Annotated in this window: 70 protein-coding genes, 2 tRNA genes and 1 pseudogene (1 of these 73 only partly in view); 44 read left to right on the forward strand and 29 right to left on the reverse strand. The window is 62.4% G+C overall.

Translation table 11 applies throughout. The features are described 5' to 3' along the window. Positions 1-941, reverse strand: a 941-nt coding sequence (locus BM222_RS35330; protein WP_092239112.1) for an NAD(P)/FAD-dependent oxidoreductase, incomplete at its 3' end; no start/stop codon positions are given. Between the two features lie 358 nt (positions 942-1,299). Here BM222_RS35330 and BM222_RS35335 point away from each other — a divergent pair. Continuing rightward, positions 1,300-2,610, forward strand: coding sequence for an adenylate/guanylate cyclase domain-containing protein (locus tag BM222_RS35335; RefSeq protein WP_092239114.1), 1,311 nt, complete (start codon positions 1,300-1,302; stop codon positions 2,608-2,610). Positions 2,611-2,917: 307 nt separating this feature from the next. Here BM222_RS35335 and BM222_RS35340 read toward each other — a convergent pair whose 3' ends face one another. The 3 genes from BM222_RS35340 to BM222_RS35350 all read right to left on the reverse strand — a co-directional run bounded on the left by BM222_RS35340 (position 2,918) and on the right by BM222_RS35350 (position 4,797). After that, on the reverse strand, positions 2,918-3,139 hold the full coding sequence (locus BM222_RS35340; protein ID WP_177243655.1) for a hypothetical protein: 222 nt from the start codon (positions 3,137-3,139) through the stop codon (positions 2,918-2,920). A gap of 151 nt (positions 3,140-3,290) precedes the next feature. Next, positions 3,291-3,821, reverse strand: a complete 531-nt coding sequence (locus BM222_RS35345; protein WP_092239116.1) for a GNAT family N-acetyltransferase — start codon at positions 3,819-3,821, stop codon at positions 3,291-3,293. Between the two features lie 310 nt (positions 3,822-4,131). Further along, positions 4,132-4,797 (reverse strand): SGNH/GDSL hydrolase family protein, encoded by a 666-nt coding sequence (locus BM222_RS35350; protein ID WP_177243656.1) that lies wholly within the window; start codon positions 4,795-4,797, stop codon positions 4,132-4,134. Between the two features lie 652 nt (positions 4,798-5,449). Between BM222_RS35350 and rpiB the strand changes: the two genes are divergently transcribed. Then, positions 5,450-5,929 (forward strand): ribose 5-phosphate isomerase B, encoded by a 480-nt coding sequence (gene rpiB, locus BM222_RS35360; RefSeq protein WP_092239122.1) that lies wholly within the window; start codon positions 5,450-5,452, stop codon positions 5,927-5,929. A gap of 216 nt (positions 5,930-6,145) precedes the next feature. Here the strand turns inward: rpiB and BM222_RS35365 are convergent, their stop codons facing one another. After that, positions 6,146-6,445, reverse strand: a complete 300-nt coding sequence (locus BM222_RS35365; RefSeq protein ID WP_092239124.1) for a hypothetical protein — start codon at positions 6,443-6,445, stop codon at positions 6,146-6,148. A gap of 245 nt (positions 6,446-6,690) precedes the next feature. On the opposite strand from BM222_RS35365, the gene BM222_RS35370 reads away from it, so the two are divergent. From BM222_RS35370 to BM222_RS35395, 6 genes are all read left to right on the forward strand, one after another. Continuing rightward, positions 6,691-7,209 (forward strand): P-loop NTPase family protein, encoded by a 519-nt coding sequence (locus BM222_RS35370; protein WP_092239126.1) that lies wholly within the window; start codon positions 6,691-6,693, stop codon positions 7,207-7,209. 222 nt (positions 7,210-7,431) lie between these two features. Continuing rightward, positions 7,432-8,097 (forward strand): SGNH/GDSL hydrolase family protein, encoded by a 666-nt coding sequence (locus BM222_RS35375; protein ID WP_092239230.1) that lies wholly within the window; start codon positions 7,432-7,434, stop codon positions 8,095-8,097. A 485-nt stretch (positions 8,098-8,582) separates the two neighbouring features. Beyond that, positions 8,583-9,569, forward strand: a complete 987-nt coding sequence (locus tag BM222_RS35380; RefSeq protein ID WP_092239128.1) for a helix-turn-helix domain-containing protein — start codon at positions 8,583-8,585, stop codon at positions 9,567-9,569. 257 nt (positions 9,570-9,826) lie between these two features. Beyond that, positions 9,827-11,668: a single-stranded-DNA-specific exonuclease RecJ gene (gene recJ, locus BM222_RS35385; protein WP_092239130.1), complete on the forward strand. Its 1,842-nt coding sequence runs from the start codon at positions 9,827-9,829 to the stop codon at positions 11,666-11,668. A gap of 32 nt (positions 11,669-11,700) precedes the next feature. Continuing rightward, the gene (locus tag BM222_RS35390; RefSeq protein WP_092239132.1) at positions 11,701-12,510 is read left to right on the forward strand and encodes an SDR family NAD(P)-dependent oxidoreductase; all 810 of its coding nucleotides are present in this window, start codon (positions 11,701-11,703) and stop codon (positions 12,508-12,510) included. Between the two features lie 97 nt (positions 12,511-12,607). Then, positions 12,608-13,399, forward strand: a complete 792-nt coding sequence (locus BM222_RS35395) for an aldolase (RefSeq protein ID WP_092239134.1) — start codon at positions 12,608-12,610, stop codon at positions 13,397-13,399. A gap of 6 nt (positions 13,400-13,405) precedes the next feature. On the opposite strand, the gene BM222_RS35400 is transcribed toward BM222_RS35395, so the two are convergent. Next, positions 13,406-14,638: a lytic murein transglycosylase gene (locus BM222_RS35400; protein WP_092239136.1), complete on the reverse strand. Its 1,233-nt coding sequence runs from the start codon at positions 14,636-14,638 to the stop codon at positions 13,406-13,408. Positions 14,639-14,766: 128 nt separating this feature from the next. On the opposite strand from BM222_RS35400, the gene BM222_RS35405 reads away from it, so the two are divergent. The 3 genes from BM222_RS35405 (at position 14,767) to BM222_RS35415 (ending at position 15,614) form a co-directional block, all read left to right on the forward strand. Next, positions 14,767-15,021: a hypothetical protein gene (locus BM222_RS35405; protein WP_092239232.1), complete on the forward strand. Its 255-nt coding sequence runs from the start codon at positions 14,767-14,769 to the stop codon at positions 15,019-15,021. Between the two features lie 60 nt (positions 15,022-15,081). Beyond that, positions 15,082-15,333, forward strand: a complete 252-nt coding sequence (locus BM222_RS35410; protein WP_092239138.1) for a hypothetical protein — start codon at positions 15,082-15,084, stop codon at positions 15,331-15,333. A gap of 95 nt (positions 15,334-15,428) precedes the next feature. Next, positions 15,429-15,614: a hypothetical protein gene (locus BM222_RS35415; RefSeq protein ID WP_092239140.1), complete on the forward strand. Its 186-nt coding sequence runs from the start codon at positions 15,429-15,431 to the stop codon at positions 15,612-15,614. Here the strand turns inward: BM222_RS35415 and BM222_RS35420 are convergent. Then, positions 15,611-16,135, reverse strand: coding sequence for a MarR family winged helix-turn-helix transcriptional regulator (locus BM222_RS35420; protein ID WP_502690991.1), 525 nt, complete (start codon positions 16,133-16,135; stop codon positions 15,611-15,613). The genes BM222_RS35415 and BM222_RS35420 overlap by 4 nt on opposite strands. A gap of 57 nt (positions 16,136-16,192) precedes the next feature. On the opposite strand from BM222_RS35420, the gene BM222_RS35425 reads away from it, so the two are divergent. Beyond that, positions 16,193-16,669, forward strand: a complete 477-nt coding sequence (locus tag BM222_RS35425) for a carboxymuconolactone decarboxylase family protein (RefSeq protein ID WP_092239144.1) — start codon at positions 16,193-16,195, stop codon at positions 16,667-16,669. 21 nt (positions 16,670-16,690) lie between these two features. Then, the gene (locus tag BM222_RS35430; protein ID WP_092239146.1) at positions 16,691-17,194 is read left to right on the forward strand and encodes a cupin domain-containing protein; all 504 of its coding nucleotides are present in this window, start codon (positions 16,691-16,693) and stop codon (positions 17,192-17,194) included. Positions 17,195-17,249: 55 nt separating this feature from the next. Here BM222_RS35430 and BM222_RS35435 read toward each other — a convergent pair whose 3' ends face one another. After that, positions 17,250-18,875 (reverse strand): M23 family metallopeptidase, encoded by a 1,626-nt coding sequence (locus BM222_RS35435; protein ID WP_092239147.1) that lies wholly within the window; start codon positions 18,873-18,875, stop codon positions 17,250-17,252. A 17-nt stretch (positions 18,876-18,892) separates the two neighbouring features. After that, complete coding sequence (efp, locus tag BM222_RS35440) at positions 18,893-19,459, reverse strand: elongation factor P (protein WP_027557928.1); 567 nt, start codon at positions 19,457-19,459, stop codon at positions 18,893-18,895. Positions 19,460-19,621: 162 nt separating this feature from the next. On the opposite strand from efp, the gene epmA reads away from it, so the two are divergent. Genes epmA through BM222_RS35455 form a run of 3 tightly spaced genes read left to right on the forward strand, consistent with a single transcriptional unit; the run spans position 19,622 to position 22,069 of the window. Further along, positions 19,622-20,686, forward strand: coding sequence for an EF-P lysine aminoacylase EpmA (gene epmA / locus BM222_RS35445; RefSeq protein ID WP_092239149.1), 1,065 nt, complete (start codon positions 19,622-19,624; stop codon positions 20,684-20,686). Next, the gene (locus BM222_RS35450) at positions 20,683-21,777 is read left to right on the forward strand and encodes a lysine-2,3-aminomutase-like protein (RefSeq protein ID WP_092239151.1); all 1,095 of its coding nucleotides are present in this window, start codon (positions 20,683-20,685) and stop codon (positions 21,775-21,777) included. The genes epmA and BM222_RS35450 overlap by 4 nt, the downstream gene beginning before the upstream one ends. Before the next feature lie 40 nt (positions 21,778-21,817). Next, positions 21,818-22,069: a hypothetical protein gene (locus BM222_RS35455; protein ID WP_092239153.1), complete on the forward strand. Its 252-nt coding sequence runs from the start codon at positions 21,818-21,820 to the stop codon at positions 22,067-22,069. 48 nt (positions 22,070-22,117) lie between these two features. Here BM222_RS35455 and BM222_RS35460 read toward each other — a convergent pair whose 3' ends face one another. The 7 genes from BM222_RS35460 to BM222_RS35490 form a co-directional block, all read right to left on the reverse strand. After that, entirely contained in the window at positions 22,118-23,203 is a 1,086-nt protein-coding gene (locus BM222_RS35460) for a 3-deoxy-7-phosphoheptulonate synthase (RefSeq protein WP_092239234.1), read from the reverse strand. A gap of 234 nt (positions 23,204-23,437) precedes the next feature. Next, positions 23,438-24,016: an HdeD family acid-resistance protein gene (locus BM222_RS35465; RefSeq protein ID WP_092239155.1), complete on the reverse strand. Its 579-nt coding sequence runs from the start codon at positions 24,014-24,016 to the stop codon at positions 23,438-23,440. A 69-nt stretch (positions 24,017-24,085) separates the two neighbouring features. After that, a complete protein-coding gene (locus BM222_RS35470) occupies positions 24,086-25,126 on the reverse strand; it encodes a PrsW family glutamic-type intramembrane protease (protein ID WP_092239157.1) in 1,041 nt (346 codons plus the stop codon). Positions 25,127-25,474: 348 nt separating this feature from the next. After that, positions 25,475-25,762 carry a hypothetical protein gene (locus BM222_RS35475; RefSeq protein WP_244547380.1) on the reverse strand — a complete coding sequence of 96 codons (288 nt, stop codon included), beginning with the start codon at positions 25,760-25,762 and terminating at the stop codon, positions 25,475-25,477. A gap of 138 nt (positions 25,763-25,900) precedes the next feature. Then, positions 25,901-26,908, reverse strand: coding sequence for an acyl-CoA desaturase (locus BM222_RS35480; protein ID WP_092239159.1), 1,008 nt, complete (start codon positions 26,906-26,908; stop codon positions 25,901-25,903). A 125-nt stretch (positions 26,909-27,033) separates the two neighbouring features. Further along, entirely contained in the window at positions 27,034-27,660 is a 627-nt protein-coding gene (locus BM222_RS35485; RefSeq protein ID WP_092239161.1) for a PilZ domain-containing protein, read from the reverse strand. A gap of 200 nt (positions 27,661-27,860) precedes the next feature. Then, positions 27,861-27,935 (reverse strand) — tRNA-Glu (locus tag BM222_RS35490). 226 nt (positions 27,936-28,161) lie between these two features. On the opposite strand from BM222_RS35490, the gene BM222_RS35495 reads away from it, so the two are divergent. The 3 genes from BM222_RS35495 to BM222_RS35505 are packed head-to-tail and all read left to right on the forward strand — an operon-like array spanning position 28,162 to position 28,877. Next, on the forward strand, positions 28,162-28,416 hold the full coding sequence (locus BM222_RS35495; protein ID WP_092239162.1) for a PilZ domain-containing protein: 255 nt from the start codon (positions 28,162-28,164) through the stop codon (positions 28,414-28,416). 44 nt (positions 28,417-28,460) lie between these two features. Further along, a complete protein-coding gene (locus BM222_RS35500; RefSeq protein ID WP_092239164.1) occupies positions 28,461-28,700 on the forward strand; it encodes a hypothetical protein in 240 nt (79 codons plus the stop codon). A gap of 9 nt (positions 28,701-28,709) precedes the next feature. Further along, the gene (locus tag BM222_RS35505; RefSeq protein WP_092239166.1) at positions 28,710-28,877 is read left to right on the forward strand and encodes a hypothetical protein; all 168 of its coding nucleotides are present in this window, start codon (positions 28,710-28,712) and stop codon (positions 28,875-28,877) included. Between the two features lie 118 nt (positions 28,878-28,995). Here BM222_RS35505 and BM222_RS35510 read toward each other — a convergent pair whose 3' ends face one another. Both BM222_RS35510 and BM222_RS35515 read right to left on the reverse strand, forming a co-directional pair. Beyond that, a complete protein-coding gene (locus BM222_RS35510; protein WP_092239168.1) occupies positions 28,996-29,634 on the reverse strand; it encodes a glutathione S-transferase family protein in 639 nt (212 codons plus the stop codon). A gap of 347 nt (positions 29,635-29,981) precedes the next feature. Then, positions 29,982-30,434 carry a VOC family protein gene (locus tag BM222_RS35515; protein WP_092239170.1) on the reverse strand — a complete coding sequence of 151 codons (453 nt, stop codon included), beginning with the start codon at positions 30,432-30,434 and terminating at the stop codon, positions 29,982-29,984. 636 nt (positions 30,435-31,070) lie between these two features. Here BM222_RS35515 and BM222_RS35525 point away from each other — a divergent pair. Continuing rightward, positions 31,071-31,562 (forward strand): styrene oxide isomerase, encoded by a 492-nt coding sequence (locus BM222_RS35525; RefSeq protein WP_244547381.1) that lies wholly within the window; start codon positions 31,071-31,073, stop codon positions 31,560-31,562. A gap of 152 nt (positions 31,563-31,714) precedes the next feature. Here BM222_RS35525 and BM222_RS41535 read toward each other — a convergent pair whose 3' ends face one another. The 4 genes and pseudogenes from BM222_RS41535 to BM222_RS35540 form a co-directional block, all read right to left on the reverse strand. Continuing rightward, positions 31,715-31,879, reverse strand: coding sequence for a hypothetical protein (locus BM222_RS41535; protein ID WP_177243657.1), 165 nt, complete (start codon positions 31,877-31,879; stop codon positions 31,715-31,717). A gap of 139 nt (positions 31,880-32,018) precedes the next feature. Next, complete coding sequence (locus BM222_RS43535; RefSeq protein WP_502690993.1) at positions 32,019-32,558, reverse strand: tannase/feruloyl esterase family alpha/beta hydrolase; 540 nt, start codon at positions 32,556-32,558, stop codon at positions 32,019-32,021. 6 nt (positions 32,559-32,564) lie between these two features. Further along, a pseudogene (locus tag BM222_RS35530) lies at positions 32,565-33,638 on the reverse strand (tannase/feruloyl esterase family alpha/beta hydrolase); the annotation flags it as partial. 508 nt (positions 33,639-34,146) lie between these two features. Beyond that, entirely contained in the window at positions 34,147-34,374 is a 228-nt protein-coding gene (locus BM222_RS35540; RefSeq protein ID WP_092239238.1) for a hypothetical protein, read from the reverse strand. Here BM222_RS35540 and BM222_RS35545 point away from each other — a divergent pair. From BM222_RS35545 to BM222_RS35560, 3 genes are all read left to right on the forward strand, one after another. Further along, entirely contained in the window at positions 34,343-34,696 is a 354-nt protein-coding gene (locus BM222_RS35545; RefSeq protein ID WP_143106155.1) for a hypothetical protein, read from the forward strand. The two genes, BM222_RS35540 and BM222_RS35545, sit on opposite strands and share 32 nt — an antisense overlap. A gap of 44 nt (positions 34,697-34,740) precedes the next feature. Continuing rightward, a complete protein-coding gene (locus BM222_RS35550) occupies positions 34,741-34,980 on the forward strand; it encodes a hypothetical protein (RefSeq protein ID WP_244547382.1) in 240 nt (79 codons plus the stop codon). 425 nt (positions 34,981-35,405) lie between these two features. Further along, entirely contained in the window at positions 35,406-35,603 is a 198-nt protein-coding gene (locus tag BM222_RS35560; protein ID WP_092239240.1) for a hypothetical protein, read from the forward strand. A gap of 161 nt (positions 35,604-35,764) precedes the next feature. On the opposite strand, the gene BM222_RS41540 is transcribed toward BM222_RS35560, so the two are convergent. From BM222_RS41540 to BM222_RS35575, 4 genes are all read right to left on the reverse strand, one after another. Then, the gene (locus tag BM222_RS41540) at positions 35,765-35,941 is read right to left on the reverse strand and encodes a hypothetical protein (protein ID WP_177243658.1); all 177 of its coding nucleotides are present in this window, start codon (positions 35,939-35,941) and stop codon (positions 35,765-35,767) included. 135 nt (positions 35,942-36,076) lie between these two features. Beyond that, on the reverse strand, positions 36,077-36,253 hold the full coding sequence (locus BM222_RS41545; RefSeq protein ID WP_177243659.1) for a hypothetical protein: 177 nt from the start codon (positions 36,251-36,253) through the stop codon (positions 36,077-36,079). Between the two features lie 302 nt (positions 36,254-36,555). Next, complete coding sequence (locus BM222_RS35570; RefSeq protein ID WP_092239190.1) at positions 36,556-36,858, reverse strand: hypothetical protein; 303 nt, start codon at positions 36,856-36,858, stop codon at positions 36,556-36,558. A 152-nt stretch (positions 36,859-37,010) separates the two neighbouring features. Then, the gene (locus tag BM222_RS35575) at positions 37,011-38,543 is read right to left on the reverse strand and encodes a carboxylesterase/lipase family protein (RefSeq protein ID WP_177243660.1); all 1,533 of its coding nucleotides are present in this window, start codon (positions 38,541-38,543) and stop codon (positions 37,011-37,013) included. 106 nt (positions 38,544-38,649) lie between these two features. On the opposite strand from BM222_RS35575, the gene BM222_RS35580 reads away from it, so the two are divergent. From BM222_RS35580 to BM222_RS41550, 3 genes are all read left to right on the forward strand, one after another. Further along, positions 38,650-39,456, forward strand: a complete 807-nt coding sequence (locus tag BM222_RS35580; RefSeq protein WP_092239194.1) for an AraC family transcriptional regulator — start codon at positions 38,650-38,652, stop codon at positions 39,454-39,456. A 283-nt stretch (positions 39,457-39,739) separates the two neighbouring features. Next, positions 39,740-40,036 carry an HU family DNA-binding protein gene (locus BM222_RS35585; protein ID WP_027542683.1) on the forward strand — a complete coding sequence of 99 codons (297 nt, stop codon included), beginning with the start codon at positions 39,740-39,742 and terminating at the stop codon, positions 40,034-40,036. A 468-nt stretch (positions 40,037-40,504) separates the two neighbouring features. After that, a complete protein-coding gene (locus BM222_RS41550; protein ID WP_177243661.1) occupies positions 40,505-40,642 on the forward strand; it encodes a hypothetical protein in 138 nt (45 codons plus the stop codon). Between the two features lie 38 nt (positions 40,643-40,680). On the opposite strand, the gene BM222_RS42925 is transcribed toward BM222_RS41550, so the two are convergent. After that, complete coding sequence (locus tag BM222_RS42925; RefSeq protein WP_283810283.1) at positions 40,681-40,806, reverse strand: hypothetical protein; 126 nt, start codon at positions 40,804-40,806, stop codon at positions 40,681-40,683. A 75-nt stretch (positions 40,807-40,881) separates the two neighbouring features. Continuing rightward, positions 40,882-41,355: a hypothetical protein gene (locus BM222_RS42530; protein ID WP_244547383.1), complete on the reverse strand. Its 474-nt coding sequence runs from the start codon at positions 41,353-41,355 to the stop codon at positions 40,882-40,884. A gap of 40 nt (positions 41,356-41,395) precedes the next feature. On the opposite strand from BM222_RS42530, the gene BM222_RS35595 reads away from it, so the two are divergent. Next, a complete protein-coding gene (locus BM222_RS35595; protein WP_092239196.1) occupies positions 41,396-41,674 on the forward strand; it encodes a hypothetical protein in 279 nt (92 codons plus the stop codon). An 87-nt stretch (positions 41,675-41,761) separates the two neighbouring features. Here BM222_RS35595 and BM222_RS41555 read toward each other — a convergent pair whose 3' ends face one another. Then, positions 41,762-41,926: a hypothetical protein gene (locus BM222_RS41555; protein WP_177243662.1), complete on the reverse strand. Its 165-nt coding sequence runs from the start codon at positions 41,924-41,926 to the stop codon at positions 41,762-41,764. Between the two features lie 268 nt (positions 41,927-42,194). On the opposite strand from BM222_RS41555, the gene BM222_RS35600 reads away from it, so the two are divergent. The 17 genes from BM222_RS35600 to BM222_RS35680 form a co-directional block, all read left to right on the forward strand. Next, positions 42,195-42,956, forward strand: a complete 762-nt coding sequence (locus BM222_RS35600; RefSeq protein ID WP_092239198.1) for an SIR2 family NAD-dependent protein deacylase — start codon at positions 42,195-42,197, stop codon at positions 42,954-42,956. Between the two features lie 200 nt (positions 42,957-43,156). After that, positions 43,157-43,789 carry a cold-shock protein gene (locus BM222_RS35605; RefSeq protein ID WP_177243663.1) on the forward strand — a complete coding sequence of 211 codons (633 nt, stop codon included), beginning with the start codon at positions 43,157-43,159 and terminating at the stop codon, positions 43,787-43,789. Positions 43,790-43,926: 137 nt separating this feature from the next. After that, a complete protein-coding gene (locus BM222_RS35610; RefSeq protein ID WP_092239202.1) occupies positions 43,927-44,412 on the forward strand; it encodes a DUF192 domain-containing protein in 486 nt (161 codons plus the stop codon). Between the two features lie 108 nt (positions 44,413-44,520). Further along, positions 44,521-44,597, forward strand: a tRNA-Pro gene (locus tag BM222_RS35615). A gap of 241 nt (positions 44,598-44,838) precedes the next feature. Next, complete coding sequence (locus BM222_RS35620; RefSeq protein WP_092239204.1) at positions 44,839-46,077, forward strand: phage portal protein; 1,239 nt, start codon at positions 44,839-44,841, stop codon at positions 46,075-46,077. Next, positions 46,077-46,745 (forward strand): tail assembly protein, encoded by a 669-nt coding sequence (locus tag BM222_RS35625; RefSeq protein WP_092239206.1) that lies wholly within the window; start codon positions 46,077-46,079, stop codon positions 46,743-46,745. Before BM222_RS35620 ends, BM222_RS35625 begins: the two co-directional genes overlap by 1 nt. Then, positions 46,745-47,065 (forward strand): gene transfer agent family protein, encoded by a 321-nt coding sequence (locus BM222_RS35630; RefSeq protein WP_092239208.1) that lies wholly within the window; start codon positions 46,745-46,747, stop codon positions 47,063-47,065. The genes BM222_RS35625 and BM222_RS35630 overlap by 1 nt, the downstream gene beginning before the upstream one ends. After that, the gene (locus tag BM222_RS35635) at positions 47,062-47,613 is read left to right on the forward strand and encodes a hypothetical protein (protein ID WP_092239210.1); all 552 of its coding nucleotides are present in this window, start codon (positions 47,062-47,064) and stop codon (positions 47,611-47,613) included. Before BM222_RS35630 ends, BM222_RS35635 begins: the two co-directional genes overlap by 4 nt. 2 nt (positions 47,614-47,615) lie before the next feature. Continuing rightward, entirely contained in the window at positions 47,616-48,107 is a 492-nt protein-coding gene (locus tag BM222_RS35640) for an HK97 family phage prohead protease (RefSeq protein ID WP_092239212.1), read from the forward strand. Beyond that, a complete protein-coding gene (locus BM222_RS35645; protein ID WP_092239214.1) occupies positions 48,052-49,269 on the forward strand; it encodes a phage major capsid protein in 1,218 nt (405 codons plus the stop codon). The genes BM222_RS35640 and BM222_RS35645 overlap by 56 nt, the downstream gene beginning before the upstream one ends. A 12-nt stretch (positions 49,270-49,281) precedes the next feature. Beyond that, positions 49,282-49,824 (forward strand): hypothetical protein, encoded by a 543-nt coding sequence (locus BM222_RS35650; protein WP_143106156.1) that lies wholly within the window; start codon positions 49,282-49,284, stop codon positions 49,822-49,824. Next, complete coding sequence (locus BM222_RS35655) at positions 49,824-50,162, forward strand: HNH endonuclease (RefSeq protein ID WP_349509898.1); 339 nt, start codon at positions 49,824-49,826, stop codon at positions 50,160-50,162. The genes BM222_RS35650 and BM222_RS35655 overlap by 1 nt, the downstream gene beginning before the upstream one ends. Further along, a complete protein-coding gene (locus BM222_RS35660; protein WP_092239218.1) occupies positions 50,152-50,454 on the forward strand; it encodes a hypothetical protein in 303 nt (100 codons plus the stop codon). Before BM222_RS35655 ends, BM222_RS35660 begins: the two co-directional genes overlap by 11 nt. Positions 50,455-50,471: 17 nt before the next feature. Continuing rightward, positions 50,472-50,759, forward strand: coding sequence for a head-tail connector protein (locus tag BM222_RS35665; RefSeq protein ID WP_092239220.1), 288 nt, complete (start codon positions 50,472-50,474; stop codon positions 50,757-50,759). 1 nt (position 50,760) lies between these two features. Further along, the gene (locus tag BM222_RS35670; RefSeq protein WP_092239222.1) at positions 50,761-51,177 is read left to right on the forward strand and encodes a DUF3168 domain-containing protein; all 417 of its coding nucleotides are present in this window, start codon (positions 50,761-50,763) and stop codon (positions 51,175-51,177) included. 1 nt (position 51,178) lies between these two features. Beyond that, complete coding sequence (locus BM222_RS35675) at positions 51,179-51,496, forward strand: phage head closure protein (RefSeq protein ID WP_092239224.1); 318 nt, start codon at positions 51,179-51,181, stop codon at positions 51,494-51,496. Then, positions 51,493-51,816, forward strand: partial view of an HNH endonuclease gene (locus tag BM222_RS35680; protein WP_092239226.1) — the 5' portion only. 138 nt of this gene lie beyond the right edge of the window; 324 of the gene's 462 nt are visible here — the first part of the coding sequence; the start codon lies at positions 51,493-51,495; its stop codon lies off the right edge, out of view. The genes BM222_RS35675 and BM222_RS35680 overlap by 4 nt, the downstream gene beginning before the upstream one ends.

Below are 51,816 nucleotides of genomic sequence, written 5' to 3' on the forward strand. Positions count from 1 at the left end.
CCACGAAATTCCCGCACCTGAGCGGTTTCCAGGACTGGGAGTTGGTCCTTGACGTCAGTCGCGGCTGAACGAAGCACTTCGATGTCGAGCGGCATGTCCTTCACATCGAAACTCGCTCCCAACGATTGCATATCGAAAAATTGGGGCCTTTCCTCGTAGACGCCCCAAAGCAAGCCACCGTGACAGGGACGCGCATACACGGCGGCATCCATGATCCGAACCATGGGCAGATCAGCACGCACGCCATCCAAAGGCTCCGTGATGATCAGTTGCTGTCGGGTCGGCACCAACGGCACGCCAATCCCGCTTGCCTCCGCTACCTGTCGCGTCCATGCGCCGGCTGCGTCGACGACGATCGGGCCTTGAATGATGCCTTTCGCAGTGGTTGCGCCGGTCACCTTCCCGGCAGTGATATTGACAGCAAGTACGTCCGTCTTCGGGAGCAAGGTGACGCTCTGAGCTGCTCTGGCAAACCCGACAGCCACCTGCGCCGGATCGAAATACCTGTCGTCACCGATCCTCATCGCCGCTACGACACCTGTCGGCTTCAAGAATGGATTGAGACGATGGGCCTGCTCTGGGGAGATCAGATCGACATCAAGCCCCATGCGGCGACCGCGCTCAAGGTCGTCCTTGATAACCTCCGCATCTTGCGGGCGACGCGCGATCCTCAGGCTGCCCGAATGCACCCAATCCAGCGGTTGCCCGGTTTCTTCCGTGAACGTTTCGATCTTCCGGCATGCGTCCTTGATGAGGCCGATCATCAAATCGCTCTTGCGAACGCAGCTCACCATACCCGCGGCGCGAGGCGACGTTTGCGATCCGATATCGTGCTTGTCGATGAGGACGACGCTGAAATCTTTGCGTTTACTCAGGTAGTAGGCAGTCGCCGCGCCCAGGGCGCCAGAACCAATGACAATCGCGTCGGCCTTGCTAATCATGGTGCAATGCCCTCGAAATGCGATGGCGACGACCAAAGGCTAACACGCGGCGAGGGCGCTGACCATTGCGATCCCCTCAGTAGGTGAGGTCAGCTGTTCGCCCGGGCCGGGCCTCTGCCCGGAGCGCGGCGATGTCCGCTTCTGAGAGATGATCCGACCACTGGCATGCTGGCTTCCGAGGGCCGTCGCGATTGACCCAAAGCCGACCTCCGCAGGGTTCCAGCTGAGGTCCGCTGCGTACCCTCAGCGAACATGGGCAGCTGAGGCCATGGCCACATGGCCCTGAGCCTTTCGCCGTTCAATTGCACTGCGTGGCCGTTAGCCGTAGGCTACCCAGTGACCCAGACTGCGGGAAGCCATGGTTGTCGAGACGCGCTATGTGACCAGCGGCGAGGTCTTCGTCGCGTACCAGATATCCGGACAGGACGGTCCGGATTTGCTCATGACGCCGGGCTTTGTATCGCATCTGGAGCTGTCGTGGGAGAATCCCAACGCAGCGCGTTTCCTGAACGACCTTGGCTCGTTCGCGCGACTGATCCGATTCGACAAACGCGGCACGGGTCTCAGTGATCGTGGCGTCGGTGTCCCGCATCTCGATGAAAGGATCGACGATATCCGCGCCGTCCTCGACGCCGCGGGTTCTAAGAGGGCCTACTTGTTCGGTGTCTCGGAAGGCGGGCCGATGTCGATCCTGTTCGCGGCGACCTACCCCGAACGGGTCGCCGGTCTCATCCTGTTCGGCACGTATGCGCGCACGGTTGGCGCATCTGTTCCATTTGACGATTTTTCGGGATTGGAGCGCGATATCCGGTCCAACTGGGGTACCGGCAAGAGTCTGCCCAGTTTCTCCCCGTCGGCAGCCGCAATTCCCGGGGCCATGGAGCGCTTCGCCAAGTTCGAGCGCTCCGCGGCCAGCCCTTCCGACGTCATCAACCTGATGCGTATGAACCAAGAGATCGACGTAACTGACATCCTGCCGTCAATCCGTGTTCCCACGCTAGTCATGCATCGGCGCGATGACGTACGCATTCGTGCGCTCGCCGGCCGCGAGCTTGGGGATAGAATTTCTCACGCGCGCTACATCGAACTACCGGGTAGCGATCACCTCGCATGGTCAGGAGATCAGGATCGGCTTGTCGAGGAGATCAGACAATTCATGGGTGTTTCCGCTACTGAAGTCGACGTTGACCGCGTCCTCTCGACTGTGCTGTTCACCGATATCGTCGACTCGACAAGGAAAGCCTCCTTGGTGGGCGACAGGCAGTGGCGTTCAACTCTGGAAGCGCATCATGAGGCGGTGCGTTCGGAACTGGAGCGGCATCGAGGACGCGAAGTTAAGACGACAGGCGACGGATTTCTGGCACTGTTCGACGGCCCAGCGCGCGCTGTCCGTTGCGCCCAGAGGATCGTCAGCGCGGTGCGACCGCTCGATATCGAAGTTCGAGCGGGCGTCCATACCGGTGAGGTCGAAATGATGGGCGACGATGTGGGCGGCATTGCTGTGCACATCGCAGCACGGGTCGCTCAGCATGCGAAAGCGAGCGAAGTTCTGGCCTCGAGCACGGTAAAAGACCTAGTCGCAGGTGCTGGCCTCAAGTTCGTCGATCAGGGACCGGCCGCTCTTAAGGGTCTTGCCGAGCCGATGCGCCTTTTTGCAGCCGTGACCTGAATTAGTTTTTGAGGCGCCGATTACGCTTAAAAGCTGAGACGCTATCAAACAAGCCCAATGTCCACTTTGCCGAATGGCCGAACGGGCATCCGTCGTTTACACCGACTTTTGTAACACAATCGGCCCATCTGCGAAGTTGCGCCGGGTCTGACGGAGATCCGCTCATCGCCGCAGAGCGGCCACTTGGCGTTAGACCAGACAAACGGCGGGGCCCTACGTCCACAGCCGTTTTTGATGCATCAATGGACAATGCGATCAGCAGGAGCCAAGACGTAATTGCGGGGTCTGCAAACGTTTTGAGGACAGATCATTCCTCGACGTCAGCAATTCGCCTTAGGACGATCACGACGGCGATGACCAATCCAAATATGCCGCCAGCAATTCCGGCGAGACCGGAACCAAATGCGCCACTCACATCGCGGTCGGATAGAGCGAACACAAGGATTTCAGACGCGAAGCCTGTTCCCAGCGTCAGCGCACTTACGATCGCAATGGACTTGAGAAATTCGACCGCAAATCGAAGGGCCATATCTTTCTCCGAGGTCGCCTCAGTTGGCTGCTCTTACACATCAGGCGCAGCCCGAAATGTCGCCTATTGGCCCCAAACCAGACCTGTGGATGTCACTGATCATGGTCGCATCGTCAAATCGGCACTTCTAACCCGAAGCGAACCTTCGGATTCACCAGGGCGGCCCCCGCAGATCCAACCTCCCGGCGGCGGGAGCCAAGCAGATGCCATCCTGCACCATCGCGGGATTGAGGGTGAACTCCATGGCGACCCCGCGATGTACGACCAGCGGCGTGTCAGCAAATAGCCGCCAATCGAGCTTGCCGTAGAAAGCGCGCAGATTATTCGCGCAGAACATCAATGAAAACGCTACCTGCTGATCGTCCACGAGATAGGAACGCATCGCCGCAAGCGCGGCTCGTGCGAACCCGCGCTCGCGCGAACCCGGGGCTGTCATCACGCCACCAATCCCACCGACTCGAACTTCGTGGCCATCTGTGAGTGCATCCCGGATGAGAGCACCAACATGGCAAACCAATCGCTCATCCTCCCACAGCATCGCGCGGACGGTTTGCGGAGCCCATTTCGCCCAAGAGCCCCAGTCGGGTACCGCTCCGGGCGGATATACGGCATCTGAAAGGTCGCTAATTGCTCGCCGTTCCACTGAAGTGAGTAGGTGGTCGAGTTTAAGATCAATGCGCATAAGTGACAGCCCCCGACGCTATCGCAGGCTAGGATTTCAGAGGAGTCGACTTCCGGTTGTGGCCGATTGCGAAGTCAGCGTGAACACGTGGGGTGCCTCATGGTGAAGTCGCAAATGTCCCGGGCGCGCCGCCGTAACAAAGCGTTGCGGATCAGCTGTTGTGCCGGCTCCTCGAATAACGATGACTAAAATACGAGGCCAGCAGCATCGTGCCGACAAATAGCTAGAAGAGGGCGCGCCCGCGTAAACGAAAAGCGTAACAGCGCCAATCCCGGAAGCTTGTTTGATCTCATTGCGCCAGCCGCTGGTTTCATTTCGAGTCGCATGAGACCGATGCTCCCATCACAACGGCCTTGTTCCAAAGCTGATACCCGGCGGCGTTCAGGTGTACTCCGTCAATCGTGTGCGGCGTCGGCAGCGGGGGCAAGGCAGCAAAGGTCGCGCCGCCGCGGACGGCGAGTGCCGGCAGAGCGGCATTGTAGCTATCGATGAGCGGCGCCGCTTTCGTTTGCGTCTCGGCGGAAAGACGAGGTGAGGCATCGAGTGGCGTAATCCCCAGCGTGATCACATGGGCCGTAGCCTTCGAAAGCGTAGCTACGAGCGAGCTGTAGTTGGCCTCAAACTGCTGCAGATCCCGTGCCGCCCCCAACGCGTCGTTGATCCCCAGCGCGATCACGATAGCGGCCGCGGGCTTGCCGTCGAGCACATCCATCAGCCAGCCGCCCAAATCGCTTGTCGTCGAGGCACCCTCCAGGCCGGCGTTGATGATCGCATGTCCGCAGAGCTCGCGCGGCAGGGTCGACGCTTCGACAATGCTGTCACCGAGAACGATGATGGGATTATCGGTCCGGCTCAGCGTGTAATAAAGGATGTTTTGCCGGCTTCGACGGTGCGACTCCGCAAAGGCCTGCTTTTTGACAATGGAGATCCCGATCGAAACAGCGCCGATCGCGAGGACTGCAAAGCCGAGAATCATTCGGTTCATGGGCGCACTCGAACACACCGATGGTTCAAACCGCGAATGATAGGCCGGTGAGGGTTAAGACAATCTGCCAACGACCAGCAAAATGATCGTGACGGACCCACAGCGGTCATGTGTAGACCATCTATCCTCGTCAATGTCCCATAGCCGGCCTTGTGTAGACGCTCTCGTAACGCCCGTATGCTCCTCCTTCCAACCGCGCTTTGCGACGAGGAACCGCCTCAGTTGTTCGTGCCCCCAGCCACAACACGGCGTCGATATGGTTTTTTTTGAGGACGTCATCCCAGGTGCGTTCATCGACCTCCCAGTGAACGAGCTGAATAGTCCTGCAACAGTTCGTCGGGATAGGCGGTCGCGGCCCGCCCGTCCACGAACAGGAGGACTGATCCATGGGTGAGGAGGATCAGATAGCGTCGAACGTCCATAGTCGCGTTGGCGTCAGCTCTTGGGGAGAGACCGGACCTAAATTAACTGGGTCCAAACCGTCGCGATTGACCCAGAGCCGACCTGCGGTCTCCGCCGCCCGGTTCATTTCACTGGGTTGCACTACTAGAACCCGGTCTGATCCTTGCAGCGGTTGAGATTGGCCCATAGAACCGACTCGGCCAAGCCGCCAAATTGCCTCGGGAAACGGGACGCGCTCTCCATGACAGCCAGCAACCGCATCGTCCTCTCCAGTGACCACACCGCCATTCAGCTGCGACTGACCATTGCCGCCCATATCGCAGCCCATGGCTGGGAGGCGGTCGACATCGGACCAACGACACCCGAGAGCACACACTATCCAAAGCACGGCGAAGCCGCGGCGCGACTCGTCGCCTCCGGCGATTGCCGATTTGGCATTATCCTATGCGGAACTGGCCAAGGCATCATGATGGCGGCGAACAAGGTCAAGGGTGTCCGGTGCGGCGTCTGCGTTGACACATTCTCAGCCCGCATGATCCGCCAGCACAACGATGCCAATATGCTGTCGATTGGCGGCCGCGTGGTGGGCGAAGGGCTGGCGCTCGACATCGTGGATGCGTTCCTGACTGCCCAGTTCGACGGTGGCCGGCATGCGCCTCGAGTGGCGATGATTGAGGCTCTGGAGACGAAGGACGGCCCCGCCGTTAGAAGGGGCACATGAAGAGACCCTTTGAGCTGAGTTTGGCTAGATTGAGAAATATCGCGGTGGCCGTCACAGCCAATAACGTCCCGGACGAACAAGGTTCGGCGGCGATCGTCGTGAAATTTTCAGATGGAACCGCAGCGAGGCCGAATAATCGCTGTCCTCACTGATAAAGAGCCTAGCCCTTGGTGACAGTTGGTGCGTCGGCTATTGGATAAATAGCGAACGCTAATATCAGCGGTCGAGGCCGCCGCTTTTGACCCTGGCTGTGTGAAAACGGTTAGAGCGATGGAGGACTAAAGCACCTACCAATCCGACCAAGAAACAGATTCCGAGCGTGTAGCCTACTGGATTAAGCAAGCCCAACCTATCCGCCATAAGGACAAGCGCGGTCGCGACGAACACCTGCGCGATCCAGACGCGCCACACCGCTCTCAACCCTTTGCCAAAGACAGCACGATTACGATGCAAGACAATCCACGACGGTGTCCAAAGCACTGCAAGCAGCACAGTAATCACGAACACCGCAAACATGAGTGCTTATTCCGTATAACGAAGGCCACTTGGTTGGTAGCCTCTTGCATATCAGGCCAAGCGAGGGATGTCTCCTGTTGGCCCTTCGCTGCCGCATCCGACGGTCGAGGATATGTCGGCTGCCAGGGGTAGACCGAACCTCACTTAAACGGGCCTAGACCGACGCGATTGACCCGTTGCGGACTTCCCGAGAAGCCGTAGGATCAGCCCGCGGACGAGAGCGCATCAGTTCTTCAGGGATCACAGTGACCCGTATAGCCATCATCGGAAATGCGGCTGGCGGCAAGTCGACTTTGGCCGACAAAATCTCCGCCGGGCGAGGCCTGCCTCGCATCGAAGTAGACAAGTTGCTTTGGGAGCAAGGATGGAAGCTCGCCCCCGCAGATGTTTACGAGAATAGGCATTCAGCGGCTATCGCCGGCGATAAGTGGGTCATCGAGGGTCTGGGTAGTCAAGCCTCGATACCGGCACGGATATCTAGGGCGACCGAGATTGTGCTGATCGACCTGCCTCTTTGGGTACACTTCGCGCTGGCAGCCGAACGTCAAGTCCGTTGGCATCAGGAAGAGATGCGTCCCGCCGGAATGGATGCCAGACCTCCTACAATGGCGCTGTTCAGGACCATGTGGGAGGTGGATCAGAACTGGATGCCTGCCATTCGCGAACTCTGCCGTGAGAGCGAGCAAGCAAAAAAGCTAACTCGGCTCTGTAATCTGGAAGAGCTAAACGCCTATTCGCTACAGTTCGATCTGCCCAAGGAATAGATAGCGGTCCCCAGTGGCTGTCCAAGTTGCGCCGCGTCCGAAGGATGTCGGCTCGTCGGGACACAGCCGACCGACGCGATTGACCCAAACCGGAAATCTACTCCAGTCTGGCGTCAACCTGCTATGTTTCGCGGAGACTTTGTTTCGGACATGGTCCGGGTGTCGAACCCGCGCCGCAATTGTCCGCCGCAGCCGTTCCAAATCCAACCGAGCGAGCTTCTCATGACGAGGCGAATCCTGTGTTTTGGTGACTCTCTGACCTGGGGATGGATTGCTGTTGACGAAGGAGCGCCAACGACAAGATTCCATTATCCAGAGCGGTGGACGGGAATCATGGCCGCCAAACTTGGGTCCGATTACGAAATCGTGGAAGAGGGCCTGAGTGCACGTACGACGACGATCGATGATCCAGTTGATCCGCGCCTGAACGGGTCGGCCTATCTGCCAACCGCTCTGGCAAGTCACCTTCCGCTGGACCTCGTCATCATCATGCTCGGGACAAACGATGCGAAGAGTTACTATCGTCGCACGCCGTACGATATTGCGGTCGGAATGTCGAAACTCGTCGGCCAGGTGCTCACCTCGGCCGGTGGCGTGGGGACTGTCTACGGAGCACCTCATGTGCTCGTGGTCGCACCGCCTCCACTTGCGCCCGTACCGGATCCTTGGCTCCAGGGAATGTTTGAGGGTGGACGCGAGAAGACCATAGAGCTTGCAACACACTACAAGTCCCTGGCCGACTTCATGAAGGTTGACTTCTTCGACGCAGGACGTGTGATCTCAACGGACGGTCTTGATGGCATCCATTTCTCCGCAAGTAACAATGTCGATCTCGGCAACGCCCTGGCCGACAAAGTTCTGGAAATATTTTCGCGCAGGGCTAGCTAAGGCGGCCAGGCAAATCGGTGATGTCATGCTCGCTGGACTGCCCTCGATCCAGCGCTTTACGCGGATGAAGCGATGTGCATGCGGAGCTGATTTCTTCCACAGGCAATGGCTGTCGCAGCTTGCGAAGGCTCAGCCATCACCTCCGCGATACAAGATCGCCTGGCTAGTCCGCACATGGCCCCCAAGTCGAACCACGCACCAGCCGCCGCCATGTCGGCTGCTGCGGGAGACCGGACGTTGCATGATGGCTGCGGTGACGGCGGCTCGTGACCCATTGCCGACCAACGATGCGGCCCAAGGGTCGCCATCAACTCGAATGCAGATTGATTGAAACGAGCTTCGCGCCTCGTCAGCAAGGCAAGGCGATCGCCCATCGGGTTCGATGGGTCTCTGCGAGCTTGGTTGATTGCCTCGCTAGAGCGAGGGGGTGGTATTGCGCCGCTGCCTGCCGTAGAATAGTCGCGCTTGAGTGGCAGGGTGCGGCCATGGGCCAAATCCTTCTGGTTGATTCGAAAACACTGGATGGCTTTGAAGGTCTTCACCAGGCCGTTCACGGTTCTCATGTCGATGTGATGCAGCTCGGCCGCGGGCGGCTGCACGGGACATTGTCGCACGTTGGAATCGGCGAGTTTTCGCTGAGCATCGGCACCTTCAACGTCGGCATGCGCACGCAGCGCGTCTCCAGCGACGACAAGCTGATCATCGGGATGTTGCTCGCGGCCGAGGACCGCGTCGCGCATTGGTCGTTCGACATGCAGCTCAACGATGTGCTCGTGATTCCGCCTTTGCTCGAGCACGACGGGGTCTTTCACGGCGGCTCCGCTTACGCCGCAATGCGCCTCGATCTCAACGACGTTGCGTCTTTGTTTGGTGGCGAAGCGAGGCTCAGTGATCCCGACACTTGGCGCAGCCGGGGTCATTTCAGGGCCGACGCTGTGAACGGGCAGATCGCCACGCGCCGCCTTGTCGCGATCATGTCGCATTTGCGCACCAACAGATTGGGCCTGACGTGGTCGACGGCCGAATACTGGAGGAGGGCGATCGCGGAGTGTATGGCGGTCAACGTCATGTCGTCGCTTCCCCCAGATGACAGCGGATGGCTGCCTTCAGCCCGACGGCTGGTCCGCAGGGTCGAGGATTATCTCGACGAGACCGGCACCCGCCCGGTGCACGTGTCGGAAATTTGCGCAGCGCTTGGCGTGTCCCGGCGGACGTTGCACCGCGCCTTTCAGGAGGTGTTCGGCCTCGGCCCGGTCAGCTTCCTCAGACAAAAGCGGCTCTGTGCCGCCCGCTCGATGCTGCACCGGAGCGCGCCCGGTTCGACCACCGTCGCTGCCGTCGCGATGGGCCAGGGCTTTTACGAGCTCGGCCGGTTCGCGCAGTACTATTTCGCGATGTTCGGAGAGCGCCCCTCGCAGACGCTCGGAGCTGCAACATTGGACACCGAAGCGAACGGCATCGGGAGTGCCTAGCGGCGCCACGGCTGGCGGTCGACAGGGCCGATCAGAACGGCGCCATGATTGCAGAATGCCGGTGTTTTGCCCGACGTGTCAAACGGCTTTGCCGACGAGGCAGACGAGATCGGAAAAATCCTCGCGAAAACAATGCTCCCCCTACTGTGCATGGGGTTGTTTCGTTGCTTGGAGTTGGCTGCGCTGTGCAAAACGGCCTGGGCGAGGCACCGGGCGATTGCCCTACGTGCTACCCTCGTCGTACGGACTGAACGCATATGGCTCCTCCCGCATCCGCACTCCCCGTCGAATTGCCCCAGGCGTTCCTGGGGGTGGCGCGCTCGCTGACCGACAAGCTCTGGCGCACCCGGCTGGATGCGCGGGGCGCGGCCACGGCGCTCGCCATCGTGCAGCGCCACCAGCTGCCGGAACTGCTCGCGCGGGTTCTGGCAGGCCGCGGTGTCGACATCGACGCCGTCCCCGACTTCCTCGATCCGACCATCCGAAAGCTCATGCCGGATCCGTTCACGGTGACGGAGATGGAGGCCGCGGCGAAACGTATCGCGGATGCGGCAGCGAAGGGCGAGACCGTCGCGATCTTCGGCGACTACGACGTCGATGGTGCGACCTCGGCGGCGCTGCTCGCCTGGCATTTGCGCCATTGTGGGCTCGATCCCCTGATCCACATTCCCGATCGCATCTTCGAAGGTTACGGCCCCAACGTCGAAGCCGTGCGGGCGCTGGCCGCGAAGGGCGCCACGCTGCTCGTCACCGTCGATTGTGGCACCACCAGCATCGAGCCGCTCGCTGAGGCCAAGCGCCTCGGCATGTCGGTCGTCGTGATCGATCACCACCAGGCCGGCACCGAGCTGCCGGAGGTCGACGCGCTGGTCAATCCGAACCGGCTCGACGATCTCTCCGGCCTCGGCCATCTCGCCGCCGTCGGTCTCGTGCTGGTGACGCTGGTCGCGGTTAACCGAGAGCTGCGCCAGCGCAGCTTCTGGAATGCGGAGATGCCGGAGCCCGATCTCCTGGGCACGTTGCATCACGTCGCACTCGGCACGGTTGCCGATGTGGCGCCGCTGATCGGCCTGAACCGCGCCTTTGTCGCGAAAGGTCTGATCGCGATGCGGCGGCGCGACCATGTCGGCCACACCGCGCTGATGGACGTGGCGCGGCTCAACGGGCCGCCGGAAGCCTGGCATCTCGGCTTCATGCTGGGGCCGCGCGTCAATGCCGGCGGCCGGATCGGCCGCGCAGATCTGGGGGTGCGGCTCTTGCTGGAAGGCGACAGCGTCGAGGCCGCGCGGATTGCGGCCGAGCTCGACCGCCTCAACAGCGAGCGCCGTGTCATCGAGCAGGCCGCCGAAGCGCAGGCCGAAGCCGAGGCGCTGGCGTCAATCGGCTTGGAGGACAAGCTTGGTGTGATCGTCACGGCCTCCGAAGGCTGGCATCCCGGCGTGGTCGGCCTCGTTGCCTCGCGACTGAAAGAGAAGTTTTCGAGGCCCGCCTTTGCGATTGCGCTGGAACCCGGCGGTATCGGCACCGGCTCGGGCCGCTCGATCGCCGGCGTCGATCTCGGCAAGGCCGTGCGGCAGGCCGTCGCCGATGGCATTTTGCTCAAGGGCGGCGGCCACGCGATGGCCGCAGGCGTGACGCTGCGGAAGGAAAAGCTCGCCGAATTCCGCGCCTATCTGGAGAATGCCCTGGCGCAGGACGTCGCCGAGGCGCGCCACGTCAACGAACTCTATATCGACGGCGCGATCTCGGCACGCGCGGTGACGCCGGAACTCGCGACCACGCTCAATCGCGCAGGGCCCTTCGGCAGTGGCAATCCGGAGCCGGTCTTGGCGCTACCGGCGCATCAGCTCGTCTTTGCCGATGAAGTCGGGCAGGCGCATTTGCGCTTGCGCTTCAAATCGGGCGACGGCTCGATCGTTAACGGCATCGCGTTCCGTTCAGTCGGACAGAAGCTCGGCAATGCGCTTGTGGCCAATCGCGGCCAGCAACTGCACGTCGCGGGCTCGCTGTCGGTCGATCGCTATCAGGGTATCGAACGCGTGCAGTTTCGCATCATCGACGTCGCACTACCGGACCAAGGGCCGTCCGTGATTAGGTAACAGCCTCAATCAACAAAAGAAAGGGAGCGAACATGGCAGGGCAGGTTGAGGGCAAGATCGCCCTGGTGACGGGCGGCGCCTCCGGTATTGGCGAAGCCATCGTCGAGCTGTTCGCGCGCGAAGGCGCGACCGTCGTCGCCACCGACATCGATGAATTGCGCGGGCCCGAACTCGCCAAGCGGGTCACAAAGGCCGGCGGCAACGCGATCTTCCTGGAGCAGGACGTCACCAGCGAGGAGCGCTGGATCGAAATCGTCGCCGAGATCGCCAAGCGCTACGGCCGCCTCGACATCATGGTCGCCAATGCCGGCATCGGCATTGCCGTACCCTCGATCACCGACATGACGCTCTCTGACTGGCACAAGCAGAATGCGATCAACCTCGATGGCGTGTTTCTTTCGGTCAAGCATTGCCTGCCCCTGATGCGCAAACATGGCAGCGGTTCGATCATCATGATGTCGTCGCTCGCGGGCCTGCGCGGCGCGCCGGGTCTCGCGGCCTATTCGCTGACCAAGGGCGGCGTACGCTTGTTCGCGAAATCGATCGCAATGGAGTGCGCGGCTGCCGGCGACGGCATACGCGTCAATTCGGTGCATCCCGGCATCATCGACACCCCGATCTGGGGCAAGATACCGACCGGAGCGAGTGGCGCCGGCCAGAACGCCCCGATCGATCCGGAGGAACGCGCCAAGGTCGCAACCCCGCTCGGCCGCGCCGGCCAGGCTGCGGAGATTGCCTCCGGCGTGCTGTACCTGGCGTCCGACGCCTCGCGCTATGTCACCGGCACCGAGCTCGTCATCGATGGCGGCATGAATGCCGGCGGGGTGCCACGGCGGGCGTGAAACGCGCAGGGCAGGGCGGCCGCCGCTGGGGCTGACGCGCAGGCGTCGGCCCTGTAAAACGCTGCCGTCCCCCGTCCGAAAGAGGTTCTCCTTCGCCATGGCGCACAGCCTTCACGCCTCCTCACCCGCAGCTGTTCGCTCGAACCGGCCGGACCTCGCCACCGATGCCGTCCGCGCCGCGCGCGAGGATCTCGCAGCCTGCTTCCGCATGGCCGCCCGCAACGGTTTTGAGGAGGGCATTTGCAACCACTTCTCGGCCGTCGTTCCCGGCCATGAGGATCTCTTCCTCGTCAATCCCTACGGCTACGCCTTCCGCGAGCTGACCGCGTCAAAGCTCCTGATCTGCGATTTTCACGGCCACGTTCTCGACGGCGAGGGCGAGCCCGAGGCGACCGCCTTCTACATTCACGCCGAGATGCACAAGCGCCTCCCGCGCGCCAAGGTGGCGTTCCACACCCACATGCCCTATGCGACGGCACTTTCGATGACCGAAGGCGATCCCCTGATCTGGGCCGGGCAGACGGCGCTGAAATTCTACGGCCGCACCTCGGTCGACCGCGACTACAACGGCCTCGCGCTCGATGCCAGCGAAGGCGCGCGCATCGCATCAGCCGTCGGCGATGCGGACATCATCTTCATGAAACATCACGGCGTGATGGTGCTGGCGCCGACCATTGCAGAAGCCTGGGACGATCTGTACTACCTCGAGCGCGCGGCCGAAGTGCAGGTGCTGGCAATGTCGACCGGACGTGAGGTGCAGCCGGTCGATCCTGCGATCGCGGCCGCGACCTACAAGCAGATGCGCGAAGGCGACTCCGAATCCGCGCGACTGCACCTCGCCGCGATCCGCCGCCAGCTCGATGCGGAAGAGCCGCAGTACCGGCACTGAGGCGGCTCAAGATCCCTGTCGCAGCTTCGCAAGCACCTTCAGCCCGCCATATCCATCGGCTGGCGTGATGCCGGCGCGCTGCTGGAAATCCTTGATCGCCTTCATGGTGTCGTTACCGACGCGACCGTCGGTGCCGCCGGTGTCAAAGCCGGCCTTGGTCAGACGCGTCTGCATCTCCTGCACCTCGGCGAGCGTCAGTACGCGCTCGGAGCCGGGAAAGGGTTGGATGAACGGCGGCGCGCCCAGGCAGCGGTCGCCGAGATGGCAGATCGCCAGTGCATAGTTCATCGAGGGATTATAGCTCTTCACTGAATAGAAGTTCGGTCCCAGCAGGAAGGTCGGACCGCCTGCAACAGGCGTCCACATTTGCGCGGACGCGTTCGGTTGTGGGAATGGCTGGCCATCAGCACGGGTGACGCCGGCTGCTTGCCACGCAGAATACGTGCGACTGCCGCTCATCTCGCCGGACGCGCGCACCTCGTAGCCCCAGTGCTCGCCGCGACGCCATTTGCCGCGATTGACGAGATATTTTGCGGTCGATCCGAGCGCGTCGTCGGGCTTGCCGAACGGCGAGACCTTGCCGTCGCCGTCATAGTCGATGCCGACATTGAGCCAGACCTCCGGCATCCATTGCGAATTCCCCATCGCGCCGGCCCATGAGCCGCGCATTTCCTCCGGTGTGCTCCAGCCCTTGTCGACGATGCGCAGCGCATTGATCAACTCGGCTTCCCAGTAAGCCTTGCGGCGCGGCTCGTTCCAGGCGAGCGCGGCGAGCGAGGGAAACACCGGCGTCATGTGGTTCTGCTGCACCAGCGGATCGCCGTAGGCGGACTCCACGCCCCACAGCGCCAGCAGCGTGCCGCGCTCGACGCCGAAATCGCGCTCGATCCGCGCGAACAACGCCTCGTTGTTCTTCAGCGCGATCTTGCCGTTGATGATGCGCCAGTCGGAGACGCGGCGGTTGATGTATTGCCAGAGCTGCTCGTGAAACTCCGGCTGGTTGCGCATCTGCTTGAACACGCTCATGTCGGGCTCGACCCGTGCCATCGCGCGCTGCCAGGTCGCAGCCGAAATGCCTTTCGCCATTGCGCGCGCGCGAAATCCCTCGCGCCATTCGTCGAAGCCGGGAGGCGATGCAAAGACACGTGTCGGAATCGCGAGCATGGTGGCCGAGCCGAGCGTGGACCTGAGCACAGCACGGCGGCTGACGGGAGTGGCCGAGGAATCAGTGTGTTTCATGCGGTTATCCTAGCCGGAATCCAGGTCCCTGTGAGCCGGTTCCGGGGACGCGGGGAACAGGCGGTTCCCCCGGAACAAAGTGTCGCACTGCTGCATTGCTACCCACGACTTCAATGGAGGAGGACAAGATGAGGAAGTACCTGTTTGCCGCGGCCATGATCACCGCTATCGCAACGCCTGCGTTTGCGGATGAGGTCGGCGTTCACGTCGGTCCGGTCGGTGCGGGCGTGACGGTCGGAGAGTCGCACGAATATCGTGACCGCGATCGCGACCGGACCACGGTTATCAAGGAGCGAGAGCCCGCTGACCGCAAAACCGTGATCAAGAAGGAAGATGAATTCGGTAATCGCAGCAAGACCGTGATTCATCACGACAACGACTGACGGAACAGGGCCCTGGCCGAGCGCCGGGGCCCACGTTCGCCGACGAGACTTCGGGGTGCAATGAAGATACGCGCACATGCGGAGAGCCATCTCGTCGAACTCGACGACGGATCGTGCTGGCAGATTTTTGCCGGCGATCTCGCGGCGACGCTGAGCGGGAAGCCTGAGACTGAATTGGATCTGGAGCCGAGTGGCGACCGGATAAGTTCGCACGTGCTGGTGAATGGTGCGGACCGAAGCCGCGTCCGGGTCATTGCGGCAGGCGCGAACTGGCCCGATGGCGAAGTTAAGAAAGCGTTGAAGGGCGGATAGCGCAGCCGCTCAAATCCCCGGCTTCAATATCCTTTTACGGTCGGTTCGCTTGCATCTGCACATTCGGTTCGCTTGCATCTGCACATGATGTGCCCATGCGAGAGCTGTTCGACATCATCCGCGCCAATCCCTGGCCTTTTGGCGCAGGGCTATTGGTCGTCATCATGATGATCATCGCGGAAAACTTCGGCCGCGGCATTCAAGGTGACGGCGATGTCGGGTTCGGCTGTTTCGGGGATGGTGATGGGAGCGACGGCGACGGCGATGGAGGAGGCGACTAAGCTTCGTCTTGCAGATCGGCCGCGATACCTGCAAGCCAACGGCGAATGCTTGCCTCCGCCTTGGCATCGAGGCCACTGGCCAAGCGCTTCTCCAATTCGATCACGCGTCCCCGGCAAGCCTTCACGAGTGTGTTACCGCGCGGTGTCAGCGTCCATTGCTGGATGCGGCCGTGGATGGGATGCCGCGTCATTACGATTGCGCCGTCGCGCTCGAGGTTGCGGATGATCACTCCGACGGTTTGCGGCGTCAGAAAGGTGAGGCGGGCGACGTCGGCACCTGACAGGCCCGGGTAGGCGTTCAGCATGGTCAGCACGGCGAATTGCGGCGAGGTCACGCCGAGATCGACGAGCGTCCGTTCCATCTTCAGCCGGACCGCAGCGTGGGCCTGGCGCAGGAGATAGCCGAGATAGCCATTCTCGCCGCGCTTGCCTTCGCCGGGGGCGGGCACGCGCATCGCAGGCTCCTCTTTGGCTGCCCTCTGCTCCGGTTTCGATTTCGTGATGCCGGCTGACTTGCGCATAATATAAGAGCTCTTGTAAGATGTAAGTAGTCTTATAATAACACGAGGTGCACGGCAATGTCACACGCCCGCAGCGAATACGAGGATTTCAAGAGGATCGCGCCTGACGCCTATGATCTGGTGCTGGCGCTGGGCCAGGTTGCGGCCAAGGCCGGCCTCGACAAGCAGCTCCTTGAACTCGTCAAGTTACGCGCCTCGCAGATCAACGGCTGCGCCTTCTGCGTACAGCATCACGTGCTCCTCTCGGAGCGATTAGGGATCCCGGCGGACAAGCTGCATTTGGTCGCAGTCTGGCGAGAGGCGCCGATCTTCTCGGCGCGGGAGCGCGCTGCATTGGCCTGGACCGAGGCGCTGACGTTGCTGCCGGATGGGTTCGGTGACGAGGTCTATGCGCAGGCGCAGAGCGAATTCTCCGAGACGGAGCTGACCTATCTGACGTCGGCGGTCGCTTCGATCAACGTCTGGAATCGGTTCGGCGCGGCCTATCGCTGGACGCCGCCGAAGCGCCCGGGCGCTGCTCAAGCTGCATCCTGATTGGCCAAAACGGAGATTGTCATGAGCGCAATGAATTTGGCCAACATGCAGCATTCGATGCCATTGCGCTCTATGGCGCTGGCCCTTGTCGGGGGGCTTGCCTGCGCGCTTGCGATCGGCAGGGCGCTACCGGTGACGATGGACACCGTGTCAGGCGCACTCGCGCCGCTCTGCGCCAACGCTGCGGAAAGCTCGCCACTCGACAAGGTCGAGCCGATCGGGTCCTACGCGTTGCCCAACGTGCCGGGCAAACGGGTGACCATCGTGCGCGTATTCTATGGTCCGGGTGGATTTTCGCGGCCGCACCGGCATGCTGGCTCGGTGACCGCCTACATCACCAAGGGTGAGATTCGCTCCCAGCTGGGGGGCGGTCCGGTCGAGACGTTCGGTGTCGGTCAGTCTTTTTTTGAGCCACCGGGGGCGACGCATCTGGTCTCCGCCAATGCCAGCACCACGGAGCCTGCCGAACTAATCGCCGTGTTCGTGGCGGATGAAGGTGCGCAGCTCACGACCTATCTGGAGTAGTTCGTCAATCCCATCACGGATGTCGCTTTGACGATCCGGGATACAACAACCGCGCTCAATTCTCGTCGCTGCTCGATCCCTCACGCTGATCGGGCTTGAGCACGTCTTCGGGCAGCGCATGAGCGACCGGCTGCGGGGTGCTCGCGATCTCCGGGCCGATTTCGCGCCCGCGGGCGCGGATCAGGCGCTCATAGGCCGAGACCAGGGTGACGTAGGGGCTGACCCAGATCCAGCCATCGCGTGTGAACACCTGGACGTCGAAATGCAAATGCATCGACGTGCCCGCAGGATGATCGAGATAGTTCGAGATCACGCCGATCTTTTCGCCTTCGGTGACGATGCGGCCATTGAGCACCCCATTGGCATTCAACGCCTGCGGATTCATGTGCATATAGCGGAAGCGAATGTGCTCGGTGCGGCTGTTGACCTCGAGCGTCGCGGCCTGGTCCTGGGGCGCACGGATCACCACGGCGTCGCGCACCGCTACGACACCGCGCTGCTTGGGATCGCAGGGGCTGCGGCTGTCACCGGGCGGGGGACATTCGGCGGCCCGGATGTCCTCGCCCTGATGGCCATAGCCGCCGCCGCACTGCCAAACCTCGAAGCTGCGTGACTCGCAGAAATTGTCGCGCCAGGGATAGGCGGTCGGGCCCTCGTCCTTGTCGCGCTTGGAATAGGACTGCGAATGCACGAAGGCCGGCGCCGTCTCGAGCGGGAAGCGCATCTGCGCATAGGCCATCGGATCGGGATGGCCGCCCTGCCTGCGATAGCCGGTGTTCGGGAGGATGTCGCCGCTCGGGCGGTAACTGAAATCCGCCGAACGCCCGGTGGGACGGTCGATCACGACGGAGGCAACGTCCATCAACGGCCGCGCGCGCTGGCCGCCGGCGACATGCAACGCCTTCAGGAAGCGCTCGGCCACGGGATAGGCCTCCTTGCAGGCCAGCCGCCGCGGTTTTGCGACACTGTCGAGGCACTGGACGGACACTACATAGGCGGCGCCGAAGCGTGTGAACGCGTAGCGTACATAGCCTTCGCGGATGAACCTGCGCAGGTCTGGATAGACGGTCGCAAGCGGCTTGGCTTGCTCGCCCTTGCCGCCGGCGGGATCGGCGATGTCGTAGACAAGTGCCGATCCAGTGATCTGAATTTCGACTGGCTTTGCGAAGGTTCGTGTCGGCATGCCTTCGCCGGCGCCAGGCTCAAGTGAAAAGCTCGCACTATAGCCGGCAGGGCCGGCATCGAACATGTCGACGGGATTGAAATCGGCCTGATAGCGAGACAGCGCGAGCGCCGTGCCCGGCGCGCCATTGCGTTGCCCCTCGAGATAGGCGGCCGCATCGAACGGCAGCAGCACGGGAACGGGGCTGCGGGAAATGCCGGTGAAGAATTGCGACGAGACGGCGTTGAGCTGCACCAGCGCCGGCATCGCACGCGGATCGAAGCGCGACACTGAACGACGTGGCACGAAGATGAAATCGTCCGCGATCTGCGGGTGGCTGCTGATCTCGGTGCGGAACTGGTCGAGCGCTGCGCGCCAATCGACGCGCAGGGCCGTGAGGGAAGGGCTGCGGATTTCGTCCGCAGCCGTCGGCGTGGCGGTGAGGAGCGAGAGCGACGCCAGAAGCAGCGAGACGAAGCGGAAACTCTTCCCAACCACAGTCTCGCCCCCCGGCGGCACCTATGCTGATTCCTCGCTTAGTCCTTGGCGCGCTCGGAGTAGGACCCGTCTTCGGTCATCACCACGATGCGGGTGCCGACCGAGATATGGGGCGGAACGGTGGTGCGGACGCCGTTTGAGAGCACGGCGGGCTTGTAGGACGACGAAGCCGTCTGGCCCTTGGTCACCGGCTCGGTCTCGACTACTTCAAGTGTCACGCGCTGCGGCAGAGCGAGCGAGACCACGTTGACGTCGTGGGTCGACAGCTTGACGGTCATGTCTGGCTGAAGATAGGCGGCGGCATCGCCGACGACGTCCTTGGAAACCTGGACCTGGTCGTAGGTCTCGGGGTTCATGAAGTGGAAGCCGTCGCCATCTTCATACAGGAAGGTGTAGTTGCGCTCTTCGATGGTGGCCTTTTCGACCTGGTCGGTAGTCTTGTAACGCTCCGAGATCTTTACCCCGTCCGAGATTCGGCGCATTTCGATCTGGCTGACCGGCGTGCCCTTGCCGGGATGGATGTTCTCGGCACTCACGACGACATAGAGCTTGCCGTCTTGCTCGATCACGTTGCCTTTGCGAATAGAACTGGCGATGACTCTCAAAGCTATATTTCCTGCTTGCTTGGCCCGGCACCGGCCAGGACGTGGTCAAATCGATGGGGGACTTGGGGCCTCAAATCAGACCTCTGCGCCCGTTTCGGGCCGCAACATACTGATTTTGCCGCTCGATGCCAGCATTTTGCTGGTCGAGGGGGGCGTCGGTTAATGGCTGGGGACAAGCCGATCTCACCGTTCTGGACGCCCAGCCGGCACCTCGACCGGCGGCCGTTCCTCCAGGCGAGGGGAGCCATTACCGGCGCTGTCAGGGGCTTTTTCGCCGAGCAGGGGTTCGTCGAGGTCGAAACCTCCGTCCTCCAGGTCTCACCGGGCAATGAGACCCATCTGCACGCCCCCCGGACCGAGATCATCCGGCCGGACGGCAGCCGCGCCAGCCGCTACCTGCGGACTTCGCCCGAATTCGCCTGCAAGAAGCTTCTGGCGGCGGGCGAGGAGCGGATTTTCGAGCTCGCCCGGGTATTCCGCGACCGCGAGCGCGGTGACCTGCACCTGCCCGAATTCACCATGCTGGAATGGTACAGGGCCCACGCCCCCTACGACGCCATCATGGCCGACACTGTCGTGGTGATCGCCCACGCCGCGCAAGCAACCGGAATCGGGACCTTCTCGTTCCGGGGCCGAACCGCCGACCCCTTTGCAGAGCCTGAGCTGCTGACCGTCGCGAGCGCCTTCGAGCACTTCGCCGGCATCGACCTGCTGTCGACAATCTCGGGCAATGAGGGTAACCGTGCCGCGCTCGCCGGAGCGGCCGCCGACAAGGTCAGGGTCGCCCAGGACGATACCTGGTCAGATATCTTCAGCAGGATCCTGGTCGAGCATGTCGAGCCGCATCTGGGGCAGGGACGTTTGACCATTCTGTTCGAATACCCATCACCTGAGGCGGCGCTGGCGCGGGTGAAGGTTAGCGACCCCAGGGTCGCGGAACGGTTCGAGGTCTATGCTTGCGGTGTCGAGCTCGCCAACGGCTTTGGCGAACTCACCGACGCAGAGGAGCAGCGCGAGCGCTTCACCGAATCCATGGCGGAGAAGCAGCGCCGCTATGGCGAGGCCTATCCGCTGGACGAGGATTTTTTGGCCGCTGTTGCCGCGATGCCTGAGGCGAGCGGCGTCGCGCTCGGTTTCGACCGGCTGGTGATGCTGGCAAGCGGTGCAACACGGATTGATCAGGTGGTGTGGACGCCGCCAGCAATTGAAACGTTGAGTGAAGGATGACGAAGCCCAATCTTGCACGGACATTGCGCGACCCGGCCGAACTCATGGCGGCCGGCCTTGCACCTTCCACGGCACTGCCCGCCCTGGAGCGCGTCGCTGCGCGATATGCGGTGGCGATCACGCCGGCGCTGGTCGATCTGATCGACAAATCCGATCCCGAAGATCCGATTGCGCGCCAATTCGTTCCGACCGCCGCCGAGCTCGATATGCAGCCGGGCGAAAGCGTCGATCCGATCGGCGACCATCCGTACTCGCCGGTTTCCGGGATCGTGCATCGCTATCCCGATCGCGTGCTGTTCAAGCTCGTTCACGTCTGCGCGGTCTATTGTCGCTTCTGCTTTCGCCGTGAGATGGTGGGGCCCGGCAAGGAGAACGCGCTCTCGGACAGCGCCTATCGTGCCGCGATCGACTATATCCGCCTGCATAGCGAAATCTGGGAGGTGATCCTCACCGGAGGCGATCCGCTGATGCTGTCGCCGCGCCGCATGAGCGAAATCATGGCCGATCTTGCCGCAATCGATCACGTGAAGGTCATTCGCCTGCATACCCGCGTACCCATCGCTGATCCTGCGCGTATCAGCGACGAGATGGCCGCTGCGTTGAAGATCGAGGGCGCGACCACCTGGGTCGCCGTGCATGCCAATCATGCACGCGAGCTGACCGGCCCGACCCGGGCCGCTTGCGCGCGGCTGGTCGATGCAGGGATACCTTTGGTGAGCCAGTCAGTGCTGTTGCGGGGTATCAATGACAACCTCGCTGCATTGTCGGATTTGATGCGGGCTTTCGTCGAATGCCGGATCAAGCCCTACTACCTGCACCACGGCGATCTCGCGCCGGGCACTTCGCATCTGCGCACCACGCTGGCGCAGGGGCAGGACTTGATGCGACAGCTGCGCGGACGGGTGTCAGGGCTGTGTCAGCCGGATTATGTCATCGACATACCCGGCGGTGCCGGTAAGTCCCCGGTCGGGCCGAATTATGTGTTGGCGGCACAAAATACCGCAGCCGATGCCGGTGATGCGGAGACCGAAACGCGCTATCGTATCGTCGACTATTGCGGCGACGTTCATCTCTATCCGCCGGGCAATTGAGCGGACGGAGAATGCCGGTTTGAGGAATGGAGGATCGGACATGAAGAAGATCATGGTGGCAGCATCGCTCGTGGTCTTGCTCGGCGGAGCTGCGATCGCGCAGACCGGGACCAAGGAATCGACATCCGGCGGCGCGACCTCGGGATCGGTGCCCCAGGCACCGGTCGGTCATCGTCAGCCGCGGGCCGGCGACGTGCCGAATGAAAAGAATCTGAGCGATTCGAACAATCCGGTGAGCAAGGAAGACGCCCTGCTCGACAAGAAGATCAAGAGCATCTGCCGCGGCTGCTAAGCCCGACGGGCAGGGCGCGAACAGCATCGCCCCGCCCGCCTTGTGGCCTCACGCGGAGCGCTCGTGTCGTCCGGCTCGCGCAGTGTTGCGCCGGATCTCTACCGCATCGGCGAGTTGCTCGAGCACGGTCGCCGTGGTCGCCCAATCAATGCATCCGTCGGTGATGCTCTGGCCGTAAGTCAGCGGCTTGCCCGCGACCACGTCCTGGCGGCCGGCGACGAGATTGCTCTCGATCATCACGCCCATGATGCGGTTCTCGCCGCCCGAGATCTGGGCGGCGATATCGGCCGTGACCAGCGGCTGGTTTTCCGGATTCTTGCGCGAATTGGCGTGGCTCGCATCCACCATCACCAGCGGGGCGACGCCGGATCTTGCCAGATCGTTGCATGCGGCCGCGACGCTTGCCGCATGGTAGTTCGGCTTGCTGCCGCCGCGCAGGATGATGTGGCAGTCCTCGTTGCCAGCGGTCGAGGCGATCGCCGAGCGGCCGAGCTTCGTCACTGCCATGAAATGATGGGGGTGCGAGGCGGACTTCACGGCGTCAGCGGCGATGCGCACGTTGCCGTCGGTGCCGTTCTTGAAGCCAACGGGGCAGGATAGACCCGAGGCCAACTCGCGGTGGATCTGGCTTTCGGTCGTCCGCGCGCCGATCGCGGCCCAGGAGACGAGATCGGCGATGTATTGTGGCGTCGTCATGTCGAGGAATTCGGTGCCGGCGGGCAGGCCGAGATTGTTGATGGCCGAGAGCACGTTGCGCGCAAGCCGCAGGCCCCTGTTGATGTCGAAGCTGCCATCGAGATCCGGGTCGTTGATGAGGCCTTTCCAGCCGACCGTCGTGCGCGGCTTCTCGAAATAGACACGCATCACGATCTCGAGCTGGTCGGCGAGATCCTCGCGCAGCGCGGCAAGACGCTCTGCATACTCGATGGCGGCCTTGGGATCATGGACCGAGCAGGGCCCGACGACGACCAGAAGCCGGTCGTCCTGGCCGTTGAGGATGGCGTGGATGGCGTTTCGCGCCGCCATCACCACGCGGGTTGCCGTGAGGGTGCGCGGGACCTCCCGCATCACCTCCTCAGGCGTGCTCAGCTCTTTCAGTTCGCGGATACGCAGATCGTCGGTCGTGCTCAGCACGGCGGGCTCCTGTGATTTTGAGAACCTGCCGGCCAATAAAAAAGCCGCCAGGTCTGGCGGCTGTTCGGACGTTTGCTTCAATATTTCAGATTGAGCGCGATCCTCCTGCCGCCAGCGAGCTGTCGTAGCTAAAGTACCAAAAATAGCTGGTGGCGACGGTGATCATGGACGGTCATATAGCGCGCCATCGGCGCCTTGTCATCCCCCAATAGGAGCGAGGGGCTTCGAGGCGCCTCAACTGTTGCTTTTGCGTGCCGCCAGCGCCATGCCGATCAGGGTGGCGCCGCCGAACACAAGGTTGATACCGACGAGCAGGCCGATCGCCCATTCCGCCGAGCTCGGCAGGCCCGTGATCACCATGAACGAGATCGCGATATCGACGAGGCCCGAGATCAGGAGCCACGACCAACGCCCGCTCAGTTCCCGGCGGTGCTCCAGAGCATACATGATGGTGGTGACGCCCTCGGCGAGGAAATAAGCGCCGAGCACGAGGGTCAACGTCAGCACCGCCTGCATCGGGCGGGCCAGCAGCAACATGCCGGCGAGCACGGCGAGCGCCGCGGAGATCAACGACCACCAGAATCCCGGCGTGGTGCGCGCCCAGTAGGTCGCGACCAATCCGCCGATGCCGCTGACCAGAAACATCCATCCGAGAAAGATCGTGATCGCGAGACTTGCGAGCGGCGGCAGGATCAGCGCGGCGACGCCGAGAACGGCAAGCAAAATGCCTTCGAACAGGAAGGCCTTCCAATGCGCCTTCACCGCTTGCCTCATCGCAGATTGCAGCCGTGAAAACTCCTCGGGCGCTGTCATCGGCAAGCTCCAGATCGAAAGATGTGCGCCCAATCTAATACGCGCGCACCCGGCTTGCCATGCTGCGGATCAACCGCCGCCGTGCGCTGACGAGAAACCCTCGCCAGTGGTGCGGATGCGGTTGCGGCCAAGAATGTAGATCGCCGTCGTGACGACCAGGAGCGCAAGGCCGAGCAGGATGGAGACGAAGCCGATCGGGATCAGCGCCAGCGTCAGATTACGTTCGGGGTTGATGAGCCAGTGGTGGATCGAGGTCAGAACGAAGGCAAGGCCGAGGAAGCCGACGCCACCGCCGGCGAGCAAAAGGGCCCACATGCGGCGCAGCTGGCTGAGGCGCTCCCGCGCGATTTTGGTGCGGGGCGCATGATGGCGGGCGACGCGGCGCACCAGGCGCATTGCAAAAGCGATCGAGCTGAAACCGATCAGCAGGCTCGCCCCGCCCAGCCACATCCTTAATGTCGGGTCGAGATCCGGCATGCGCTGCAGGGTGAGCAGCGGGAAATCGAACGCGGAATGCAAAGCGAGGGGACCCATCAGCATCAGCAGCCGGCTGGAGAGACGGGCCCAGTCACGGTGATGACGGTTCGCACCGAGCGCCGTGCCGGCGCGCGCGATCGTGAGGTAAGCGCCGGCGATGATGCCGAGCGCGCCGTGGAACGGCACCGTGAGAACACTACGCAGCGCTGCCAGCGAACGCCACATCTCGGCATGCTGCACCAGATAAGCGAGGTTCTCGTAGGCGGCGAATCCGAGGCCGACGGCAGCGCCATAGACAACTGTGTCCATCGGGTTGGCGAAGGTCCGCCGCTTGGTCGAGGAGACCAGGACGACTGCGATCACCTTTACGGCCTCCTCGGGCAGTGCGACGCCGAAGACCGAATGCATGGCGAGCGCCGCCCAGGGATTGTCGGGGGCCGCGACCATCTTCGCGAAGGGGGCCCGGGCGAGACCCAGCAGAGAGATGCTGGCTGCGCCAAGCAGGAACGCGGTCCAGACCTGGGCCGGCGGCCCCGGGCGTTCCTCGGCAGCAATGACAAGCCACAGCATCAGCAGCGCCGGGGCGATCGCGGCCGTTCCGATGACGGTGGGTAACGCTTCAATCAGGTACATCGGCGCCGAAAATAGGTTCCCTTGGTCCGCTAATCCACGCTTTCCGATGCGACCATCTGTCATGCGCCTGCTGTCCCGTTGCTTAACAAGCGCGACAGCTAACCTTCATCAGGACCGCAAAGTGCAGAACGCGAGCGCAATCAATTGCATGACAAGCCGTCTTCGTCGACCACAGCGGATAGACGAGTCTCGCTGGTTAGCGATTGACAAGTCAGATCAAGGCAATGCGCAGGTTTCTTCGATTTCACGATGCACGGACGAAAGCGACGAGTCCAGAGGCGTGGTTCGTCACGAAGCGCCCCTTTCTGCGCCTCGAACCGCGGCCTTCCGCCGTGGGACCAGTGACCGTCAATGGGTGGTCTGCCGCGTCGGACCGTCGGGGGCGATATCGAAAGCGCCGAGATGAAATTCCTCGCCGACGGTCTCGGTGGGCTCGGCATGGTGCGCCAGCAGCGTGAACGCGGCTTGCGGGTATTGCTTCCAGATATCGAGGTCGCCGGCGGTGATGGTGAGCCAGCCGAACGTGTACATGTAGCGCCCAGGCTCGGTAACCCGGCCAACCCTGTCCCAAGTGATTTTATCGACTGTGATTTTATCGACTGTGATCTTGTCGAGTGTGGTCTTGTCGACTGCCATTCGGTCCCCCGATCGCAAATCCGCCAATGACGCCCGGCCCACGGCACGGATGTCCAGAAGCTGATCCCGCAATTGGGCCGCGATAGGGCAGCGATGCGGAGGCAGCACGGCCGCGCCGCGGACGCTGCCCGCCGACCGTTAGCGTGCCGTCGAAGCCGCCTCCGCTTCCGACGCCAGCTCCAGCTGGCGGTGCGAAGCGTGGAAGACGTCGTGGACGAGGCCGATCTTTTCCAGGCCCAGAATGATCAGACCGTTGAGATCGATCTCCCACCAGGCGTGCGAGATATAGGCGTCCCGCGGGAAGCGGTGATGGTTGTTGTGCAGACCCTCGCCGAAAGTGAGGATCGTGGTCATGAACTCGTTGGTCGAGGCGTCGTCGACCTCGAAGCGGCGATAGCCGTAGGCGTGGCAGACCGAGCCTGTGAGCTGGCTGACCAGGATCAGCAGGTAGGCGCGGAGCAGGCCGGAGAACAGCACACAGCCGATCATGGTGTGCACGCCGCCGAAGACGTAGCCGATCACGCCGGGAATGAAGACCGCAGACATTCCGTACCAGACCCAGCGAGTGCGCACGAAGAACATCGCGATCGGATCGGCGAGGATGTCCTTGGCGTAATATTCGTTGTCGGTGGTCGCCTGGTCGAACACCCAGCTGCCCTGCGCGTGCAGGAATCCTTTGAACGCACTGACGTAGCGATTGCCGAAGCCGTCGAACTGCGGGCTGTGGGGATCGCCGATGTGGTCGGCATAGAGATGGTGGCGGCGGTGATTGGCGACCCATTTGGCGATCGAGCCCTGCACCGCCATCTGAGCGATCGCACAGAAGAAGACGCGCATGATCGGGCCGGTGCGGAAGCTGCGATGGACGAACAGGCGGTGCATGCCGGCGCCGATCCCGAATGTCGTCAGCGCGAACATCCAGCCGAACGTAAACAGCTCGACTTTGCCGACGCCCTGGGTGACAGCCCAGATGATCCCCGCGACAGCACCGACATAGAGAATGCCAAGCAGCAGGTAGCTCTCGCGCAGCTTGGCCCGGACGAGCGGGCCTTCGGTGACGACGCCGGGAGGAAGCTGCGGCTTGGCCGCAGGGACGGTGCTCTGGGCGATCTCTGCCGGCGTGAGCCCGGCATCAGCGATGGACATTCCAGCACTTCCAACATTTCGGGGAGCCCGCAATGATTGCGGACGTACTGGCTCACACCCTATCGCGCAGGCGCCTCGACCTCCAGCATTTAGTTAAAATTGAGTTAAAATCAGGTCCGCAGGGTTTATGCCGGCTGCGGTATTCCCTGGCGCACGACCAGGCGAACGAGGTCGTCCCGCTGCTGCCTCTCGGCGAATTTCACCGCAAAGCCGTGTTCGAATTTGCGGATGACCCGCCCGACGCAGGCTCCGATGGCCAGCGGGGTTCCGACCGGGGGGTCATATTCGCAGGAGATTGCGACGCCGGCCGTAGAGACATCGATGATGAAGCAGCGATGAGAACTGCCGTCGGCCAGCGTCAGGACGGTGTGGGAGGCCTGCGGAACGAAGCGAGCCTCGCCCCGCAGCTCTTGAATTCTGGCGTCTTTCTGCTTTTTCTCGAGCCATGTCAGCTTTTCCGACATCCAGGCGCGTCGCGCTCGTGTCATCTCGAGCTCCATCAGGAAACCCGATTTCAGCGTCGCGCTGATGGTGCACTGGAATTCGCCGAAATCCTGGAAATAGGAGGTCACTCGCTCTCCTATCTTGCCGACGACCGGCACGTCCACGATCATGCGGAACGGCGAGACGCGTTTGGTACGGCAGGCGAAGTTTCTCAGCTTGCCCTCGCAATCGTACCAGCGATGCAGCGAATAGCTGCCGCTCACAGTTACTTCCACTGCTCGCTGCCTGAGGAACTCTGCGACGGACATGGGCGCCAAAATCGTGTTTCGGATTATTTCCGTAATTCCACGGTAGCGATCAAATTCTAAGCAAATGACACCGACGCCCGAGAGCAGGGGTAAATTTCCGGTAAATGGGCGGGCCGGTAGTGTGCCGGGGCAGGGGCAAAACGTCCCGATCATCGGGCGCGCTTGCTTCCTGGAGCAGCTGTGAGGGGACTTGAGCTGCCTGGCGCTCCCTAGCGGAATCGAACCGCTCTCTCCACCGTGAAAGGGTGGCGTCCTAACCGATAGACGAAGGGAGCAAACGCAAGGCCTGACAGCATTTGGCGACAGCCCCGCCGGCCAGCCGAGTCGTGCCCGGCGGCTTGCAGCGGGCGAACGTATAGTGGCCTTTGGGCTCGCGGGCAAGCCGTCCCGGCAGGCTGTTTTGGCCCCGGTGGATAGCAGGATCCCGGATTCATTCGGGCGGCGATTTCAACCGTTTTTTAGGGTTCCCGGGCTAGCGCTGGGGCGGGAGATCTTTTGCCGATGCCACAGCCCAAGAAGCGCGCAGCCCGCAAGCTGCTGTCGCAGCATGCCTGGATAACGCTCGACGGCGGATTCGCGGCGCGGCATTGCCTGGTCCAGGACATCTCGGCCTCGGGCGCCAAGATCACGATGGACGACGATGCGAGCGGGCTCCCGGGCGTGATCCGGATGGCGTTTGCGCGGGATGCGCGGACCGGGCGGAGCTGCCAGGTGGTCTGGCGCCGCGGCAAGTCGGCCGGCATCAGGTTCCTCTGACGCCACCGGATAGCGCCCGGCCCGTCGGCGGGGTACAAGCGCCCATGCGCCTCACCATCCCCTTCCTGATCTTGCTCGCACTGAGCTCCGCAGCCGGGGCCGAGGGCTTGCGCCTGCCGCCCACCGAGGCGCCCCAGTCCGCCAAAACTCTGCCGCTGAAGAGCGGCACCGGCTCTGCCCGGGCCAATGGCTGCGCCGCCTATGGCCTGGGCTTCACCATGGTCGGGGCGACCTGCGTGAAGATCGGCGGCGCCATCAGGGTCGACGCCGTGACCGGGCGCTGAGGGCGCCTGATGTCGCAGGACCTGATGCGGCTCGATCTTCTCGTTCCCGTGCTGATGTATTGCGCGTTGCTCTGGTGGGTCGGCCGCGGGCTGTCCTGGACCGCGAAGCTCGCCACGGCCGTCGTCACGCTGGCGCTGATCGCCATCGTCGTGACGGTCGAGCGCGGCTGGCACTAGGCCTGCAACCCCAAACCGCGAAAACAACCCCATGCACAGTAGAAGCCGGGCGCGGGCCGTTTCGCGCGGCCAGCGCGATTCCGCGCGCGCGCACCGGGCCTTGACCCGCGCCGGCGGCTCACGACATCGGCGGGGCCACGTGCTGCGCGAATCCGGGCCGCTTGCCGAGCGCGGCAAGCCAGCGCGTGAGGTTCGGCTGCGCCGGCCGGGAGATCCCCTCGACCCCGAGCCAGCGCCGCGCATAGGCGCCCACGGCGATATCGGCGAGCGTGAACGCGTCGCCCTCCATGTAGGGCCGCGTCGAGAGCAGCCGGTCGGCGATCGCCCAGACCTCGGCGGCCGCATCGGCATCCTTCTGCACCTTGACCATGTCGCGCTCGGCGGGCGCCGTGCGAACGATGCCCCAGAACACCGGGCGGTCGACCGGCTGCACCGTCGACAGCGTCCAGTCCAGCCAGCGGTCGACGCCGGCGCGCAGCTTCGGCGCCTCCGGATAGATCGGATTGCCGCGCCCATGCGCGAGGCAGAGATAGCGCATGATGGAGTTGGACTCCCACAGCGAGAAGTCGCCCTCGACCAGCGTCGGGATCCGCGCGTTCGGATTCATCGCGAGATAGTCGGCCTCACGGGTCTTGCCGTATTGCATGCCGGCATCGATGCGCTGATAGGGCAGCCCGAGCTCGGTGAGGCACCACAGCACCTTCTGCACGTTGACCGAATTGGCGCGGCCCCAGATCGTCAGCCGTGTGTCAGTCATCGAGCGTCTCCCGCAGCGTTGATGTGCCGCGCGTCATAGCGGAATTCGCCAGCCGCAGCGACGCCGTTTGCCGCGCGCCTCTCATGCAAAAAGCTCCGCTTCGAGAAGCGGAGCTTTCATTGCAGCGCGAACCGTCCGCGCGACATCAGCAAAATGCGTTGGCGCTGGCGAAACGCAAATGCGTTTGCGCCGATATCAACGGCCGAAGAACAGCCACAACAGAATGATCACCGGGATCGGCACACCCAGCAGCCACAGCAAAATTCCGCGTCCCATCGCGTCCTCCTCCAATTCGTTTTGTCGGAGGGGCAACGCCGGCCGCGGGAGCTTGTTCCTGCTATCTGGGCCTACCAATGGCCGGTGTTCGGCATCGACGCCCACGGCTCGGCCGGCGCCTTCGGCTCGCCCTTCTGCAGCAGTTCGATCGAGTGCAGATCGGGCGAGCGGACGAAAGCCATGTTGCCGTCGCGCGGCGGCCGGTTGATGGTGACGCCGGCCTTCATCAGCTTCTCGCACGTGGCGTAGATGTCGTCGACCTCGTAGGCGAGATGGCCGAAGAAGCGGTCCTCGCCATACTTCTCCTCGTCCCAGTTGTAAGTGAGCTCGACCAGCGGCGCGCCGCGCGTTTGCGGCTGCTTCTTAAGCGCCTCGAGATCGTCAGACGAGCACAGGAACACCAGCGTGAAGCGCCCCTTGTCGTTCTCGATCCGCCGCACCTCCTTCAGCCCCAGCGCATCCTGGTAAAACTTCAGCGCGACATCGAGATTGCGCACGCGCAGCATGGTGTGGAGATAACGCATGTTTCTTGCTCCCTTGGATGATCAGAGGGTTTTGCTTTGGGCCGGAACGGCGGAGGAGAGATAGCAGGAAAGTGGGAGGAGGGGCAGGGGGCGGGGGAAATGTGTGCGTGAGGGGGAAAAGCTCAGAAGCACAGAGCCTGTGCGAACCAAGCCGCCACGTCGGCAGACGCCACCTTGCGTGCGGTCGCGCAGCAACTCTGCCCATATTGCAAGAGCGGACTACCCTACCGGCTCTGCCACGGAAGGAAGAAGAAGCTGTTCTCGGGACGACCGTGACGGCCGCGCCCGTCGTGAGCAGCGGACTGCAGCCCCGGGGGAAGTGGACGAATAAATGTCAACGAACCCCAAGCAAGCAAAATCGAAAGGCTCGTTGGAGAATACGACGAGTACCGGCCGGTCGTTGTAGAAACGGATCTCGATCATGGGACGCTCACATCGACCGATGACACGGCGATTGACTCCTTTTGTAGCGAACAGCTGATCCAGAGTATGTTTCCCTTCTGGATTAACCCGAAGTAGGCGCCTCCGCCGGACTTTCCTCCGTCAGACTGCCAGAGATGGTCGCCGTTGGTTTGCGCGGCCGCGATCTGCGCCGTCACCGCAATTGCAGCTCTAAGAGTCGAATGATCAATCGAGGTGCCGTTTGCTGCGGTTTTAAAACAAGCGGCGCTTAAACGTCCGCGACTGGAGGGCAAACTTATGGTGGATGAGAAGCGAAGACTCCTCTGGCATGGCGCAGCCTTGTTTCTGATCGGATTGCTGACGGGGTTGGTCGAGCAGCATTTCACCAATGTGAGGATGGCGTTGGCTGCTCATTTGGAGGGCGTGATGAACGGCACGTTCTTGCTGGCGGTCGGCGCCATCTGGAGCGAGGTCAGGCTATCGGCACGAACGAAGGCAGTTGCCTATTGGGCACTGCTCATCGGAACATACGGCAATTGGATCATGACGACGTCGGCCGCCGTGCTTGGGACGGCCGCGCTCTCGCCAATCACGGCGACGGGGCATGAAGCTGCGCCTTGGAAGGAGGCAATGATCACCGGCGGCTTCGTATTCATCGGCTCTGCCATCGTCCTGGCCGTTGTCTTGCTCATGCTCGGGTTGCGCACCAAAGCAAAGCCGGAGTGAGGGGACGGAAGGACCATGGCCCACTACGGAATTACGGAAATTGCGATGACCGGAAACGAATTACCGTGACAGAATTACGGTGACAGTGCACTTATCTCCAGGCGGCACGACTGGTTGAGTGCACTGTCACCGTAATTTCGTAATTTCAAAATTCATTTCTTTTTCTTTTGCTTCTTCTGCTTTTTTATGGTGTCGGCCTGAGCCCGGAAGGCTTCCGCGAGGCTCTTCATCTGGTCGGCCACAAAAGCGTCAGCCGTTCGGGCGGCGGCCTGCTCGGCCACGACAGCCTGCTTTTTGATTTGCTTCACCACACCCATAAGGACTCAATGTGCGCACTGTTGTGTTGTTCCCTTCCGCATTGCAGCGACAGCGGACCCAAGGGACTCAGGCTGCGCCGAGGCCGCCGAGCCCAGGTGGCGGCCGCGAACAGATTTAGTGCGCCGCCACCGTAACTCCCTACCTGCACTCAAAGCTCGCCGCGCTCTCCGGATCGCCTTGCCCCTTGTACTGCGCATGTTGCGGATAGGCGCAGAGTGGCCGACTGCGGCCGGGAAAGGCTGGTCCCGTCGCGACCACCGCATCGGGCGCCTTGCCGTCTTCCACCCAGTTCACGACCGCGCTGAGGAGATCGAAATGATCGAGCGTTGCGCCGCTCGAGCAGTGACCCATGCCGGGCACCAGGAAGGCCCGGCTCGATTTCTCCCGCACCAGCTCCATGCCGCCGGAATCCGCCGCCATGCGCTCGTAGTAGTTCACGGTGTCGTTTGCCGAGAACCAGGGGTCGCTCACACCGTGGTAGAACAGCAGCTTGCCGCCATGGCCGAAATAGCTCGAAAGGTTGGTCCAGTAGGCGGTGTTGGCGAGGCGATCCATCCCGCTCGCGTTGACCCGGTCTTCGAGTTGATCGACGTTGATGCTTTCCCAAACGGGCGGCCCGACCGGACTGCGCGCGCCCGTGGTCAGGATGCCGGGAATGGCGACGCCTTCGGCTGCCACGCCGCTATCCCAGGGGAATGGCGGGTAGACCTGCGTGCCGCGTGAATTCTTCGGCCCGGCAAAAGCCTTTTTCAAGGCATCGACCTGCGGCTGCGGCAGGCAGGAATCGGTCTTGTCGCCCTTGCAGGTGAGGACCGCGGGTTCGAATTGACAGGCCTTGACGTCGAAGATCAGGCCGTCCTTGATGCCGTCCTTGGCGTCGCAGGCATCGAGGATCGCGTTCGTGATCAGCTTGCGCTGATCAGCGGAAAAAGTCTTGGCGGGCTCCGGCTTGCCGGACGCATCTTTCGGCGCGATCTGGCTGAAGGCTGCGTTGGCCCAGGCGAGACCGATGTTGGAGTTGCCGGTGCGCATCGCAGGTGCGCCGGCGACGATGCCGTCGAATTGCTCGGGATAGCGCGCCGACGCCAGCATGCCCTCGCGGCCCCCGGTCGAGCACCCCGTGAAATAGGAATGCTTTGCGGGCTGGCCATAGTAATGCGCGACGATCGCCTTGGCTGATATCGTCACCTTGCCGACGGATGCGCTGGCGAAGTTGAGCGCGGCTTCCTGGTCCTTCAGGAACGAGGCATCGAACACCGCGCCCTGATGACCGCTATCGGTGGAGACCACGGCAAAGCCGCGCGCCAGCGCCGGCACCTCGCCGGCCGCCTGATAACCCAGCGGCGGCCGGATCGAGCCGTTCAAACCGCCGCCGCCCTGAAACAAGAACCGGCCGTTCCAGCGATCGGGCAGGGCGATGGCAAAGCCGATCGCGTAGGACTTGCCCTCGACGCCCACGCGCTGATCGATGACGCCATCCACGCGGCAGTTCGGCGGCAGCGCCACCGATACGGTGGCCGGCGCCGGCGGCGACGGCTGCACGGTCCCCGGCGGCGCCTCCGGCACTATTTCGGCCTTGGTGACAGATGCCGTCGATCCCGGCACCTTCCAGCCGGTCAAGTCAGCGCATTTGAGCGCGGGTGGGATGTTGGTTGAATCGTCGGCGGTTGCCGGCGAGATCGCAATGACGATGGAGGCTGCTACCAGAGCCAGGCAAGCGATCGCACGGTCAAGCGCCCCATTTCCTTTTCGCTGCATCGTTCCTCCCTGCCGTCTTCCGAATTTTATTGCCGTGCACTCAACTCGCGCTGGCCGCCGGACGATCTGGTGCACTGACACTGAAACTATCTTGTCTTGTTCGGGAGGTGCAGTCCAGCGGCGAACATTGCGATAGCAGTACACTCAGTCTCTTCGCACCATGCGAATTCGCTGCAAGCGGGAATTGAGTGCACGGTCACGATTCGAGGTCGGACGTGTCGAACGGGAATTGTCGCCACCGGCGGGCGCCGCAAAACCGGCGGAGCTCGATGTCACCGCATCCATCATCGCGGCATTGAACCGCATCAGCAGCAGCGCGCGTCCGGGGATCAAAAATCGGGGCCGGGCGAGATGGGCGGCGCTGTGAGAGCGCCAGCATGAGGCTGACGTCTCGCACAGCGCCAAGGCTGGTCCATAAGGCTAGTCTATGTGGCCGATCATCCAAACGCTGCCGCAAAGAACGACACCACTCGAACGGCCTAAAGCAAAAGTACAGGCAGAAGCGCTCTTAGTTGGACGTACAGACCTTGACGGTCTTCATGCCGGTTTCGGCTTCGGCGCGGGTCTTGTAGACCGTGTCGCCGCTGACCACCGTCGTCTCCGACGTCGTCGGCTTCGATTCCGTGATCGTGCACTTCTTGGTCTTCACGTCTTGCACGACGTAGAATGACTGCGCGAACGCGGGAGCCGCCACTGAACTCAACATGGCGACGGCGATCATCGTTTTGAATTTCATTTTGTCCTCCTCGATCAGCCCGGCCAGCGGGCCCGTTTTCAAAACTCCGAAATCTACCACTTGTTCCCGGATGCCTCGAACCATCCTGCCGGCGCTGCGTTGTCGCGTCGTGCAACAGGAGGCTTCGATGCTCGACCTACGGCTGATGGCAACTTTGATCGCGCTCTCGATTGGTTTGATGTCGGTGGCATCAGCCGAACCGACGAAGGACCAAGCCGAGCCTGCGGTTCAAAGCTCGCGCGAAGCCCGGCCCGTGCGCGTCATCCTCCCGGCGCCCTGGCAGCCCAGCGAGAGGCAAGCCGAAACGCAGTCGGCAAAGTAAAGAGTGCCTCGGCAGGCGCGCTCGTGGATGCCGAGGTCTGACGAATGGCATCGCGCTGGAGCGCTCTGATGGACAGAACTTCAATCTATGACGAGTTGGCTCGCGTCGAACGCGATGTGGTCCAGGGTGAGCGCCGGCTCGCAGAACAGGAGCGCCTCATCGTCGACTTGAAACGAGAAGGTCAAGATACGGCAAATGCCGAACTGGAGCTGGAAACGTTGCGCGAAATCCAGCGCCAACGCGATCAAGACCGGCAACGGCTCCTGTCGCTGCTTCAGCCGTGAGTTAGCGCAAAAAGCGCGGCCGGATGACAGCGATGCGATCCGGATTCTTCCGCGGAGACAGCCTGGATTGCTTTGCTGCGCTCGCAATGTCTGTGTTGAGAGAGCGTTGGCTTGCGCTGACGACAGTCTCGCCTCAGGAGCCCGATGCCGCACATCCCGTGCGCTACGTCCACCGGCACGACGTCAGGTACGTCAGCGAGGACATGAGCCTGGTCTTGCAAATTCAGTTAGGGCTGAACTTTGCGCTGGTCGTGTTTGCTGGGTGTCACTTCGCCAGCAGGGATGTTGGAGATGGATATTGGCCAGGCAGGATCGGCGAGCCTTAGCGCCTGCAGCATCGATTTCGCCGCCCGTGTTTAACGAATGTGAATGCCGGAACCCTGCGCAACCAGGATGATGCGCCTTTCAGTCGAGGGGGCGTTCCCATGTTTGATGCCGGTACCAGAGCCTTGCTGCGCACGATTTTGGACGAGGTGTGCGGGCAGATCGACCCGTCTCAGACCGCCACGCGGGCTCACGTCGCCGCAGAGATCCTTGCTGCTGCCGGTCGTGAGGCCACGCCTGAAAACATCAAGGCAGCGGGCAGGGATGCACTGAAGAGCGCTCCCACGATGTGGCGGTAGGCGGCGCGTCGATCATCAGGCGAACGCGAACCACGCCAGCACCGCAAAGACCGGGATGACGGCAAGGCCGAACAATAGCAGCGGTGCAGGCTCATTTCCGGTGCGGTCATCTCTCATGTTCGCTCCCTGGCAATTGCCCGGCGACGTCAAAGGCGCGCGGATCAGGAAATCTCTTTCGGCAAGTCCCATTCGGCCTTGGGCTCGAACGGCTCCGACTTGAGCCGGCGCCGATAATCCCGCGCCGCATCGAGGAGGTTTTGCCTGACCTCCTCGTCTGCGGTTTGTGCCGCGAGGGCTTCGGCCCGCTCTGCCTGCTCCGCGAGGGATTCTCTGCTCATGCACCGCCAACTCTGCGACGCGACGAGCGTTCCAGGCTCTGCTTCCTCATGAACCGGGGTGGGGGATTGAAGCGGCATGAAAAACCGCCCCTGGCAGGGCCAGGAGCGGTTTCTCGAAATCGGTGCGGCGAGGGCTCAGTGACCGGTGCCGGGCTTCGTCGTCTTCGGCGGCTTGCCGTCTTCGACGCGGCCTTCGTTCCTGAGGTCGCGACCTTCCTGGGCCTTCCTCTGGCTCTCGGCTGACTTGCCGTGTTCGTTCATCTCTTCCTTGACGTACCCGGCAGCTTCTTTCGCCTTGCCTTGAACGCTCATCGCAATCTCCTCGTTTGGAGATGAGTCAACGCGCCTGAGGATGGGCCGTTCCTGCGGCGGTTGATCCGCAGGCCGCAACGGAAAAGGTGCATCTGCCGGGAACAGGTTAGTCGTCAGCGCGTACCGATGCGTTGATGTCGCGGGCAGAAACCGGAAAAATGCTCCGCGTCCGACATCCCTGTTGTGTCCGGTTGCCACCCGGCAGTGCGCTCGATAACGCGCCTCTGCCCAGCCGGTTCAACTCAGCCTGAACCAACGTGGTGAGCGGGGTTCCGCCCCTTCGACGCCTGTCGAGGCTCGGCTTATGCGGCGATGCGCTGCGCGGCGGGCGCCGTCAAATATTTCAGCACTTCGGCATGCTCGAGGTCGGGAACCGCGATCGCGGTGTGGCTGTAGATCGCGTGCGAGCGCGATTTTGCGATCTTGTCGAGGATCTCTTTGCCCTTGATGACATGGAGGCCCATTCCGTCTCCGGAGGGGAAGATCGCAAGCACCACGTCATAGGCGCCGATCACGGTTCTGAGCGCTTCGGCCTTGTCTTCGGCGACATCGACAAACACGCGGACATCGGCTGCGAGTTCACGCAGCTCGTCAAAATTCAGCACTGTGGGTTACTCCAACGCAACGAGACTGATGAGGAGAGTGGCGGGGTTGGGTTACCAGAGTCTGAACAACATCGATCGGATCGAAAGTTTCACGGTGAGGTGACAGGTCATGTGGAAAACTCCGCCAGCAGCCAGCGGAGGCTCACACGACCTCAGGCGCGCCAGCGCATCGGAAGCACGCCATCCTCTCTGAAACTGCCGAGGAAGGCGAAGCGATCGGCTTGCGGATTGATGCGGGCTGCGATCGAGACGCCGAGGATCTGCACGACGTCGCGCTCATCGTAAACGGGCCAGGGCGGCAGGCCTGATGCGTTGGGGTTCCCGGTCGTCGCAAAGTTCACCCAATAGCTCATCATCGTCTCCGCCATCGCGCGATCGGCGTCTGCAGCCGGTGTGGTGCAGCCGATCACCCGCTGCGGCGTCAGGGTGCCGAACACGAAGGGAATCTCGGTGACGTGCGAGGCGATCGGCGTGTAGGGCGAGGTGTAGACGAAGTGATAGCCGTAGACGGGCGCGCGCGTGCTCGCTCGATGCAGCCGCAGCCACTGCCAGCACTGCTCGCCAATGACCATGTCGCCCGTGAGCGCGGCGGCAGACGCCCTGGCCTGCGCGTCGGTGTCGGCGGGATAGAGCGCGAGGAAATCCGTCAGGCGGTTCTGGCCGAACGTCTCTGCCGCCGCCGAGCGAAAAGCTTGCGCCGAATGAGCAGGCAGCGAGCGCGCCATGAAGGGGAATTCCTCCGCGCCGTTCCACCCCGAAAGCAGGGGGATCTGCATCTGTTCGCCACGCAGGAACCGGCGCGCGGGAACGTCGGGCACCACGTAACGGTCGATGCTCGGCGAGAACGCTTGCGCGACATGGTCGTCCTGGAAGCGCCACGGCGCAGCGGCGTTCAGCTGCTCGGCCGGCATCGCGCGCAGGGCTGCGATCGAGGCCTCGCCTTGCCGGCGCGCGAAGGCCACGCCGCGGGCGCGAGCTTCCTCGAAACTTTGCAGCGGTCCGTGCCGGCCATCCCAGAAGGCGCCGCTCTGGCCGATCGCTTTGTGAAATAGCCTGCGTGCAAGCGGCGAAGCCATCAGAAGGCCGACGGCCATCGCGCCGGCGGATTCGCCGAACAGCGTGACGTTATCAGGGTCTCCGCCGAACGCCGCGATATTGGCCTTCACCCAGCGCAGCGCCGCGAGCTGATCCTGCAGGCCGTAATTGCCGGACGGCGATGTCACATCGAGCTCGGGATGGGCGAGAAAGCCGAGGACGCCGAGGCGATAATTGAAGCTGACGACGACGACCCCCTTCGCCGCCAGCAGCCGGCCGTCGGTGGCGGGATTGGCCGACGAGCCGAACTGGAAGCCGCCGCCGTGAATCCACACCATCACGGGCCGCTTCTCGTCGGTCGCTCTCGCGGCGGTCCAGACGTTGAGCGTGAGGCAGTCCTCGCTGCGCGGTTCCGGCCTCGGATCATTCTCAAGCGACGAGAGAGCCGCCGCGCCAAAGGTCAGGGCATAGCGCACCCCATGCCACGGCGTTGGCGGCTGCGGTGCACGCCAGCGCAGCGGACCGACTGGAGGTGCCGCATAGGGGATACCCTTGAATGCGATCACGCCGCATTCGTCTCGTGGCTCGCCGCGCACCAGGCCGGCTTGCGTGCGAACCTGTCGGCACAGTCGGGCGGTTCCAGAGGTCATCGGGCCATGCACGGGCGCGTCTCCTTGGCGAGGGCGCAGCGAGATTTATCGACTTTGTGGCTCGATGAATTTATGCATAATTGCAATTGATCGCTAAAAACCGTCAATGTCCCGGCAGAAGCTCCGTTATCCTCTTCGTTATCCCTGGGTCGACCTGGACGTCGACGACCGGTCGGCGCCTGTCATTGCCGTATGCGTCGACGCCGACGGAACCAAAGGCGAGGTGCCCGAGCACAGGCATCGCAAAGGGCAGCTCGTGATGTCGCTCGGAGGCGGCGTCACCTGCCGCGTTCGAAGCGGCCTGTGGATGGTGCCGCCGCATTGCGCGGTCTGGATTCCCTCTGACATGCCGCACAGCAATCGCGCCACCGCGAACGCGCGGCTGTTCTTCGTCTACATCGAGGCGGAGCTGGTCGATCTGCCGGATCGCTGCTGCACCATGTCGATCTCGCCCTTGCTGCGCGAAGTGATCGTGGAGCTCGCGGACGGCACGCCGCATGACGAGGCACGGCGGGAGCGCCTGATCGCCGTGCTGCTCGGCGAGCTGCCGCTCATGCGTGTGCAGCATTTACATCTGCCGCTCTCGCGCGAGCCGCGGTTGAAGCGCATCGCCGCCGTGCTGGCGGATAACCCGGCCGACCGTCGCACGCTGGCAGAGTGGGCCGATCACGTCGCGCTCAGCGAGAGCAGCCTTGCGCGGCTCGTCGTGAAGGAAACGGGGCTGACATTCGGACACTGGCGTCAGCAGCTGTATCTGATCGTCGCGATCCGCGAGCTTGCCGCGGGCGCGAGCGTGCAGCGGGTCTCCGCCGATCTCGGCTATGAATCGGTCACGGCTTTCATCACGATGTTCAGGAAGGCGCTCGGCAAATCGCCGGCCAAATATCTCGGCAGCATTGCTCGGGAGACCTAGTCGCGTTCGCGCGCGGACAAGTCGTCGCTCCGGCAGAACTCTCTCGGGATGCTGTTGAATTCGATTTGTCGTTGCAGTCCAATGGTGCGGCAGCCGCAATCGTCAGACGAAAGATGACGGAACTTATCCAGAACTGCTGCTTGCGTTTTCGCCCTCAATGGGTTCTAAGCCCGGCTGCTTCGTGGCCGACAGGCACGAACAGACGCGGCGCGCGTGGTTTTACCGTTTCCGGGACAAGGCTACGTCGCAGCTCGCGCGCACCCCATTCAGAGGAAATCCAGACATGGCGAAGATGACCAAGACCCAGTTGATCGATGCGATCGCCGAGGGCACACAGCTTGCGAAGAACGATGTGAAGTCGGTCATCGAGTACATGGCAACCGTCGGTTACAAGGAGCTCAACGAGTCCGGTGAGTTCGTGATTCCCGGTTTCGTGAAGATGTCGGTCGTCAACAAGCCTGCGACCGAGGCCCGCATGGGCGTCAATCCCTTCACCAAGGAGCCGATGCAGTTTGCGGCAAAGCCGGCGAGCAAGTCGGTCAAGGCTTCGCCGCTGAAGGTGGCCAAGGACGCCGTCTGAGTGCGCCGTCCGCAATGCGATGTCTTCAAAAGGGGAAAACCCCGCCTGGGGGAAGCGGGGTTTTCTGATGGGGTGAAGCTTGGGGGAAGCTTCATTGGTGAGACGCGCCAGCGCTGAAGAAGTTCATCGCGCGACGAAGAGAGCGTGCGCGGCAAACGGTCGCTCCACCAAAGAAAAACCCCGCGCTTGCGCACGGGGCTCTCTTGCCGGCGGCGTTGGGATTTCAGCGCGTGCCGCGCAGCGCCTCTCACTTAAGGTTGCAGATCCCAAAAGCAACAGCGCCGCGGTGACGGAATATGTTCGTCCATCGCGGCGCTGTCATATTGACTGGGCGCTGAAATCCCCAGCTTCAATCAGTCCACGGCGCAGCGGAAAGGTTCAATGCGACGTGCACACGAAATGCCGGGCAAGGGCTGGACTCCTTGTTCTCATTTTGTTCTAGTGAATCATCCGATTTGGAGATGATTCATGACCGTCGAGAAACAGCGCGAAGTGATCCGGCTCTGGAACCAGCTCAGGAAGGTCGAGGGCCCGGCAGCAGAAGAGCTCCGCATCCAGATCCTGGAATGCTTCTCGGAGAAGGGCAACGCCAAGCGCGCGGCTTGAGCACTCTCGGATCGGCCGGGCGTTTATCGTTCGTTTGCCTAGCGCTTGCCGCCGCGGACCTCATCATCGGCGGGGACCCGTGGGCAGGCGACGCCGCTGGTCGCGAGTGCGACGAAGCCGGCATAGCCGGACAAGTTGAGCAAGACTTCGAGCCAGGCGGGCATGGCGGCCTCCTCGTGCGGAATGCTACCACAACGTGTGCCCGGGCACTTCGTTCCGGGCTTGCAAAGGGCCGCCACTCAGAGCGGTGAAGTGGGGTCGAGCCGTCGCCCGAGCGCCGCAACCGATTCCGCGGAAGGCGAGTCCTTGAGGAACTCGGCGATCGCGCTGGCGAGCTCGCGGTCGCTCATCGGCGTCGGCGGCGGACGCAGCGCACCGACACCGAAATTGCGGACGATCTCGTCGTAATGCTGCGTCTTGTTTCTTGGAACGAGCCTTCGGATGCGGTTCAGCAAAGCGGATATCGGCAATCTCTCCTCCTCGACCTCCGCCCCGTTGGCAGCTCTTGGGGTGTGCTGCCAGCTTTGCCGTTTGAAACTGAAAACCCCGCCAGCACCGCGGAGATGCTGACGGGGCTTCGTGCTGTCGCCTCTACCGGATAGCGGAGGCTCCGCACTTCCGAACTCCAATTCGCGCATGGTGGTGATCGTTCCCCCCACGTCGGCCTTTTTTTCTGAGGCGCCAGGTTCCATGGGATGCGAACCATCACCCATGATCGGCGTTGTCTCCACGATTTGCGAAGGAGGAGAGACCATGAGGAAGACACTCGCAGTTCTGGCCACCGTCGCGGCTGTCGGCGTGACCGCGATTGCGGCGCCCGCACCTGCGGAGGCGCGCGGCGTTGGCCCGGGCTTGGCGTTCGGCCTCGCCGCCGGTGCAATTACGGCGGGCGCCATTGCGGCATCCCATCCCTACGGCTACGGCTATTACGACCCCTACTATGGCGGCCCGGCCTATGCTTACGGCCCTGGCCCCTACGCCTATTATGGCGGGCCGTATTATCGACACCACCATTACTATCGCCGCTGGTAACAGCTGACGAAACGAAAAGCCCGGAGCGATGCTCCGGGCTTTTTTCGTGCGCACTCGTTTCGTGCGCACTCGGCCTACGCGACGTCGTTACGGCCAGAGCGAAGGCCGTTCCACCTTCCGCGCGTTCTCGAGGGTCGAGACGAAATATTCCTCGCGCTCGCGCCTGAATCTCTCCTGCGTGGCACGGAACGCGGCGACACGTGTTGCGATCTCTTCGCGTTCGCAAATCTTGCGTTGTTCGTCTTCGGTCATGACAAATCCCCACCATACTTGAGCATGTGTACACGTCTGAACTCAAGCACTGCCGCCGCAATTACGTTGAGTCGCGTCAATACATGCATTGGCGCTTCTGATTGGGGCGTCAATGGGGAGGAGGCATTGCAGGATTGTGATAAGCGAAAGGTCGGAAAATATTGCCGCCCGTGCAGCTCGCGCCTTGCGTGGCGGTGGATAACAGCGTCAACAATCTTGTCGCTTGCACCTCTTACAGCTAGCGCGAATTTTGAATCGGAGGCGACGCATGATTGCAGAGGACCTTCAGAGCGGCGTCGAACGGCTCGGCGACATGATCGCGGATGCAAAGGTCATCGTGCCGTTCACCGGGGCCGGCATCTCGACCGAATGCGGCATCCCGGACTTCCGCTCGCCCGGCGGAATTTGGACGCGCAACCGTCCCATCCAGTTCGACGAGTTCGTCGCGAGCCAGTCAGCGCGCGATGAATCGTGGCGGCGGCGTTTTGCGATGGAGGAGGTGTTCGCCGCAGCGAAGCCCGGACGCGGACATCGCGCACTCGCTGCACTGCATCGCGCCGGCAAGATCCCCGCGGTCATCACCCAGAACATCGACAATCTGCACCAGGCCTCAGGCTTCGCGCCTGACAGCGTGATTGAACTTCACGGCAATACCACTTACGCGCGCTGCATCGGATGTGGGCAGGTCTATCAGCTCGATTGGGTGAAGCAGCGGTTCGACCGGGATGGCGCCGCTCCCAACTGCACCGCGTGCGACGAGCCGGTGAAGTCAGCGACAATCTCGTTCGGGCAGGCGATGCCCGAGGGCGAGATGCAGCGCGCGACCGAGCTCTCGCAGGCCTGCGACCTCTTCATCGCGATCGGTTCCTCGCTCGTGGTGTGGCCGGCCGCGGGCTTTCCGATGATGGCAAAGAACGCCGGCGCACGCCTGGTGATCATCAATCGCGAGCCGACCGAACAGGACGACATCGCCGACCTGGTCATCCGTCACGACATCGGCGAAACGCTCGGGCCCTTTGTCGCTAATTGAGGCATCAATTTGATTCGGCTCTGCGCAAGCTGTTCATAGGTGCCGGCGAATCTCTTTTTTTGTCTATGCCTCGCAACCGGGAGTGTTATCTTTTGATTCGAAAGATTCGCGTCGCGTCGAAGTGAGAAGATTCTCTTAAGACGCGTGATTCGAGCGCCGCCAATGTGGCGGGTTGCATGGCATGTGTGGGGTCCGGGGTTATGGGGTCGTCGGACGGATTTGAGTCCAAGAAGCTGGGAGTTCCTGCGTCGGGCGAGCACGGCGCCGGTCGCGATAGCGCGCTCAGTCCCTTCACCGGCCTAGGTGAGGGCAGCGCCAACCTCGTCGAGGTTCATGGCGTCATCAAATGGTTCGACGCCTCAAAGGGCTACGGCTTCATCGTCCCTGATAATGGATGGCCTGACGTACTGCTGCACGTGACCGTGCTGAGGCGCGATGGCTTCCAGACGGCTTACGAGGGCGCCCGCATCGTGGTCGAGTGCATCCAGCGCGCCAAGGGCTATCAGGCCTTCCGCGTCGTCTCGATGGATGAGTCCACCGCGATCCATCCGGCGCAGATGCTGCCGCCGCGCACCCATGTCACCGTCACCGCGACCAGCGGCCTCGAGCGGGCCCAGGTCAAATGGTTCAACCGGCTGCGCGGCTTCGGCTTCCTGACCTGCGGGGAGGGGACCCCCGATATCTTCGTCCATATGGAGACGCTGCGCCGCTTCGGCATGACCGAGCTGCGGCCCGGCCAGTATGTGCTGGTCCGCTTTGGGCCCGGCTCGAAAGGCATGATGGCGGCCGAGATCCATCCGGAGACCGGGTCGCCGGGCCTCCAGTCGCACTAGCGGTATCCCATTGTCCTATTCGTGAGCAGAAGCGCGCGTCCCCGGGGCGCGCGCTTCTGGCTTTTGCCACGATGGCCGCGTAAGGATGCCGCAGTCCCTCCGTCGTCAGGCGACCAGCGCATCCCGAGAATCCTGCCATGAGTTTTGATCGTAAGGCCGTCCGGTCCCCCATCCGGGGCTGGCTCGTCGCCGTCCTCGTCATTGCCGGTTTCGCCGCCGCTGGCGCGCCGGCCCGTGCCGCCGACTTCCAGCCGCTGGAAATCGTCACCAGGAACGGCGTGCAGGTCTTCTCGGTGGAGATGGCGACCACGGATCAGGAGAAGGAGACCGGGCTGATGTACCGCAAGGAATTGGCCGACGGCAAAGGCATGCTGTTCGACTTCAATCCCGAGCAGGAAGTCTCGATGTGGATGAAGAACACCTATGTGTCGCTCGACATGATCTTCATTCGCGCCGACGGCCGGATCCTGCGCATCGCGGAAAACACCGAGCCGCTCTCGACCAGGATCATCTCGTCAGGCGGCCCCGCCCGGGCCGTCCTCGAGGTGGTGGCGGGAACCGCACAGAAATACGGCATCCGTCCCGGAGACCGCGTCGGTCATCCTCTGTTCGGCAGCAAATAGGCCGTGCAGGAGGATGCCCCCGGTCGCTCGCCTTCAGGGCCATGTCGGCGGTTTGCAAAGCTTGATGGCCTTCATGGAAGCGTGTATCGACGGGGCTCGCCGGACATTCGGGGTATAGCGCAGCCTGGTAGCGCGGCAGTTTTGGGTACTGCAGGTCGTTGGTTCGAATCCAGCTGCCCCGACCACTTCAGAAATAAGACAATAAAACCAATGACTTGCTTATTTCAACCATCCAGAAAATGGTGCAACTCGTAACAGTTTGCCGGCGCATTTAGCCGGAGCGCGGACACATTATTGCCACAGTTGTCCCGCAAGGTTATGTCGATCTAACGCGGCTTTGCGCAATTATCGATCGCGCAGCACGCCAGCACAGCAGAGAATCGCTCCCAGCTCGCTCAACCGGCGGGCCAACTCTGACGTGCTGACTTGACTCTTGCGACCCGCCTAAAGTCCTTTCTCCGAATCGAGACCAAGACCGCGCCCAGCCTCGCTGACGCGAGCGGTTTCTATTTCGACTTGTTCGGCGCGACCCCGACCCTGGCCGGTGTGACGGTCACGCCCTACACAGCCATGACGTGTGCGCCAGTCGCGTGCGCCGTGCGCTCGATCTCCGAGGCGGCGGGCTCGCTTCCCCTCCACATTTACAAGCGGCTCCCGGACGGCGGCAAAGAGAAGGCCACCGGTCATCCGCTTTACAATCTCCTCCATGACGCGCCGAATAGCTTTGCGCCGGCCGCGTTGTTTCGCACCCAGCTCATGGCCGACGCGCTGCTCCAGCCCTACGGCGGCTTTGCGCAAATCGTCCGCGTTGATGGCAAGCCCTATGAGATCCTCCGGCTCGATCCCAGGCTGTCCTCGATCGTTGTCGATTACTCCAACTTCGAGCCGCTCTATGTGATCAAGGCGGACGGCAAGAATCCGGCCCGCGAGATCCCGGCAGCGGACATCCTCCACATTCCGACGCCGGCCTATGATCCCACGCGCGGCCTTGTCGGCGAGGGCCGCAACGCGATCGCGCTGGCGCTCGTGCTTGAGCGCCATGCATCGCGGCTGTTCGGCAACATGGCGCGCCCCAGCGGCGTGCTGAGCCTCAAGGGCAACGTCACACCGGACGCACTCCAGAAGGCAAAGCTGGCGTGGCAAGCGTCCCAAGGCGGCGACAATGGCGGCGGCACTGCCGTGTTGCCCCAAGACGCTTCCTGGACGGCGCTCACTCTCAACTCGACCGACGCGCAATTCCTGGAGATGCGAACGTATGCCGTGGCCGAGATCGCACGGCTCTTTCGTGTTCCGCTCCACATGCTGATGCAAGTCGATCGTGCCCAGCCGCGTAGCGTTGAGGCGATCGGTCAAGAATTCCTCTCCCAAGCTCTGTTGCCCAGGCTGAAGGCCTTCGAGCAGGAGTTGGAGCTGAAGCTCCTCACGCCAGAGGAGCGCAACCAGTATTGCATCGAATTCAATATCGACGGCTTCGCTCGCGCCGATCTCCTCGCGCGCGCCCAGGCGCTCAGCGCCACCGTGTCCGCGCGAATCCTGAATCCGAATGAAGCGCGCCAGATCGGCTTTGGGCTTCCCGCCTATGAGGGCGGTGACGTTTTCGAGAACTTCAACACATCATCCGCGCATGCCGGCGGCGCACTCAATGCCAACGAAGAGGCCGCCTGATGCTGCGCAACGTCCATCTCCACGGCCAGCTCGGTAAAGAGTTCGGCAAGTCGCATCGCTTTGACGTGATGACTGCCGGAGAAGCCTTGCGCGCGCTCAACTGTGCCTTTCCTGGTCGATTCGTGAAGGCGATTGAGCAAGGCGCATACAAGATCGTGCGCGGTGACAAGCGCGCTGGCATGCAGCTCGACCTGGAACTGGTCACTCAATTCAATCTCGGTCTCGCTGACCTGCATATCATCCCGGTCGCAAAGGGCGCCGCATCGAATACCGCGAAGGGCACCACCAAGATCGTGCTTGGTGCGGCCCTGGTCGGCGGCGCGATCTTCATGTCGGGTGGACTGCTCGCGACCCCGCTTGCGGCATCTGGCATTCTCTCGGGCACCACCTACGGCACCGTTGCCGCAATCGGCCTAGGCCTTGCTCTGTCCGGCGCTTCCACGCTGCTGACCAAGCCAGCCGGACAGCAGACCCAGCCGTCCAATGGTCTCAGCGTCAATGGCGGCAACATCGGCAACTCCGGCAAGCAAGGCGATGCTGTCCCGCTGATCTATGGCGAGGTCATGGTCGGCACTACGCCAATCGAAGCCTGGTCAGACGTGGAAGACATCAGCGTCTATGCCGACAACGCCGGCTCTATTGAGACCGCGTTCGGGGAGCGCGACTGATGGCGATCACCGCATTCTTTGGCGACCAGGAATATACGTTCAAGCTCACGCCGGCACTGATCCGCGAGCTGGAGGCCAAGTGCGGCCCTATCGGCGCAATCGCTCAGCGCGTCTTCGCCCGCGCCTTTAGTCAGGCCGATCTCTCCGAAGTAATCCGGCATGCGCTCATTGGTGGCGGGAACGTCACGCCCAAGCGCGCCGCTGAAATGATCGCCGCATATGCGGACGGCCGCCCTCTGATCGAAATCTATGAACTCGCCGCGAAGATCCTGGAGCGGACGCTGTTCGGCAATCCCAACGAAAAGGAAACACCCAAGTGAGCTTCGCTACCGGAACACCCATCACCGACAACAACCCATTGCCGGTCACCGGAAACAGGGCAATTGTCGCTGCTAATTTCACCCGTCCGGCCGATACCAATGCCTACGCTGTTGGCGACCTGGTAGCGAACAACGTCGCGGCGGGCTCAGTTGTGCCGCTGGCGTTGGCTGCGTCTCGCATGCCCGATGGCACCGGAGTGATCCGTCGCGGTCGTCTCACCAAGAGCGGCACTGTCACCGCTAACGCGATCTTTCGGGCGCACCTCTACAAAGACCCGCCGACGCCCACCAATGGCGACAACGGTGCATTTCAGACCGGCGGAGCGCTAACCTACGTCGGCTCGCTGGATTTCGACATGACCAGCACGAACGCCCGCGCGTTCACGGATGGCGTGAAGTGCATCGGCACCCCGAACGTCGGCTCGGAAATCATCTTCGATCCGAAGGCAGGCACGCAAAACATCTACGCTCTGATTGAAGCCCGAGGGGCCTACGTGCCTGTTAGCGGCGAGACCTTCACGCTGGCTTTGGAAGTGTTTCGGGACTGATCATGGACCGCCTCGAAATCAAAGCAACCCTGAGCGTCACCGATGCCGGCGAGATCGTTGGCACGGCATGGCCCTTCAATGCCGGTCCGGACACCACCGGCGACATCATCACCAAGGGCGCCTTCAACTTCATGTCGGCGGACCTTCCAGTCTTGTTTCAGCACAACCCGGCCGATCTCATTGGCACCTGGACCGAGGCCGCGGAAACACCTGATGGCCTCATCGTGAAGGGCAAACTGCACACCGATCAGCCCCGCGCTCGCACTGTGCTCGGCATGATCAAAAGCGGCTTGGTCTCCGGCTTGTCCATTGGCTTCAAGACGAAGGCCTCAATGCAGCAGGGCCGGAACCGCGTGATCAACGCGCTGGATCTTTACGAGATCAGCGTGGTGCGCAATCCGGCGCATCCACGCGCCCGCATCTCTTCAGCGAAGGAATATGACCGCGCATCCGCCGTGGCGTCGGTCATCCGCGACTTCACGGCAAACATCTGAACCTCATCACGTCAAAGGAAGGCTCGACTACCAAATGAAGCATCTCACTACCCTCGAATTTAAGGACGCTCCGGAGCTGTCTCCGGAAGAGCTGGTCAAGAAAGAGCTGGCCGACTTGCAGGCTAAGCTCGAAAAGAAATCTGCGGACGAGCACGCCGCACTCAAGCGTCGAATTGACGAACTTGAGGCGAAGGCCTCGCGTTTGCCCACCGGCAACGGCAACCAGGACGCCGGCCTCGAAACCAAGGCGTTTGATGCGTTCCTGCGCCGTGGCGCCGACAAGCTCGACGATCTTGAACGCAAGACGCTGACTGTCACCGGCAACACTGCGATCACGCCGCCGGAGTTCGGCAAGGAAGTGATCAAGCTTCTGCGGCAGTTCTCGCCGATCCGGCAGTTTGCGCGCGTGGTCACCGTCGGTTCAAGCTCGGTGAAGTATCCGCGCCGCACCGGCAGCACCGCCGCAACCTGGGTGGATGACACCGCTGATCGCACTGAGAGCGAGCCCTCCTATGAGCAGGTCACGCTGACGCCTTACGAGGCCGCGACCTATACGGACATCAGCAACCAGTTGTTGGAAGACAACGCATACGATCTCTCCGGCGAGCTGGCCTCCGATCTTGCCGAGAGCTTCGGTATCGCTGAAGGCTCCGCCTTTGTGACCGGCGACGGCAACGGCAAGCCCAAGGGTATCATGAATGCTACGGGCATTCAGACCTTCATCACCGGTGCCGCTGCCAACTTCCCGACCAGCAATCCGGCCGACGTCCTGATCAACATGTTCCACAAGCTGCCGGCCGTTCACGCCCAGAACGGCGCCTGGTTGATGAACCGGAACACCCTGAGCGTCATTCGCCAGTTCAAGGACGGCATGGGTCGTTATTTGGTCCTGGATGGCCTATCCAGCGGCGCGCCGGTCACGCTGCTCGGTCGCCCGATCGTTGAGGCGGTCGACATGGCGGACATCGCGGCCAATGCGTTCCCGATCTTGTTCGGCGATCTCGCCGGCTATCGGATCGTTGATCGCGTCAGCTTCGAAATGCTCCGCGATCCCTACACGGTCGCGACCAAGGGGCAAACCCGCTACCACGCTCGAAAAAGAGTGGGCGCAGACGTCACCCATCCCGATCGTTTCGTGAAGCTCAAGGTCTCGGCGACCTAAGAGGACATGAACATGCAGCTCGCAACGTTTGCCCTCCAGCTCGGCGACAGTGACCGGACGTATGTCCTGCGCCCCACGTTGCGGGCTGCATTCCACCTACATCGCAAGTATGGCTTCGCCGCTCTATACGAAGCCGTCCGCGAAGGCAGTTTCACCGCCATCATGGATCTGATCACCGCGACCAGCGCAGACGTTCCGATTGCATCCATGCAAAGCGTCCTAGACGCGCGCGAACAGCTTCTCGAGTTTGTCCTGATTTTGAGCGGCGCCCGCACCAGCAGCACTGACAAGCCGGTATCGGGCAGGCCCATGCCGTTCGATGAATACTTCGCTCAGCTTTTTCAGATCGGCACCGGCTGGCTTGGATGGGCTCCCGCCGACGTTTGGGATGCGACGATCTCTGAGATCCTCAACGCTCAACAAGGTCGCATGGCGATGCTCAAGGCCATCTTCGGCAGCGGTAGGGATGACCAGGAAGAAGGCGGTCTCGACAGCGTCCGTGACAAGCTCAACGCCATCGGCGACCTCAACGTCCATTCGCTAGGAGCAATGTGATGCCGTTCAAACCCCGTCGTGTCTGTAGCTGCGGCAAGGTCGTCTGGTCCGGCGAGCTATGCGCCTGTCAGATCAAACGCAAGGCAGAGAACGATCGGCGCCGGCCGAACGCAAACGATCGCGGATATGACAGCCGTTGGTCCAAGGCTCGCCGCGCGTTCCTGGACAAGCACCCGGATTGCGTCATGTGCGGTAAGCCTGCTGTCGTGGTCGATCATTTAAGCCGCACAAAGGCGACCAGAAGCTTTTCTGGGATAGCCGCACCAACTGGCAGTCGCTCTGCCAGCATCACCACAACAGCACTAAGCAATCGCAAGAGCGCCAACGATGACCGCTAAGACCAACCCTCGACGTTCTACCAAGACGTTCGCACAGTCGCTGCCTGCGCTGATGGATTACCAGCGCGACATGCATGCTGCGCACAGGCAGATGACCCGCTCAGTCCGCGCGTTTGTTCGCCAGATGGAAGCGCAGATGGCTGAGCTACGTCATGGTCTCGACCAGCACTTGGCTGCACAGCGCGACGAAGCGGAACGCGCCATCTTGGCCTCGCATACCCGGGGGGTGGGTCAAAGCTCTCAAGAAATCGCCGGGGACCGGTTGTCCCGGGTCACGCAAGAGAGCGTCTAATTGGAGTTTTTTCGACTATGCCCGGCATCACTTTGGACCAAGCCAAAACCCATCTCAACGTCACGCTCGACGCCGACGATGACCTCATTTCCGGCAAGCTGGCGACTGCGAAGGCCTGGATTGGCGCCTATACCGCGTCAGATCCCGACGCCGACACCGCGCCCGCACCGATCGGCGAGGCCGTGCTGCAATTGACGGCACACCTCTACGAAAACCGGGAAGCCAGCTTGGTTGGCGTCACCGCGTCCGCTCTGCCGTTCGGTTTCCTCGATTTGTTGGCCCCTTATCGCGCGTTTGCCTTCTAAAATGACCGTTTCCGATCCTTCTTTGGCCCTTCAGAAAGCCATCCGGAGCCGCCTCATCGCGAGCCCGGAACTGCTAGCGCTCGTCCAGGCTGACCACGTGATGGACGCAAACGGGCGGCCGGAGATCATGCCGGCCGTCTATATCGGCGAGGGCCAGTCAATATTTCGGCGCTTCGACGCGACCAGCCACGCCACCTTGCACGTCTGGTTTCAAGAGCCGGGCTTGGTCCAGTGCAAGGAAGCCGTCTCCGCGATCGTTGCGGCGCTGCGGATCGACGCCCAGGCTGACGGCGTGCTGCCGATCGACGGCTTCGTCGTCTACGACATGCAGGCTACCCAGACCCGCTACCTTCGCGACCCCAACGGCTCATTCAGCCATGGCATTGTCTCGGTTGCGGCCATCGTGAAGGCGAACTGACATGCGCGGTGGCAACCTCGATCGCGTCATTGAAATTCAGCGCCGCGGCACCGGCCTGGACCTCTACGGAACGCCCGTTGAGACCTGGACCACTGTGGCTACCATGCGCGCCCAGCTTCTGAAGAACGGCACCGACACCCAGGAAGGCCAGCGCGGCGAGACCACCAACGCTGTGTTGACGTTCCGCACCCGCTACCTGGATGGGGTGACGCCGGAAAGCCGGCTCACCTACCAGGGCCAGCAGTTCGAGATCATCGGGATCAGCGAGCTAGGCCGCCGTCGTGGCCTAGACCTCGTTTGTCGGAGGGTTGGCCCATGATCACCGCCGAACGTCTGCGGCAGCTGGTCGTCTATGACCCCGCCACGGGCACGTTTACTCGCGACGGGAAGCGCGTCGGCTCAACGAACCCCGACGGCTATCTCGTCATCCGGCTGGACGGCCGGACCTACCTCGCACACCGGCTGGCTTGGCTCTACATGAAGGGCGAATGGCCCCAGCGCAGCGTTTCCTTCCGCGACCATGATCGGGCAAACCTCCGCTGGACCAATCTGCGGCTGGCATCACCCCGGCAGACGGCTTGCAGCCGGAAAGCGAGCAACAAGCTTGGCGTGAAGGGCGTCCGCGCCGCAGCCAACGGC

Origin of the sequence: Bradyrhizobium sp. Gha, assembly GCF_900113735.1 — a bacterium.
Classification (GTDB): domain Bacteria; phylum Pseudomonadota; class Alphaproteobacteria; order Rhizobiales; family Xanthobacteraceae; genus Bradyrhizobium.

What these genes read in the sequence shown, in the direction of transcription:
- BM222_RS35395 (WP_092239134.1), top strand. Translation starts at nt 12,608, where the DNA reads ATGGCGCACAGCCTTCACGCCTCCTCACCCGCAGCTGTTCGCTCGAAC.
- BM222_RS35345 (WP_092239116.1), bottom strand. Translation starts at nt 3,821, where the DNA reads ATGCGCATTGATCTTAAACTCGACCACCTACTCACTTCAGTGGAACGG.
- BM222_RS35630 (WP_092239208.1), top strand. Translation starts at nt 46,745, where the DNA reads ATGGCGATCACCGCATTCTTTGGCGACCAGGAATATACGTTCAAGCTC.
- BM222_RS35365 (WP_092239124.1), bottom strand. Translation starts at nt 6,445, where the DNA reads ATGTTTGCGGTGTTCGTGATTACTGTGCTGCTTGCAGTGCTTTGGACA.
- BM222_RS35455 (WP_092239153.1), top strand. Translation starts at nt 21,818, where the DNA reads ATGAAGAAGATCATGGTGGCAGCATCGCTCGTGGTCTTGCTCGGCGGA.
- BM222_RS35640 (WP_092239212.1), top strand. Translation starts at nt 47,616, where the DNA reads ATGGACCGCCTCGAAATCAAAGCAACCCTGAGCGTCACCGATGCCGGC.
- BM222_RS35480 (WP_092239159.1), bottom strand. Translation starts at nt 26,908, where the DNA reads ATGTCCATCGCTGATGCCGGGCTCACGCCGGCAGAGATCGCCCAGAGC.
- BM222_RS35335 (WP_092239114.1), top strand. Translation starts at nt 1,300, where the DNA reads ATGGTTGTCGAGACGCGCTATGTGACCAGCGGCGAGGTCTTCGTCGCG.
- BM222_RS35500 (WP_092239164.1), top strand. Translation starts at nt 28,461, where the DNA reads ATGCGCCTCACCATCCCCTTCCTGATCTTGCTCGCACTGAGCTCCGCA.
- BM222_RS35415 (WP_092239140.1), top strand. Translation starts at nt 15,429, where the DNA reads ATGCGAGAGCTGTTCGACATCATCCGCGCCAATCCCTGGCCTTTTGGC.
- BM222_RS35675 (WP_092239224.1), top strand. Translation starts at nt 51,179, where the DNA reads ATGCGCGGTGGCAACCTCGATCGCGTCATTGAAATTCAGCGCCGCGGC.
- BM222_RS35585 (WP_027542683.1), top strand. Translation starts at nt 39,740, where the DNA reads ATGGCGAAGATGACCAAGACCCAGTTGATCGATGCGATCGCCGAGGGC.
- BM222_RS35420 (WP_502690991.1), bottom strand. Translation starts at nt 16,135, where the DNA reads ATGCGCAAGTCAGCCGGCATCACGAAATCGAAACCGGAGCAGAGGGCA.
- BM222_RS41550 (WP_177243661.1), top strand. Translation starts at nt 40,505, where the DNA reads ATGACCGTCGAGAAACAGCGCGAAGTGATCCGGCTCTGGAACCAGCTC.
- BM222_RS42530 (WP_244547383.1), bottom strand. Translation starts at nt 41,355, where the DNA reads ATGGGTGATGGTTCGCATCCCATGGAACCTGGCGCCTCAGAAAAAAAG.
- BM222_RS35380 (WP_092239128.1), top strand. Translation starts at nt 8,583, where the DNA reads ATGGGCCAAATCCTTCTGGTTGATTCGAAAACACTGGATGGCTTTGAA.
- BM222_RS35540 (WP_092239238.1), bottom strand. Translation starts at nt 34,374, where the DNA reads ATGAAATTCAAAACGATGATCGCCGTCGCCATGTTGAGTTCAGTGGCG.
- BM222_RS35545 (WP_143106155.1), top strand. Translation starts at nt 34,343, where the DNA reads ATGGCGACGGCGATCATCGTTTTGAATTTCATTTTGTCCTCCTCGATC.
- BM222_RS35425 (WP_092239144.1), top strand. Translation starts at nt 16,193, where the DNA reads ATGTCACACGCCCGCAGCGAATACGAGGATTTCAAGAGGATCGCGCCT.
- BM222_RS35405 (WP_092239232.1), top strand. Translation starts at nt 14,767, where the DNA reads ATGAGGAAGTACCTGTTTGCCGCGGCCATGATCACCGCTATCGCAACG.
- BM222_RS35660 (WP_092239218.1), top strand. Translation starts at nt 50,152, where the DNA reads ATGACCGCTAAGACCAACCCTCGACGTTCTACCAAGACGTTCGCACAG.
- BM222_RS41545 (WP_177243659.1), bottom strand. Translation starts at nt 36,253, where the DNA reads ATGAGCGTTCAAGGCAAGGCGAAAGAAGCTGCCGGGTACGTCAAGGAA.
- BM222_RS35390 (WP_092239132.1), top strand. Translation starts at nt 11,701, where the DNA reads ATGGCAGGGCAGGTTGAGGGCAAGATCGCCCTGGTGACGGGCGGCGCC.
- BM222_RS35450 (WP_092239151.1), top strand. Translation starts at nt 20,683, where the DNA reads ATGACGAAGCCCAATCTTGCACGGACATTGCGCGACCCGGCCGAACTC.
- BM222_RS35650 (WP_143106156.1), top strand. Translation starts at nt 49,282, where the DNA reads ATGCAGCTCGCAACGTTTGCCCTCCAGCTCGGCGACAGTGACCGGACG.
- BM222_RS35595 (WP_092239196.1), top strand. Translation starts at nt 41,396, where the DNA reads ATGAGGAAGACACTCGCAGTTCTGGCCACCGTCGCGGCTGTCGGCGTG.
- BM222_RS35485 (WP_092239161.1), bottom strand. Translation starts at nt 27,660, where the DNA reads ATGTCCGTCGCAGAGTTCCTCAGGCAGCGAGCAGTGGAAGTAACTGTG.
- BM222_RS35645 (WP_092239214.1), top strand. Translation starts at nt 48,052, where the DNA reads ATGACCGCGCATCCGCCGTGGCGTCGGTCATCCGCGACTTCACGGCAA.
- BM222_RS35655 (WP_349509898.1), top strand. Translation starts at nt 49,824, where the DNA reads ATGCCGTTCAAACCCCGTCGTGTCTGTAGCTGCGGCAAGGTCGTCTGG.
- BM222_RS35465 (WP_092239155.1), bottom strand. Translation starts at nt 24,016, where the DNA reads ATGACAGCGCCCGAGGAGTTTTCACGGCTGCAATCTGCGATGAGGCAA.
- BM222_RS35350 (WP_177243656.1), bottom strand. Translation starts at nt 4,797, where the DNA reads ATGATTCTCGGCTTTGCAGTCCTCGCGATCGGCGCTGTTTCGATCGGG.
- BM222_RS35560 (WP_092239240.1), top strand. Translation starts at nt 35,406, where the DNA reads ATGTTTGATGCCGGTACCAGAGCCTTGCTGCGCACGATTTTGGACGAG.
- BM222_RS35605 (WP_177243663.1), top strand. Translation starts at nt 43,157, where the DNA reads ATGGGGTCGTCGGACGGATTTGAGTCCAAGAAGCTGGGAGTTCCTGCG.
- BM222_RS35505 (WP_092239166.1), top strand. Translation starts at nt 28,710, where the DNA reads ATGTCGCAGGACCTGATGCGGCTCGATCTTCTCGTTCCCGTGCTGATG.
- BM222_RS35400 (WP_092239136.1), bottom strand. Translation starts at nt 14,638, where the DNA reads ATGAAACACACTGATTCCTCGGCCACTCCCGTCAGCCGCCGTGCTGTG.
- BM222_RS35610 (WP_092239202.1), top strand. Translation starts at nt 43,927, where the DNA reads ATGAGTTTTGATCGTAAGGCCGTCCGGTCCCCCATCCGGGGCTGGCTC.
- BM222_RS35550 (WP_244547382.1), top strand. Translation starts at nt 34,741, where the DNA reads ATGGCATCGCGCTGGAGCGCTCTGATGGACAGAACTTCAATCTATGAC.
- BM222_RS35575 (WP_177243660.1), bottom strand. Translation starts at nt 38,543, where the DNA reads ATGACCTCTGGAACCGCCCGACTGTGCCGACAGGTTCGCACGCAAGCC.
- BM222_RS35410 (WP_092239138.1), top strand. Translation starts at nt 15,082, where the DNA reads ATGAAGATACGCGCACATGCGGAGAGCCATCTCGTCGAACTCGACGAC.
- epmA (WP_092239149.1), top strand. Translation starts at nt 19,622, where the DNA reads ATGGCTGGGGACAAGCCGATCTCACCGTTCTGGACGCCCAGCCGGCAC.
- BM222_RS35515 (WP_092239170.1), bottom strand. Translation starts at nt 30,434, where the DNA reads ATGCGTTATCTCCACACCATGCTGCGCGTGCGCAATCTCGATGTCGCG.
- BM222_RS35580 (WP_092239194.1), top strand. Translation starts at nt 38,650, where the DNA reads ATGTCCCGGCAGAAGCTCCGTTATCCTCTTCGTTATCCCTGGGTCGAC.
- recJ (WP_092239130.1), top strand. Translation starts at nt 9,827, where the DNA reads ATGGCTCCTCCCGCATCCGCACTCCCCGTCGAATTGCCCCAGGCGTTC.
- BM222_RS35470 (WP_092239157.1), bottom strand. Translation starts at nt 25,126, where the DNA reads ATGTACCTGATTGAAGCGTTACCCACCGTCATCGGAACGGCCGCGATC.
- BM222_RS35340 (WP_177243655.1), bottom strand. Translation starts at nt 3,139, where the DNA reads ATGGCCCTTCGATTTGCGGTCGAATTTCTCAAGTCCATTGCGATCGTA.
- BM222_RS35600 (WP_092239198.1), top strand. Translation starts at nt 42,195, where the DNA reads ATGATTGCAGAGGACCTTCAGAGCGGCGTCGAACGGCTCGGCGACATG.
- BM222_RS41535 (WP_177243657.1), bottom strand. Translation starts at nt 31,879, where the DNA reads ATGGGTGTGGTGAAGCAAATCAAAAAGCAGGCTGTCGTGGCCGAGCAG.
- BM222_RS35625 (WP_092239206.1), top strand. Translation starts at nt 46,077, where the DNA reads ATGCTGCGCAACGTCCATCTCCACGGCCAGCTCGGTAAAGAGTTCGGC.
- BM222_RS35375 (WP_092239230.1), top strand. Translation starts at nt 7,432, where the DNA reads ATGACGAGGCGAATCCTGTGTTTTGGTGACTCTCTGACCTGGGGATGG.
- BM222_RS35430 (WP_092239146.1), top strand. Translation starts at nt 16,691, where the DNA reads ATGAGCGCAATGAATTTGGCCAACATGCAGCATTCGATGCCATTGCGC.
- BM222_RS35665 (WP_092239220.1), top strand. Translation starts at nt 50,472, where the DNA reads ATGCCCGGCATCACTTTGGACCAAGCCAAAACCCATCTCAACGTCACG.
- BM222_RS42925 (WP_283810283.1), bottom strand. Translation starts at nt 40,806, where the DNA reads ATGCCCGCCTGGCTCGAAGTCTTGCTCAACTTGTCCGGCTATGCCGGC.
- BM222_RS41540 (WP_177243658.1), bottom strand. Translation starts at nt 35,941, where the DNA reads ATGAGCAGAGAATCCCTCGCGGAGCAGGCAGAGCGGGCCGAAGCCCTC.
- BM222_RS35670 (WP_092239222.1), top strand. Translation starts at nt 50,761, where the DNA reads ATGACCGTTTCCGATCCTTCTTTGGCCCTTCAGAAAGCCATCCGGAGC.
- BM222_RS35475 (WP_244547380.1), bottom strand. Translation starts at nt 25,762, where the DNA reads ATGGCAGTCGACAAGACCACACTCGACAAGATCACAGTCGATAAAATC.
- BM222_RS41555 (WP_177243662.1), bottom strand. Translation starts at nt 41,926, where the DNA reads ATGACCGAAGACGAACAACGCAAGATTTGCGAACGCGAAGAGATCGCA.
- rpiB (WP_092239122.1), top strand. Translation starts at nt 5,450, where the DNA reads ATGACAGCCAGCAACCGCATCGTCCTCTCCAGTGACCACACCGCCATT.
- BM222_RS35510 (WP_092239168.1), bottom strand. Translation starts at nt 29,634, where the DNA reads ATGACTGACACACGGCTGACGATCTGGGGCCGCGCCAATTCGGTCAAC.
- BM222_RS35495 (WP_092239162.1), top strand. Translation starts at nt 28,162, where the DNA reads ATGCCACAGCCCAAGAAGCGCGCAGCCCGCAAGCTGCTGTCGCAGCAT.